The following is a 52,565-nucleotide window of genomic DNA, read 5'->3' on the forward strand; positions in this document are numbered from 1 at the left end:
TCGCGAGGAGGCCGGTTCCCTCCATCTGGGCGAGGGCGCGACGGACCGCCGTACGGGAGGCGCCGAAGCGCTCGCACAGCTTCGACTCCGACGGGTAGGCGTCGCCTACCGTCAGCGACTCTTCCGTGATCAGATCCGTCATGCGGTTGATGAGCGGCCTGATGGGCTTGCTGGACACCCGCCAGCCGGCGCCAGGAACGGAGGCGATGAGCTTCTCCGCCTCCAAGGTCTTGAGCGCGCGCCGGATGGTGTTGCGCGAGACATCATGCGTCCGCATGAGAGCGGCTTCGGACGGGAGCATGCCTCCGTCGAGCCCCTTCTCGATGTCCTTTCGCAGCGCATCGGCGATGAGCAGATAGGTTCCGCGCGGGCTGGCCTCCGGCACGGCACCTCCTTCCAAGAGCGACGACTGCTGCCAGGGTCGCACGTGGCGGCGGGCTCCGTGAGGGCCGCTTCCGGGCCCTCACGAGCCATGTGCGGGCCAGGGTTTCCGCGCGGCGCCTTGGGAGCGGGAAAGGGGCAGATGAGGGCGGTTCTGGCCGTTGCCTGCCGATCGGATCTGAAAACTGTCATTGGCCGGGCGCGGTAGAACCAATTACGGCGACTGATCTGCCTCACCGTGGGCAGCCCGGCCCCCAGCAGGGCCTGTGCTCCAGGCTGAGAGATGCACCCCGTAGCGATCGAGCGCCTCATCCATCGCAAAGGTCAGGGAATGATACTGGAAGCTGACCGAACCGTATAGATTGTCAGCTCTTTCGAGTTCGGCTACGAACGCGTCGACTTCGGGTCGGTCTCCGAACTTCTGCATAGCAGTGCGAACGATCGCTCCAAGGGTGTAGGCAGGATAAGTGTCGCCGTCGCTGTCAGTGGCTGCCCTCATATTGTCCTTGAAAAGGACGCGCCATATTACGGTGAAGGGTGAGATGCTTCGCGCGTCCTTGCGGGCCGTCCAGGCGGTATCGGTTACTTTCCACGCGAGCCGCTTCGGGGATTTCTGCAGGCGACTGCGTCCTGCTACTGAGATGCATCCCCGAAGGGTAACCCTCCCATTGTTAGCCTCCCTGAGGAGTCGAGGCACAATAGCCCAGTAGTCCAGCAGGAAGGTAACCCTGTCGTACGGTTCAAGCCGCAGTGAATTCTCGCTGCTGGCATTGTCTGCTCCGTATCCTTCAAGTGGGAAGAGGCGTGGCGAGATGGTGTAGTCGCGATTCTTTGTGCCGACTACCGCGATCCCTGGTGTGTATATTGTTATCGCCGTCCGGCCCGGATTTTCCACCACCAGCTGAGCTAGCTCAATATTTTCCAGCCCAATATGACCCAGGTTACCGTTCTTCAGTTCCCATTTTCCGGAGCGATTTACGATGAGTTTCTGTCCGGGCTCCCAAATGGCGCTATTCAAATAGACCTTCGGGCGCCCGCCATCGAGTCGATGCTTGGCCATCTGCCACCCGAGGGCGCCGAGGGCGACCGAGAAGCTGAGCAGCGAGACCGCGAGAGCGAGTACGGCGACGGACACTCCGAAAAGAGTGGGGGGTGCCGGGGCTGAGATCATCACCTAACCATCTTATCCGCAGCGATGACAGGGTGTCAGCAACCTGTACACGCTCGATGATGCTCGTGGCTTCGTGTATGCAGAGCCAAGTCGTACCCGTCACGCGAGGCATGGGGTGGACAGACTGCGCAGGCATTGATACCCCGTCGTCTGTAGGTGGCGGTCTGCGTCGTCTGCACCAAGCGGGCCCTCGCTTCATTGCGGAGAACGCGTTGCAAGCCAGTCCGGAAGTGAGATGATGTGCGCGTGACAGCCAGCCTAATTATCAGCATGATCGCTCTAACCGTCACTATGGCGAACCTGACCTGGCAGCTTGCGCTGTATCTGCTCAACGGGCCACGTCTGCAAGTCCGCATGACAGTGGGGGCCATTGGTGCTGGAGGAATGGTCACGATGCCGGTGGAGAACGTACGAAATCTCGATGAAACCTTCCGGTCGTTCGCGCAGCAAGGCTATAGCCAGCCAGTACTAGCCGTGGAAGTAGTGAACCTAGGCAGGCTAGGAGTTGAGCTACTGGATTTCGGTGTCGACGTGTCGAAGGGGGCCAGTCTAAAACCGCTGAAAGATGCGGTCACGGAGACTCCCATGCCGTATGTGCTCGAACCGCACCGGCAAGGCACTTGGGCCATTCCGTTCGAATACGTGGTCAGGCTGAACGAGGCGAGTAGAGCCGCATGGCCCAATGAGCCGCATCCCATCAGGGCATTCGTGCATCGCGCGGGAGGCAAGAAGGTTCATGCTAAGCAAACTTTGTCGCTGGATCTTAGGTGAAGGGAGCGACTGGGGTCGGGTGCACATAACCGGTCCCTTTGGTGCCGTGTTTGATCGGTGGTGAAATTTCACAGTGTGGCGCGGTCGATGTCGCCGTACATGGCTGTCCCTGCCAACCGCGGCATCGGTACTGGCGCACGCTCCAGCGAGGCCTGGCTGTAGATGAGTTCACGAAGCTCAATTGGCGTGGGCCATGGTGCGGTTCGGTGGATCACGCGGTGGCAGTTCGAGCAGATGAGCGCCAGGTCTGAGAGCTTCGTCGTACCCTCTCCCGCCTCGTGGAGCGGGACCACGTGATGGCACTCGATATAGCCCTCGCCGCGCTCCCCGTAGACGGCAGCGAAGTCGAAGCCGCACGCCTCGCAAGCCAGTGTGCCGCCAGCCTTCAGTACTGCGGCGATCTTCTTCTTGCGCAGTCCTTTGTTACGCTCCCGGGTGCGGTGGCGTCGGTAGAGCACGCGGCCCTCCGGCGCGCTGAACTCCTCCTCGTCTTCCTGGTTCTCCGGCACGGGCTGGAGAGTTCCGTGCTCCAGACCCTCGCGAAGGAGCTGAGCTGCCTGCGCCATCCGCGCCGGCCAGTCGATAAAGTCACGCAGGACCTCCCGGTCCAACCGGCCACCGTTGGTGGGCTTCCCTTGGTAGTCGGGGTGATGAGTGGCGATGTCGTACGTCTTGCGTGCGACGCCGTTGCAGTTGCGGTAGGTACTGGCCCGTTCCTCCTCGGGGTACGCGCCCAGCAACTGCAGGAGTTCTGACAGTTCTGCGACCCGTGGGTCTTCCGCAGGCAGGCCCTCCCACCCGTTCCGCACGACCAGATCGCAGGCCAAGATCAGCTCGTCGCGCGTCCACTTCGGGCTGCGTGACGCCACGACCGTGAAGCCTTCGCGCTTGAGCCAGTCAACGGCATGCCCCACCCCGCCGCTGAGCTGCTTACGCGTGAGGGCCGCCCCGTGCTGATGCTTGTGGGCCACACCCGCGATGGCCTTGGAGTCGTACTCCTTGCCGTCGTGGACGAGCATGTACGTGCTGGCTTCCCCGTAGCCGTACCGGTCGAGGAAGGCCTCGCGCCCGAGGTTGTCGTACTCGGCAAGCGTCTTGAGAATGTCGTCCCGCGAGATCGCACCCTTCACCATGCGGCGGAGTGTAAACCGATGCTTTGACAACGGCCCTTGGCTTTCGTGGATCGGCCCGGCCCGGGCCGTCTGTGGGCCGTCTGGGGAGGACCGGGGACGGCCGACAACGACCAATGACCACTGCTCGGGCGCAGGTCAGCATCGGGGCGGTCGGGCTGGCCGCAGGTCGCTTGAGCGGCTCGTAACTTCCTCCGCAACAAGAAGCAGGAGTGGGAGGAGTACCGCTCCGAGGTCACCGCCTTCGAGCTGCGCAAGAACCTGCCGGTGCTGTAGGCCGGGTTCAGCCCTGGGTCCACCGCTGCACGACAGCCATGACACGGCCGACGGTCACCGACCGTCGGCCGTGTCATGGCTATCCGGCTGCTGACCCGACCCCCGAAACCACCGGGCATTTCCCGGAGGCATTTCCCGGATCTCAGGCGGAGCATTTCATTCCGGCTCAAGTCTTGATCAACTTGCTTGCGTGTCTCGAACTCTCCCGCGTAGAGTTCAGGCGTCCCAGGGGGATCTGACCATATTCCACCCCCTGGCTTTAGCGCCTTCGGGTGCAGGGGGAAATATGAATAAGGCTTCGAAAATCCGCGCTGCCATGGTGCTGGCGGCGGTTCCGACGATCCTGGCGGCTGTCTCTACGCCTGCGTCGGCATCCGACAACATCCTGTGGCGCAACGCGCACACAGGCGGTTGCCTCCGAGTCTGGAACAGCAGCGGCGTCGACACCAGTGCCGCGGCCATGCTGAAGTGCGTGGACGTGCCCAAGGGGCTCAGCATCAGATGGGACGACTCGCAGAGTAATCTTCAGAACCCGGACGGCGCCTACAAGATCACCACCAGGAACACGTTCTTCTCCGGTCGCTGCCTGGCGAGCTGGTACGCCGACGGGAGTGGCGTCGGAAAGGTCTACATCGAGCCCTGCGACAAGCCGGCGAATTATTACCAGCAGTGGTACGAGAACTGGACGGGCGACGGCATGCAGCTCGTGAATCGGCAGACCGGCCTGTGTCTCGATGGCGATTGGCAGGGCAACGTCTATACCAATAAGTGCAACGGTAGCGACTGGCAGATCTGGAAGTAATCAAGAGCGGGGGCGGAGGGCCGGAAGCCCGGTTCTGCCCGCGGTCCGTGAGCTGCTCCTCCGGCATGGGAACGCCGGGGGAGCTGCTTGACGTTGAGCCGGCTCGGTTCGGCCGGCGGCCCGGCCGGGGGTCAGGCCGCCAGGGGGACCTGGTCGCCTTCCGGACGGTGGCCGTAGAGGGCCCAGATGCGGTTCATCTCCTGCTGGTAGTACAGCGGGTGCAGGCTGAAGATGAAGACCAGGACGAGGCCGATCCAGGGGTTGCAGGTCGGCTGCATCCCGGCCGCCCGCTGCATGCGGGCGATGCGTTCGCCCGTGTTGTACACCGAGATGAACGGCGGCACGATCAGGATCCAGCCGAGGGCGATGGCCACCACCGCCATGCCCGGCCGGACGTCGATGCGTTCGTCGAAGTCGCGCGCCTCGCGGTTCACCTTGTAGTACCAGACGAGGTGGTAGATCCCCAGGGTGATCAGTGGCCAGACGAGCCACACGAGGAAGATGTTCCGGGTCTTGCCGACGCGGCCGGTCATGGGCACCTCCGCAGTGGTCCTCCGTCCAGTGCAGCACGCCGGGTGGCGTGGCGCGCGTCGGCCGTCAGGCGTGCGGGCCGTGGCCTCCGCGGGCCGCCGGGCCGGGGGTGCGGACGACGGCCTGGTCGCCGTGGGGCCCGAACAGGTGGAGGATCTCGACCGGCTTGCCGTTCGCCGGGCCGAACCAGTGGGGCTGCCTGGTGTCGAACTCGGCCACCTCGCCCGGGCGCAGGACGCAGTCCTGGTCCCCGAGGACGAGGCGGAGCTCGCCCGCGAGGACGTACAGCCACTCGTAGCCGTTGTGGGTCACCAGCTTGGGTTCGCGGGGAGCCAGCACCTGCTTGAACACCTGCACCCGGCCCGGGTACTGGGTCAGGGGCACCAGGACGTTGCCGTGCCCCTTGTTGAGCGGCTTGAGGTGCACCCGGGGGTCGCCGCTGGCCGGCGCCGCCACGAGCTGGTCCAGGGCCACCCGGTGCGCACGCGCCAGCGGGATGAGCAGGTCCAGCGTCGGCCGGCGCTTGCCCGACTCCAGCCGGGACAGGGTGCTCACCGAGATCCCCGTCGTCGCGGCCAGCGCTTCCAGGGTGAGTCCGCGGTCCCGGCGCAGCGCGCGCAACCGGGGGCCGATGCCGTCGATCGTCTCTTGCACTTCCGCGTCCATGACAGCCATTTTGCGGTCTCCGCAAAGTCGCTGGGCCACGGTGGGCGGCCACCCCGAGCATGACCGGGCCGGACACTGCACGAACGTGAGAGGCAAGGCCGTGACCACGACGATCCATCCCCCGCAGCAGACCGAACCGCCCGTGCTGAGCCCGCGAAGGCGCTGGACGGTACTGGCCGTCTGCTGCCTGAGCATGTTCCTGGTGGGCCTGGACACCACCATCGTGAACGTGGGCCTGCCCGAGATCGGACGCGCCCTGCACATCGGCACCCGCAGCCTCGAATGGACCGTCGATTCCTACACCCTCGTCCTCGCCGGTCTGCTCATCACCTCCGGCGCGCTGGCGGACCGCTTCGGCCGCCGCAAGGTGTTCCGGACCGGGCTGGTGGTCTTCGGTCTGGCGTCCGTGGCCTGCGCCCTCGCGCCCTCGGTGGGCGTGCTCGTGGCGGCCCGCGCGCTCCAGGGCGTCGGCGCCTCGATGCTCAGCCCCGTGGCCCTCGCGATCGTGGTCGACGCGATGCCCGACCCGAGGGAACGCGCCCGGGCGATCGGCGTCTGGGCCGCGGTGTTCGGGCTCAGCATGGCCGCCGGCCCCGTCACGGGCGGTGCGCTCGTCGAAAGCCTCGGCTGGCGCTCGCTGTTCTGGGTCAACGCCCCCGTCGTCGTCGCCGCTCTCGTGCTCACCGCGCTGTTCGTCCCCGAGTCCCGGGCCCGGCGGGCCCAGCGGCTCGACCTGCCCGGCCAGGTGCTGCTGACCCTGGTCATCGCGGCCGCGGTCGGCGTCCTGATCGAAGGGCCGCGCATCGGCTGGACCTCGCCCGCCGCCCTCGGCGCCTACGCCTTCACCGGCCTGGCGGCGGCCGCGTTCGTACGGGTCGAGTGGAGCCGCCCCGAACCGCTGGTGGACCCGCGGCTCTTCCGCCGCCCCGCCTTCACCGGGGCCGTCCTCGGAGCGGTGGCCGTCTTCGTCGCCCTCAACGTGACGCTGCTGCTCAACACCCTCTACCTCCAGGACGGCCGGGGCTGGACACCGCTCGCGGCCGGGCTGGCGACCCTGCCCATGGCCGTCGGAGCGACCCTCTGCGCGCCCTGGTCCGGCCGGCTCGTCGGGCGTACCGGGCCGAGGCCGCCGCTGCTGGCGGCCGGGGCCTCCATGACGGCCGGCGGCCTCTGCCTCACCGGTCTCGACCAGGACACCGGCGTACTGCTGCTCCTGCCGGCCTACGCGCTCATCGGCATCGGGTTCGGCTTCGCCAACGCGCCGATCACCAACACCGCCGTGAGCGGCCTGCCGGCCGGCCGCGCCGGGGTGGCCGGGGCGATCACCTCGACCGCCCGGCAGTTGGGCGCCGCGCTCGGCATCGCCGTCGCCGGCGGCCTGGTCGCGGGCTCCGCCCCGGCCGGACTCGCCCACGCGTCCCGCCCGGGCTGGGCCCTCGTCGCCCTGTGCGGACTGTCCCTGTTCGCGGTCGCCTCCACGTCCCGGCCGAAGCGCACCTAGGCGGTGTCGTGCCGATCAGGCGGGCATCGGGAGCCCGATCGGCGGGACGCCCGCCTGATCGACACGACCTAGCGCTCGGACAGCTCGGACGGGGCCTCCTGGACCGTCCAGCCGTTGCCGTCCGGGTCCTTGAAGAACATGAACGAGTTCCACGTCCCGCCCTTGCCCTCCGTCCAGCCGTCCGGGCCCACGTGCTGCACGGGGGTCACGTCCACGCCCCGGGACAGCAGCTCCGCGCGGGCCGCCTCGATGTCGGTCACGCACACCTGGAGGCCCTGGAGCGAGCCCGGGGCCATGGGCTTCTCGCCCGGGCCCGGGGGCATGCCGCTCTGGAGGGCGATCGAGCAGCGCGAGCCGGGCGGGGTCACCTGGATGATGCGCACGCCCGGGGCCACCTCCGTGTCCAGGTCGACCGTGAACCCGCAGGCCGTGCCGTAGAAGTCCTTCGCCCGGTCCAGGTCGGTGACCGGGACGACGACGACCTCGAGTGTCCAGTTCATGGGCTTCCTCCCTCGATACGTACGCCCATCCAAGCCGGACGTACGCCCATCCAAGCCGGACTCCGCGCGCGGCGCAGGCTTATCGGCTCACCGTTCCCAGGGCGACCAGTTCAGCCGGCCGTCCAGGCCCAGCGTGGCGAAACCGCCCGGGGCGGCGGCGGGGGCGCCGGCGAACAGCGAACCGCCCGTCGTCCACCGCCCGCCGGGCGACAGCGCCGCCACCGCGCCGGTGCCCGCGCGCCCGGCCACCCGGCCGCCCGACACCGCCAGGGCGCCGTGTCCGGCCACGCCGCCCGGCGCCTCCCGTACCGGCGAGGCGTGGCCACCGCCCGCGAAGCGGGCCGAGCGGACGTCACCCGCATCCGGCTTCCGGAACCAGAGCCGCACCCCGTCCGCACCGTCCGGCGCGGCGCTCAGCGACACGGTGGTCGCCGGCAGCCCGGTCGGCACCGGCCCGCCCACCGGCCCGTCCGGGGCGGCCTGCGTCCACGCCAGCACCGTCCTCGGCGTGGCCGCGAACACGTACCCCCGCCCCGTCGCGTCCATGGCCGCCACCGGGTCGCCCCGCAGGTCCCGCCCCCCGGCCGGCCGCCACGGCCCCCAGCCGCCGTCCGCCCGCTGGGCACTGACCCGCATCGTGTGGCCGCCGTCGCGCACGTACACCGTCATCAGGCCGGCCCGGTCCACCAGGACCGCCGGCAGGCCGATGTCGGACGTGGCGGTGTCGTCGTCCCGCTCCGGCGTCCCCAGCGACCGCCACGGGCCGAACGCCCCGCCCGGCGTGGACTGCACCGACGCCACCACCTCGCGGCGGTACTTCCCGTCCAGCCGGGTGCGCGTCCCGAACACCGCGACCCGGCCGTCCGGCAGCCGCACCGAGGTCACCCCGCTGTCCAGGCCGGTCCCCTTCTGGAGGACCGGGCCCGTCCACCCCTGTGCCGCGTCCCGCCGGTGCCACACCGCCAGCCGGCCGTCCAGCACCGAGAACGCGTACGACTCGCCCGGCCCGGCGCCCCGCTGCGCCCAGGAGGCCGAACCGCCCCGGGCGTAGCGGACCGACTGGGCCCAGTCGTGCCCGGCGGGGCGGGCGGCCACCTTGCGGTCGCCGCAGCCGGCCGGGTCCTCGCAGTAGTCGGTGTGATCCCACCACGCGTAGGTCTTCAGCGTGCGCAGCTTCGCCTCGGTGGTCCGCGGGTCCAGCACGTGCGGCATCCCGCCGGTCGAGTACCCGAGGTAGTTCTGCACGGCGAAGGACGGGCGCCCGCTCTTCTCCGCGTACCGGGCGAGCGCCGCCTGCGCGAACCGGGCGCCGTACATGTGGTCCTGGTGGTCGGAGAGCTTGCCCGTCTTCTCGTTCCGGCCCGGCGTCGGGTCCATCATCCGCACGAAAGTGGGCCGGAACCGGTCGAGCACCCCGGTCAGGGTCGCGACCGTCTGGTCCCTGGTGTACGCGAAGCCGTCCCGGACCGGGGAGCCCGCCGCGAGCTGGGACTCCAGCCGCTCCACCCGGCCGTCCCACAGCCCGCGCAGGCTGTGCGGGCGGTCGTCGGAGATGCTGCCCGCCTCACGGAGCTGGAGCCAGACCAGGCTGATCTGCGGCTTCGCCCGCAGGGTGTCCAGTTCGGCCCGGCCGCCGCCGGCCGTGACGATCGAGGTGCGGTCCCACGGGCTGGTGCGGTTGCCGGTGGCCATCTCGGCGTACGCGGCCCGGATGCCGTTCTGCCGGGCCTCCGCGTACGCCGCCTTGTCGGCGCGCGGGCGCGGGTCCTGACGGCGGGCGTTGCGCCCGTCGGACTCCCCGGCGGTCAGGTACACGGACGTGAGGCTTCGGCCGGACGCGATGGACTGGCTGGCGTCCGGGTTCATGAAGAACAGGTCGTCGTCCGGGTGGGCCATGATCTGCACGACCGCCTCCCCGGCCGTGCGGACCGGCTTCATCGCGTCCGCCTCCGGTACGCCCCGGGTCGGCACGTCGGACGCGTCCGACGACCCGGTGGTGAGCGCCAGGGTCCCGCCCGTGATGCCGAGCAGCACGGCGATCGGCGCGGCCACGAGCAGGCCTCGGCGGAAGGAGGGGAGGGCGGGGCGAGACATGGGCGGCGGCTTCCGTCATACGGGTGGGAGTGGTCGAACCGGGAGGGAAGAGGGGCATTGCCGCCATCCGGTTCATAGGCCGCCGTGTGCGCTGCCTCACGCCGTCGCCCCCGTGGCCGCCGGTGCCCCGGGGCCTCACGGTGCGGCGGGGGCGCGGGCCGATAGGCTCGTGGGGACGTGCTGGCGAGTGGGCCGAAGGGGCGCGCGGGCGTCGAGCGGGAGAGCGCGCAGGGCCGCGGGGTACGAGCGGCCCGAGCACGGTCGACCGCCGGCGGACGCGACTGGTTCCCGGAGGCGGACCGAGCCTCCGGAAGAAGGGGAGCCATGACCGGACCGGGGCGCAGGAGCAGTACCTTCACCCGACTGTTGCGGCACGGCTTCACCGATCCGTCCGCCGCCGAGCGGCTGCTCGACCTGCCTGTGGTGTCGGCCGTGCGCGGTGACCCGGTCCTCCTGGACGCGCTGGGCGCCACCCCCGATCCCGATCTGGCGCTGCGCGGGCTGGTCCGGCTGGCCGAGGCGCAGGACGGGGACGGCCGGCAACTGCTCGGCACGGTCCTGAGCGCCAAGCCGCTGCGCGACCGGCTGCTCGGCGTGCTCGGCTCCTCCGAGGCGCTGGCCGACCACCTGGCCCGGCACCCGCGGGACTGGGAGGCGCTCGTCACGTACGAGTCGGCCGACCTGCACCCGGGCGTCGCGGAGTTCGAGCGCGGGCTGGCCGGGGCGACCGATCCCGTGTCGCTGCGCGTCGCCTACCGGCGCTGCCTGCTGGCCATAGCGGCCCGTGACGTGTGCGGCACCATCGATGTCGCCGAGACCGCCGCCGAGCTGGCCGACCTCGCCACGGCCACCCTCCGCAAGGCCCTCGCCCTGGCGAGCGCGGCCGCCCCGGAGGACGCGGCGCTGTGCCGGCTCGCGGTCGTCGCGATGGGCAAGTGCGGCGGCCGCGAGCTGAACTACGTCTCCGACGTGGACGTCATCTTCGTCGGCGAGCCCGTCGACGGCGCCGACGAGGGCGAGGCGCTGCGCGCCGCCACCCGGCTGGCCTCGCACCTGATGCGCATCTGCTCGGAGCAGACGGTGGAGGGCACCATCTGGCCGGTCGACGCCAATCTGCGGCCGGAGGGCAGGAACGGGCCCCTGGTGCGCACGCTGTCGAGCCACCTCGCCTACTACCAGCGCTGGGCCAAGACGTGGGAGTTCCAGGCCCTGCTGAAGGCCCGGCCGGTGGCCGGTGACCCGGAGCTGGGCGCCGCGTACATCGAGGCCGTCTCGCCCCTGGTGTGGCAGGCCGCCGAGCGGGAGAACTTCGTCACCGACGTGCAGAAGATGCGCCGCCGCGTGGTGGACAACATCCCGGTCGCGCACGTGGACCGCGAGCTGAAGCTCGGGCCCGGCGGGCTGCGGGACGTCGAGTTCGCGGTGCAGCTCCTCCAGCTCGTGCACGGGCGCAGCGACGCCACGCTGCACAGCGCGACCACGCTGGAGGCACTGAAGGCGCTGGCGGCCGGCGGCTACGTGGGGCGCGCCGACGCGGCGCAGCTCGACGAGGCGTACCGCTTCCTGCGGGCGATGGAGCACCGCATCCAGCTCTTCCGGCTGCGGCGTACGCACCTGGTGCCGGAGGGCGAGGAGGACCTGCGGCGGCTGGGCCGGTCGATGGGGCTGCGCACCGATCCCGTCGCCGAGCTGAACCGGGAGTGGCGGCGCCACGCCTCGGTGGTGCGGCGGCTGCACGAGAAGCTGTTCTACCGGCCCCTGCTGGACGCGGTCGCCCAGCTCGCTCCCGGGGAGACACGGCTCAGCGCCAAGGCCGCCGGGCAGCGCCTGGAGGCGCTCGGGTACGCCGATCCCGCCGCCGCGCTGCGGCACCTGGAGGCGCTGGCGTCCGGCGTCACCAGGAAGGCGGCGATCCAGCGGACGCTGCTGCCGGTGCTGCTGGGCTGGTTCGCCGACTCGGCGGACCCCGACGCCGGGCTGCTGGGCTTCCGCAAGGTGTCGGACGCGCTGGGCAAGACGCCCTGGTACCTCCGGCTGCTGCGGGACGAGGGCGCGGCGGCGGAGAACCTGGCCCGGGTGCTGTCGGCCGGGCGGCTGGCCCCCGACCTGCTGCTGCGCGCGCCCGAGGCGGTGGCCATCCTGGGGGCGCCCGAGGGGCTCCGGCCGCGCGGCCGTTCCCATCTGGAGCCGGAGATCCTGGCGGCCGTCGGCCGCGCGGAGGACGCCGAGCTGGCCGTGGCCGTGGCCCGTGGCGTACGGCGCCGGGAGCTGTTCCGTACCGCCGCCGCCGACATCATCGGCTCGTACGGCACCGAGGACAGCCCCGCCGAGGCCGACCCCGGCGCCCTGGTGGACCGGGTCGGGCAGGCGATCACCGATCTGAACGCGGCGACCGTCGCGGGGGCGCTGCGGGCCGCCGTGCGCGAGCAGTGGGGCGACACCCTGCCCACCCGGTTCGCCGTCATCGGCATGGGCCGCTTCGGCGGCCATGAGCTGGGGTACGGCTCCGACGCCGACGTCCTGTTCGTCCACGAGCCGCGCGAGGGCGTCGACGAGCAGGAGGCGGCGCGGGCGGCCAACGCCGTGGTCGCCGAGATGCGCCGGCTGCTCCAGCTCCCGACCGCCGACCCGCCGCTGCTCATCGACGCGGACCTGCGCCCCGAGGGCAAGAGCGGGCCGCTGGTGCGCACCCTCAAGTCGTACGCGGCCTACTACCGCCGCTGGTCACTGGGCTGGGAGAGCCAGGCGCTGCTGCGCGCCGAGCCGATGGCCGGCGACGAGGACCTCGGGCGCCGGTTCATCGAGCTGGCCGACCCGCTGCGCTACCCCGAGCAGGGCCTGGACGAGGCCGCGGTGCGGGAGATCAGGCGCCTGAAGGCCCGGATGGAGACCGAGCGGCTGCCGCGCGGGGCCGACCCCGCCCTGCACACCAAGCTGGGGCGCGGGGGGCTGTCCGACGTGGAGTGGACCGTCCAGCTCCTCCAGATGCGCCACGGGCACGCGGTGCCGGGGCTGCGTACCACCCGTACCCGGCCGGCGCTGGCCGCCGCCCGGGACGCGGGCCTGATCACGGAGCAGGACGCCCAGACCCTGGACGAGGCCTGGGTGCTGGCGACCCGGGTGCGCAACGGGGTGATGCTGGTGCGCGGCCGGGCCGGGGACACCTTCCCGTCCGACTCCCGGGAGCTGGCGGCGGTCGGCCGCTACCTGGGGTACGGGCCCGGGCACGTCGGCGAGATGGTGGAGGACTACCGCCGCACCACGCGCCGGGCGCGGGCGGTGGTGGAGGAGCTGTTCTACGGGGGCTGAGGCGGTCCGGGAGGCCTCGCGGCCGTCAGCGGCGCGTTCCCGCCGCGAGCGGGGCGCCGGTGGCCGCACCGGCACCGGCCGCACCGGCGTCGGCGGGATCCGCTTCCGGGCCGGCGGCAGCCGCTTCCGGGCCGGCCGGATCCGCTTCCGGGCCGGCGGGCGCGGCGTGGGCGCCGGCTCCGGCGCCGGGCGCCGCCGGGGTGTACGCCGCCACCAGGCGCGGCAGCCGGTGCGGCAGCCTGCCGTACCAGACGTACGCCAGGGTGTAGCCGAAGGCCAGGCAGATCATGCCGCCCACGGCGTCCAGCCAGAAGTGGTTGGCGGTGGCGACGATGACCACCAGGGTGGCGGTGGGGTAGAGCAGCCCGAGGATCCTGGCCCAGGGCGCCCGGGCCAGGGCGAAGATCGTCAGCCCGCACCACAGCGACCACCCGATGTGCATGGACGGCATCGCGGCGTACTGGTTGGACATCTGCTTCAGGTCGCCGGAGGCCATGGAGCCCCAGGTGTGGTGCACCAGCACCGTGTCGACGAACGTCTCCGACGTCATCAGGCGCGGCGGGGCCAGCGGGTACAGGTAGTAGCCGAGCAGGGCGACACCGGTGGTGGAGAACAGCACCAGGCGGGTCGCGGCGTACCGCCCCGGGTGCCACCGGTACAGCCACACCAGGACACCGATGGTGACGATGAAGTGCAGGGTGGCGTAGTAGTAGTTCATGCCCACGATCAGCCACGTCACCGAGTCGACGGCGTGGTTGACGGACTTCTCGACGGCGATGCCGAGGGACTGCTCCGCCCGCCAGATCCAGTCGGCGTTGCGCAGTGCCTCCGCCTTCTGCTCGGGCACCGCGTTGCGGATCAGTGAGTACGTCCAGTAGCTCACCGCGATCAGCAGGATCTCGAACCAGATGCGGGGGCGGCGCGGAGCGCGCGCACGCTGCCACACCGTACGGCCGTCCGCCTCCCGGGCCGGACCCTGCTCGATGGGTGAATCCACCGGTGGTGCCGGGGCCTCGCGGCCTTCCCGTGTCCTCACAGTCGTGTCACCCATGGGCCAAGAGTCTGCCAGATAGGTCTACTCGCTCGATCATCCGTCAGTCTGGTCGTCATCGCCATCGCTACGCCTTTCGGATGACCGCTGACCCTGAGGTCCCGAGGCGGTGGACCCGCGGACGACCAGCTCCGGCATGAAGACGAACTCGCTGTGCGGGGCGGGTGTGCCGCCGACCTCCTCCAGGAGGGCCCGCACCGCCGCCTGCCCCATGGCGAGGACGGGCTGGCGGATGGTGGTCAGCGGCGGGTCGGTGAAGGCTATGAGGGGGGAGTCGTCGAACCCGACGACGGAGACGTCCCGGGGGACGTGCAGCCCCTGCTGGCGGGCGGCCCGGATGGCACCCAGGGCCATCATGTCGCTGGCGCAGACGACGGCGGTGCAGCCCCGGTCGATCAGCGCGGTCGCGGCGGCCTGCCCGCCCTCCAGCGTGTACAGCGAGTGCTGGATCAGTTCCTCGCACCGCTCCGGGTCCAGGCCGAGCCGGGCCTGCATGCCGAGCCGGAAGCCCTCGATCTTGCGCTGGACGGGCACGAACCGCTTCGGTCCGACCGCGAGGCCGATCCGGGTGTGCCCGAGGGAGGCGAGGTGGGTGACGGCGAGCTGCATCGCGGCCCGGTCGTCGGGGGAGACGAACGGCGCCTGCACCTTGGGGGAGAAGCCGTTGATGAGGACGTACGGGACGCCCTTGCCGCGAAGCTGGTCGTAGCGCGTCATGTCGGCGGTGGTGTCGGCGTGCAGTCCGGAGACGAAGATGATGCCGGAGACGCCCCGCTCGACGAGCATTTCGGTCAGTTCGTCCTCGGTGGAGCCGCCGGGGGTCTGGGTGGCGAGGACGGGGGTGTAGCCCTGGCGGGTCAGGGCCTGGCCGATGACCTGGGCCAGGGCCGGGAAGATGGGGTTGTCCAGCTCGGGGGTTATCAGCCCGACCAGTCCCGCGCTGCGCTGCCGCAGCCGTACGGGACGCTCGTAGCCGAGCACGTCGAGGGCGGCCAGCACGGACTGGCGGGTGGCCGCCGCCACACCGGGCTTGCCGTTGAGCACGCGGCTGACTGTGGCTTCGCTGACCCCCGCCTGGGCTGCGATGTCGGCTAGCCGCGCGGTCATGGGATGCGACTGTACCGGCCGCACGTCAGCTTGCCCACCAGACGCAGGACTCGGGGGCCAGCAGGACGGTCCGGCCGGCGTCCCCGGTGCCCGCCCCCACCGCCGACTCCCGTGCGGGGGGCGGGACTTTGGCGCAGGGAGCGGTGGCCGCCGCCGGGTTCCCGGGGGCCTCGCCGGCCGACTCCCCGGGCGGAGCGGCGGGGGCCGGGGGAGCGGCGGGGACGGGGGTGCTCGACAGCAGGACCCGGCCGCCGGGGACGGGCAGGGGGACCGGGCGGTCGGTGAGGTTGACCGTGCAGACCAGGTCGCCCTGCCAGGGGCCGGTGCCCGCGCCCTTCGCACGGCGGCGGAACGCCAGGACCCCGTCCGGCGCGGGCAGCCACTCCACCGCGTCGCCCGCGCCGAGCGCCGGGTGCTCGCGGCGCACGGCCAGCGCGCTGCGGTACAGCTCCAGCGTCGAGTCCGGGTCGCCGGTCTGGGCCGCCACGGACAGCTCGCGCCACGACGACGGCTGGGGCAGCCAGCTACCGCCGGGGCCGAAGCCGTACGAGGGGCCCTCCGGCGTCCACGGGATCGGCACCCGGCACCCGTCGCGCAGCCCGTCCTGGCCCTCGCCGCGCAGGAAGGCGGGGTCCTGGCGGACCTCGTCGGGCAGCTCCGTGACCTCGGGCAGTCCCAGCTCCTCGCCCTGGTAGACGTACGCCGAGCCGGGCAGGGCCAGCATCAGCAGCGCGGCCGCCCGCGCCCGGCGCAGCCCGGTGACACCGTCCCCGTACCGGGTGGTGTGGCGGACCACGTCGTGGTTGGACAGCACCCAGGTGGTCGGCGCGCCCACCGAGGCGGTGGCCCGCAGCGAGTCGTCGATGACCCGCCGCAGGCAGTCCGCGTCCCAGGGGCAGTTGAGGAACTGGAAGTTGAACGCCTGGTGCAGCTCGTCGGGGCGTACGTACAGCGCCAGCCGCTCCGCCGACGGCGCCCACGCCTCGGCGACGGCGATGCGCTCGCCCTCGTAGCCGTCCAGCAGCCGCCGCCAGGCGCGGTGGATCTCGTGGACCCCGTCCTGGTCGAAGAACGGAAGCTGCTGGGTGCCGATGAGCCGGGCCTGCTCCCCGTGCCCGATGTCGGGCATCCCGGCGGCTTTGACCATGCCGTGCGCGACGTCGACCCGGAAGCCGTCGACCCCGAGGTCCAGCCAGAACCGGAGCACGGACTCGAACTCGGCTCGGACCTCCTCGTCGTCCCAGTTGAGGTCCGGCTGCTCGGGGGCGAACAGGTGCAGGTACCAGTCGCCGTCGGGCACGCGGGTCCAGGCCGGGCCGCCGAAGACGGACTCCCAGTCGTTGGGCGGCAGGGAACCGTCCGGCCCCTTGCCGGGGCGGAAGTGGTAGCGCTCGCGCCCGGTGCCGGCGAGGGCCTCGCGGAACCAGGGGTGCCGGTCGGAGGTGTGGTTGGGGACGATGTCGACGATCACCCGCAGCCCGAGCTCGTGGGCCGTGCGGACCAGGTCGTCGGCGTCCGCCAGGTCGCCGAAGACGGGGTCGACGGCCCGGTAGTCGGCCACGTCGTACCCGCCGTCGGCCTGGGGGGAGGCGTAGAAGGGGGTGAGCCACACCGCGTCCGCGCCCAGCCGGGCCAGGTGGGGCAGGCGCTCGCGGGCCCCGCGCAGGTCGCCGATGCCGTCGCCGTCGCTGTCCGCGAAGGACCTGACGTACACCTGGTAGATGACGGCCTCCCGCCACCACCCCGGGCGGTCGCTGGAAGAGCTTGCACGGCGCAGATCCTCCGGCGCCGGGACGGGCGAGGTCAGCTCGTGTGCCATGTGCGGTGTCCCTCTCGGTGGGCCGGGATGGGGGCTACGTACATCTAACGAGGTGGCAGTGGTAATGCAACGGTCCTGCAAGGTCTTACGAAAAGGCTTGCAGACCGTTCCCGTGCCGCGCAAGGCCGCCTCGCGGCCGCTGTCAAGCGATGCGTCGGCAACTGTAGGGACACGCGGATGTAACGATCAGCGTGCCTTGCAGAAATTTACCGCAAGGTCTTTCGGCGCGTTTTCATCCCTGTTACGTTCCTGGCAACCCGGCGCACCGCGAGGGAGCGGTCTGCAGGAGGCACGAGATCCAGACATGTGATCCGCCTTCGTCTTCCCGGGATCAGTTGAAGGAGTTCACATGCGGCGTGGCATAGCGGCCACCGCGCTGGTCGCGGCCCTCGGTCTGACGACGGCGGCGTGCGGAGGCGACGGCGGCGACCAGGGCGGGTCCAGCGGATCCGGCGAGCTGTCCGGCACGGTCACCTTCTGGGACACCTCGAACGAGGCCGAGAAGGCGACGTACCAGTCTCTCGCCGAGGGCTTCACCAAGCTGCACCCCAAGGTGAAGGTCAAGTACGTCAACGTGCCGTTCGGCGAGGCCAACGCCAAGTTCAAGAACGCCGCGGGCGGCAACTCCGGCGCCCCCGACGTGATGCGCACCGAGGTCGCCTGGGTCGCCGACTTCGCCAGCCTCGGCTACCTCGCCCCGCTCGACGGCACCCGCGCCATCGAGAACCAGGGCGACTGGCTGCCCCAGGCCGCCGCGAGCACCAAGTTCAACGACAAGACCTACGCGGTCCCGCAGGTCATCGACACCATGGCGCTCTTCTACAACAAGAAGATGCTCAAGGACGCCGGCGCCGAGGTCCCCACCACCCTGGAGGCGCTGAAGGACGCGTCGGCCAAGGTCAGCAAGAAGTGGCCCGGCAAGACCGGCCTGTACCTGCGCGGTGACGACCCGTACTGGTTCCTGTCCTTCCTCTACGGCGAGGGCGGCGACCTGGTCGACGCCAAGGGCAAGAAGATCACCATCGACGACCCGTCCGGCGTCAGCGCGTACAAGACCATCAAGGACCTGGTCGACTCGAAGGCGGCGATCACCGACGCCTCCGACGGCTGGAACAACATGCAGAACGCGTTCAAGTCCGGCAAGGTCGCGATGATGCTGAACGGCCCGTGGGCCATCGCCGACTCGCGCGCCGGCGCCGAGTTCAAGGACCCGAAGAACCTGGGCATCGCCCCCGTCCCGGCCGGCAGCGCCGGCCAGGGCTCCCCGCAGGGCGGCTGGAACCTCTCCGTCTACGCCGGCTCCAAGAACCTCGACGCGTCCTACGAGTTCGCCAAGTACATGGGCTCCGCCAAGGTGCAGCAGCAGACCACCGAGAAGCTCAGCCTCCTGCCCACCCGCCTGTCGGTCTACACCCAGCCGTCGGTGTCGGGCAACGAGATGGTCCAGTTCTTCAAGCCGGCCGTCGACAAGGCCGTCGAGCGCCCGTGGATCCCGCAGGGCAACGCCCTCTTCGAGCCGATCCGCCTCCAGATGGCCAACGTCCTGGGCGGCAAGACCACCCCGGAGAAGGCCGCCCAGGAGACGGGCGACGCCTACCGCAAGATGCTCAAGGACTACAAGTAAGCAGTGGGAAGGGCTGACCGACCAATGGCTGTCGAGACCAGCCAGTCGGTGGCGAAGGCCGCGGGCGCCGAGCGCGCCCGCGGCCGCGGCCACCGCACTGAGAACACCCCCGGGTCCCCGGGCCCGGGCCGGCTGCGCCGGGCGCTGAGCACCCACTGGTACGCCTGGAGCATGGTCGCCCCGGTGGTGATCGTGATCGGCGTGATCATCGGTTACCCGCTGGTGCGCGGCGTCTACCTGTCGCTGACCGACGCCAACGAGGCCAACGTCGAGCGCACGATCGGCATCAACCACATCCCCGCGACGTACCGGTCCGTCGGCCTCGACAACTACCAGGCCGTCCTCACCGACAACGTCTTCTGGGACCGGCTCGGCTGGACCGTGGTGTGGACCGTCAGCTGTGTCGCCCTCTCCTTCACGCTCGGCCTCGTGCTGGCCACGATGCTCAACCGCAAGATCAAGGGCCGCACCTTCTACCGGATGGCCCTGGTCCTGCCCTGGGCCGTCCCGGCCTTCGTCTCCGTCTTCACCTGGCGGCTGCTGTTCAACGAGCGCAGCGGCCTGTTCAACCAGCTCCTCGCGGGCGGCGGCATCGACGCGATCTCCTGGCTGAACGACCCCACCTGGGCCAAGATCTCCGTCATCGCCGTCAACGTCTGGCTCGGCGTGCCGTTCATGCTGGTCGCCATGCTGGGCGGCCTCCAGTCCATCCCCGGTGAGCTCTACGAGGCCGCCGAGATGGACGGCGCGACCGCCTGGCAGCGGTTCCGCCACATCACGCTGCCCGGACTGCGCCCGGTGTCCGGCACGGTGGTCCTGCTCAGCTCCATCTGGACCTTCAACATGTTCCCGGTGATCTTCCTGCTCACCCGGGGCGGTCCCGGCGACGCCACCGAGATCCTCGTGACGTACGCCTACAAGCTCTCGTTCGTCGTCAGCCCCCGCGACTTCGCGGGATCGGCGGCCTGGGGCGTGCTGATCCTGGCGCTCCTGTCGCTGTTCGCGGTGGCCTACCGCCGCGCGCTCCGCAAGCAGGGAGACATGTGGTGAGCACCCACGCCCAGACCCCGAAGGTACGGCCCCGGGGCGAGCGTTCCCCGCTCGCGTCCGCGGGACTGCACCTGACGCTGCTCTTCGCCACCCTCATCGCGGTCTTCCCGCCGCTGTGGCTGGTGATCACGTCGTTCAAGCCGAAGACCGACGCCTTCGACACCTCGATCGTCAAGAACTTCACCTTCGGCAACTACAGCCACGTCATCTCCGACACCCAGTTCCTGGCCTGGCTCGGCAACTCGCTGGTCGTCGTCGGCATCACCACCGTCGTCGGTGTCTTCATCTCCGCCACCACCGGCTACGCCGTCAGCCGCTTCCGCTTCCCGGGCCTCCGGCCCCTGATGTGGCTGCTGCTGATCACCCAGATGTTCCCGGTCGCGGTCCTGATCGTGCCGCTGTACAACCTGCTGGCCTCGCTGGGCATGCTGAACCAGCCGGTCGGGCTGGTCATCACGTACCTCACCGTCGCCGTGCCGTTCTGCGCCTGGATGATGAAGGGGTACTTCGACGGCATCCCCGCCGAGATCGACGAGGCGGGCAGGGTCGACGGCCTGACGCCCTTCGGCACCTTCTGGCGGCTGATCATGCCGTTGGCCAAGCCCGGTCTGGCCGTCACCGCGTTCTACACCTTCATCACCGGCTGGGGCGAGGTCGCCTACGCCTCGGCGTTCATGACCGGTGAGGAGAACCTCACCCTGGCCGGCGGCCTCCAGACCTTCGTCAACCAGTACACGGCCGACTGGGGCTCGCTGACCGCGGCGGCCGTGCTGATCGCGGCGCCCGCCGCGGTCGTCTTCGGCCTCGTCCAGCGCCACCTGGTCTCCGGCCTGACGGCCGGCGCGACCAAGTCGTAGGGGGACGGCGTCATGGACCTCGGGCACCGTGGGCGCCGGGCGCCGGACGGGCACGACGTCCCGGCGCCGCCCCCGCCACCGGCCGCCGACCCGGCCGTCCGGGCGACGCGCTCCCCGGCGGCGGACCGGCCCGGCGGCCGGTCCGCCGGCCGGGGCCCCGTGCCCGCCCGGCGGTCCGTGCCCGCCCGGGGGTCCGCCGTCGCTCCGGCCGACCGCCGGCCGGGGGCCGACGTCCCGGTCGGCGTTCCGGCCGGGGCTCCGGCTCCGGCCGCTGTCCCGGTCGCGGCTCCGGTCGCGGCCCGGTCCTTAACGGGCCGCCACCGGACCGGCTGACGCGCCGGTCCCCACTTCCGTATCCCGGTCCGCGCGCCGGCCGTCCCGACAGTCCCGTCGGGGCCGGGCGGCCGCTCCACTCCTCCACTCAGGGAAGACATGACCCAGCACCTCGTTGCCCCCGACGCCCCCGCCACCGGCACGCACACGGGCTGGTGGAGAGACGCGGTGATCTACCAGGTCTATCCGCGCAGCTTCGCCGACGGCAACGGCGACGGCATGGGCGACCTGGAAGGAATCCGCAGCCGGCTGCCGTACCTGAGGGACCTCGGCGTCGACGCCGTCTGGCTCAGCCCCTTCTACGCCTCCCCGCAGGCCGACGCCGGGTACGACGTCGCCGACTACCGCGCCATCGACCCCATGTTCGGCACCCTGCTGGACGCCGACGCGCTGATACGCGAGGCCCACGGGCTGGGGCTGCGCGTCATCGTCGACCTGGTGCCCAACCACTCGTCCGACCAGCACGAGTGGTTCCAGCGCGCGCTGCGCGAGGGCCCCGGGTCGCCGCTGCGCGAGCGCTACCACTTCCGTCCGGGCAAGGGCGAGAACGGCGAACTGCCCCCCAACGACTGGGAGTCCATCTTCGGCGGCCCGGCGTGGACGCGCGTCGAGGACGGCGAGTGGTACCTGCACCTCTTCGCCCCCGAGCAGCCCGACTTCAACTGGGAGCACCCCGCCGTCCGCGACGAGTTCCGCTCCATCCTCCGCTTCTGGCTGGACATGGGCGTCGACGGCTTCCGCGTGGACGTCGCCCACGGCCTGGTCAAGGCGGCCGGACTGCCCGACATCGGCGCCCACGACCAGCTCAAGCTGCTCGGCAACGACGTGATGCCGTTCTTCGACCAGGACGGCGTCCACGAGATCTACCGAAGCTGGCGCGAGGTCCTGGAGGAGTACGACGCCGACCGCGTCCTGGTCGCCGAGGCCTGGACCCCGACCGTCGAGCGCACCGCCAACTACGTGCGCCCCGACGAGATGCACCAGGCGTTCAACTTCCAGTACCTGGGCACCTACTGGGACGCCGCCGAACTGCGCCGGGTCATCGACGCCTCGCTCGCCGCGATGCGCCCCGTCGGCGCCCCCACCACCTGGGTGCTGTCCAACCACGACGTGACCCGGCACGCCACCCGGTTCGCCAACCCGCCCGGCCTCGGCACCCAGCTCCGTACGGCCGGCGACCGCGAGCTGGGGCTGCGCCGGGCGCGGGCGGCCACGCTGCTGATGCTGGCGCTGCCCGGCTCCGCGTACGTCTACCAGGGCGAGGAGCTCGGCCTGCCGGACGTCACGGACCTGCCCGACGAGGTGCGCCAGGACCCGTCGTTCTTCCGGGCGACCGGGCAGGACGGCTTCCGCGACGGCTGCCGCGTGCCGATCCCGTGGACGGTCGGGGGGCCGTCGTACGGGTTCGGCGGCGGCGGTAGCTGGCTGCCCCAGCCGGCCGGCTGGGCGGACCTGAGCGTGGAGGCCCAGACCGGGGACCCGGGCTCCACGCTGGAGCTGTACCGCGCCGCGCTCGCCGTGCGCCGCGAGCAGCCGGACCTGGGCGCGGGCGACGCGGTGGAATGGCTGGAGGCGCCCGAGGGCGTGCTGGCCTTCCGGCGCGGCGCCTTCGTGTGCCACGCCAACACCACCGGGCGGGCGGTGCGGATCACCGTGCCGGGCCGGATGCTGCTCGCCAGCGAGCGGGTGCGCACCAGCGTGGACGGCACCGCCGAACTGCCCGCCGACACCACCGTCTGGTGGTCGGTGTGACGATCCTGTCGCCGCGCGGCGACGCACGGACCGAGCCGCGGGGCGACGGAGGAGGGGGCGCCCCGCGGCTCGCGGACATCGCCGCGCAGGCCGGGGTCAGCGAGGCCACGGTCAGCCGGGTCCTCAACGGCAAGGCGGGGGTCGCCGGGCCCACCAGGACCCGGGTGCTGGCCGCCCTGGACGTGCTGGGCTACGAGCGGCCCGTCCGGCTCAAGCGGCGCAGCGCCGGGCTGGTGGGCCTGGTCATCCCCGAGCTCACCAACCCGATCTTCCCCGCGTTCGCCCAGGTCATCGAGCAGGTGCTGGCCGGACACGGCTACACCCCGGTGCTGTGCACCCAGATGCCGGGCGGCGCCACCGAGGACGAGCTGGTCGAGCAACTGGAGGAGCGCGGTGTCACCGGCATCGTGTTCCTGTCCGGGCTGCACGCCGACATGAGCGCCGACCCGTCCCGGTACGTCAGGCTCGCGGCCCGGGGCGTGCCCTTCGTGCTCATCAACGGGTTCAACGAGCACATCGACGCCCACTTCGTCTCGCCCGACGACCGCTCGGCCGCCCGGATGGCCGTGCGGCACCTGGTCGAGCTGGGCCACGAGCGGATCGGGCTGGCCATCGGCCCCACCCGGTACGTCCCCTCGCGGCGCAAGGCCGAGGGCTTCACGGCCGCGCTGCGCGCCCTGCTGGGCGTGGGCCCCCAGGAGGCGGAAACGCGCGTCCAGCAGACCCTGTTCGGGGTCGAGGGCGGGCACGCGGCGGCGGGGGCGCTGCTGGACCAGGGCTGCACGGGGATCGTGTGCGCCAGCGACCTGATGGCGCTCGGCGCGATACGCGCGGTGCGGGCGCGGGGGCTGGACGTGCCCTCGGACGTGTCGGTGGTCGGCTTCGACGACTCGCCGCTGATCGCGTTCACCGACCCGCCGCTGACGACGGTGCGCCAGCCGGTGCAGGCGATGGCGACGGCGGCGGTGGACGCGCTGCTGGAGGAGATCGACGGCAACCCGGTGCAGCGCACGGAGTTCGTGTTCCAGCCGGAGCTGGTGGTACGGGGGTCCACCGCCCAGCGCAGATGAGGCGTGGGTGTCGAGGAGGCCCGGGGCCTGCCCGTGATCGGGCGCGGCGGGGTCTTCATCGGCCCCGGGCCTCCCGGCTCATGACGTACCCGGCGGATGGCCGGGCCCGGTCGGCGACCGGCCCGGCCGGCCGGGCGCGTGGGGCCCCGGGGTACGGGGACCCCCGGCCGGCCGGACCGGAGTCGCGGTTGAACGTAACACCACTGCAAGTGCTTGCGAAAGACTTTGCAGCGGTGGATCCGGCGGATTTCCCCGATGTGAACCGCGTGTGTCCCAGGGGTTGACCGCGTCCCTGGGGGCTCGTACGGTCACGACCGAAAACTGTTGCTGCTGTCTTGCAGCAAGAAGATTCACCAGGGCCTTGCGGGCATGGCGCGTTGCCGTACGAGGCTGCACCGCAATCCGCACCTCCCATTCCCCAGGAGGAAACATGGTCCGAAAGACCGTGGCCGCCGCGCTCGCCCTCGTGGCGGGAGCCGCTGTGGCCGTCACGGCACCCCCCACCCCCGCCGCGGCCGTCCCGCCCGGCGACAAGGACGTCACCGCCGTCATGTTCGAGTGGTCCTTCGCCTCGGTCGCCAAGGCCTGCACCGACACCCTCGGCCCGTCCGGCTACGGCTACGTCCAGGTCTCCCCGCCGCAGGAGCACATCCAGGGCGGCCAGTGGTGGACCTCGTACCAGCCCGTCAGCTACCGGATCGCCGGCCGCCTGGGCGACCGCGCGGCCTTCCAGTCCATGGTGAACACCTGCCACGGCGCGGGCGTCAAGGTCGTCGTCGACACCGTCATCAACCACATGGCGGCGGGCAGCGGCACGGGCACCGGCGGCTCGTCGTACACCAAGTACGGCTACCCGGGCCTGTACTCCGCGCCCGACATGAACGACTGCACCGCGCAGATCACCAGCTACCAGGACCGCGCCAACGTCCAGAACTGCGAACTCGTCGGCCTCGCCGACCTGGACACCGGCGAGGAGTACGTCCGCACCAAGATCGCCGGCTATATGAACGACCTGCTGACGCTGGGCGTCGACGGCTTCCGCATCGACGCCGCCAAGCACATGCCGGCGAACGACCTGGCCGCCATCAAGGCCAAGCTCACCAACCCGGGCGTGTACTGGAAGCAGGAGGCGATATACGGCGCCGGAGAGGCCGTCTCGCCCGGCGAGTACCTCGGCAACGGCGACGTCCAGGAGTTCCGCTACGCCCGCGACCTCAAGCGCGTCTTCCTGGGGGAGAACCTCGCCCACCTCAAGAACTACGGCGAGGCCTGGGGCTACATGGAGTCCGGGAAGTCTGCCGTCTTCGTCGACAACCACGACACCGAGCGCGGCGGCGACACGCTGAACTACAAGAACGGCTCGGCCTACACGCTCGCCAACGTCTTCATGCTGGCCTGGCCCTACGGCTCCCCGGACGTCCACTCCGGCTACGAGTGGACCGACAAGGACGCCGGCCCGCCCAGCAACGGCAGCGTGGGCGCCTGCTACAGCGACGGCTGGAAGTGCCAGCACGCCTGGCGCGAGATCGCCTCCATGGTCGCCTTCCGGAACGTGGCCCGCGGTCAGGGTGTCACGAACTGGTGGGACAACGGCGGCGACCAGATCGCCTTCGGGCGCGGCAGCAAGGCGTACGTCGCCATCAACCACGAGACGTCCGCCCTCACCCGCACCTTCCAGACGTCACTGCCCGGCGGCGACTACTGCGACGTGCAGAACAACCGGACGGTGACCGTCAACGGCTCCGGCCAGTTCACGGCCACGCTCGGCGCCGGCACCGCCGTCGCGCTGCACGCCGGGGCACGCACCTGCGGCGCGGGATCCACCACCCCGCCGCCCGCCACCTCCGGCGCGTCCTTCGCCGTCGACGCCACCACCGTCCCCGGCGAGAACATCTACGTCACCGGCGACCACTCCGCCCTCGGCAACTGGAACCCGGCCGCCGCGCCCAAGCTCGACCCGGCCGCGTACCCCGTCTGGAAGCTCGACGTGTCCCTCCCCGCCGGAACGGCCTTCGCGTACAAGTACGTCCGCAAGGACGCCGCCGGGAACGTCACCTGGGAGTCCGGCGCCAACCGCACGGCCACCGTCCCGGCCTCCGGGAAGGTCACCCTGAACGACACCTGGCGCGCCTGACCCGCGCGTCCCTCCGCCGCCCCGCGCCCCTCCTGGGCGCGGGGCGGCCCGCACCTGACGTCTCCGTACCCTCTTCGAGGAGATCCGGCCTTGATACGCCCCCGATCCCTGCCGCGCGTCCCGCGCAGAACCGCGGCCGCCCTCGCGGCGGCTACGGTCGCGGCACTCGTCCCGGCCCTGCCGGCGACCGCCGCGCCCCAGCCCCCCGCCCCGCCGTCCGACAAGGCGCTCGCGGCCGAGCCCGCCCGCCACGACCTGACGCGCGAACAGTTCTACTTCGTCCTGCCCGACCGGTTCGCCAACGGCGACCCGGGGAACGACCGCGGCGGACTGACCGGCACCCGCCTGGACACCGGCTACGACCCCACCGACAAGGGCTTCTACCAGGGCGGGGACCTCAAGGGGCTCACCGAGCGGCTCGACTACATCAAGGGCCTGGGCACCACCGCCATCTGGATGGCGCCCCTCTTCAAGAACCAGCCCGTCCAGGGCCAGGGCAAGGACGCCTCGGCCGGCTACCACGGCTACTGGATCACCGACTTCACCCAGGTCGATCCCCACTTCGGCACCAACGCCGACCTGGAGAGGCTCATCGACAAGGCCCACGCCAAGGGCATGAAGGTCTTCTTCGACGTCATCACCAACCACACCGCCGACGTCGTCGACTACCAGGAGAAGTCCTACGGCTACCTCTCCAAGGGCGCCTTCCCCTACCTCACCAAGGACGGCGTCCCCTTCGACGACGCCGACCACGCCGACGGCACCAAGCCGTTCCCGAAGACCGACCGCGACTCCTTCCCGCGTACGCCGGTCGTCCCCGACGCCAAGAAGAACCTCAAGGTCCCCTCCTGGCTCAACGACCCCACGATGTACCACAACCGGGGCGACTCGACCTTCGCCGGCGAATCCTCCACCCAGGGTGACTTCGCGGGCCTGGACGACCTGTGGACCGAGCGCCCCGAGGTCGTCGAGGGCATGGAGAAGATCTACCAGCGCTGGGTGCGCGACTTCGACATCGACGGCTTCCGCATCGACACCGTCAAGCACGTCAACACCGAGTTCTGGACCCAGTGGGCCACCGCGCTCGACGCCTACGCCGCCAAGCGCGGCCGGGACGACTTCTTCATGTTCGGCGAGGTCTACTCCGCCGACCCGGCCGTCACCGCCCCCTACGTCACCCGGGGCCGGCTCGACGCCACCCTCGACTTCCCCTTCCAGGACGCCGCCCGCCGGTACGCCTCGCAGGGCGGCCCCGCGACCAAGCTGTCCGAGCTGTTCGCCCAGGACCACCGCTACACCACCGACAAGGCCAACGCCTACGAGTCGGTGTCCTTCCTCGGCAACCACGACATGGGCCGCTTCGGCACCTTCCTGAAGCAGGACAACGCCGGGGCGGACGACGGGGAACTCCTCAAGCGCTACCGGCTCGCCAACGAGCTGATGTTCCTCAGCCGCGGCAACCCCGTCGTCTACTACGGCGACGAACAGGGCTTCACCGGCGCCGGCGGCGACAAGGACGCCCGCCAGACCCTGTTCGCGTCGAAGACCGCCGACTACCTCGACGACGACCAGCTCGGCACCGACCGCACGCACGCCGCCGCCGCGTACGACACCCGCCACCCGCTCTACCGCTCCATCGCCGCCCTCTCCCGGCTCACCAAGGCCCACCCGGCCCTCCGCGACGGCGTCCAGACCGAGCGGCACGCCGACACCGGCCAGGGCGTGTACGCCTTCTCCCGCTTCTCCGGTACGGGCACGAAGACGCGCACCGAGTACGTCGTCGCCGTCAACAACGCCCCCGCCCCCAAGACCGTGGAGCTCACCACCGACTCCCCGGACACGGCCTTCCGCCACCTGTACGGCGGCACGGGCGCCGTCACCAGCAGCGGCGGCGGCAAGCTGAAGGTGACCGTCCCCGCCCTCTCCTCCGTCGTCCTCCGGGCCGGCAAGCCCGTGCCGGCCCCGGCCACCGCGCCCACCATCGGCCTCAAGGCCCCGGCCGCCGGCGCCACCGGCACCGTCGAGATCACCGCGGACGTCGACGGCGGCGGGCTGAACCGGGTCGTCTTCGCCGCCCAGACCGGCAACGGCAGGTGGCGGACGCTCGGTTCCGCCGACCACGCCCCCTACAAGGTCACCCACACCGTCACCGCCCCCGAGGGAACGGCCCTGCGCTACAAGGCCGTCGTCGTCGACAGCACCGGCCGCACCGCGAGCGCCCTCGCCTCCACCACCGCCGGGCAGACGCCCGAGCCCGGCAAGCCCAGCGCCGTCGACCGCGACCACGCCGTCGTCCACTACCGGCGCACCGACGGCGACTACGACGGCTGGCAGCTCAGGACGGGTGCCACCACCGCCGCCTTCACCGGCCGTGACGCGTACGGCGCCTTCGCCTGGGTCAAGGTCGAGGACGGCGCCACGTCCGTCCCGTACACCGTCGAGAAGAACGGCACCGCCGACGGCCCGCAGCGCACCCTGGACCTCGCCGCCACCGGCGAGGTGTGGATCGCGCAGGGCGCGGACGGTCAGCAGAACAAGGCGCCCGACGGCGCCTACCCGCCGCAGGACCCGGGCAAGGCCGTCATCCACTACCACCGCCCCGACGGGAACTACGACGGCTGGGGCCTGCACACCTGGACCGGCGCCGCCACCCCCACCGACTGGTCCACGCCGCTCCAGCCGGTGCGGAAGGACGCCTTCGGCCTCACCTTCGAGGTCCCGCTCGCCGCCGGCGCCACCTCGCTGTCCTACATCGTCCACAAGGGCGACGAGAAGGACATCCCCGCCGACCGGTCCCTCGACTTCGGCACCCACGGCAAGGAGGTCTTCCTCCTCACCGGCGACACCGGCTACCTGCTGCCCACCACGGGCGCCGCGCCCGTGCTCGACCTCACCCGGGCCGAGGCCCAGTGGATCGACGCCGACACCGTCGTCTGGAAGGTCAAGGCCGCGCCCGGCACCAGCCGGCAGTTGGTGTACGACCGGGACGGCGGCATCACCGCACCCGACGGCGCCCTGTCCGACGAGGGCCGCTGGCTGCGCCTGAACGCCTCCTCGCTCACCGACGCCCAGAAGGCGGCCCACCCGCACCTCAAGGACTACCCCGCCTTCCGCATCGACCCGCGCGACCGCGACCGCGTGCGGGACGCCCTGCGCGGGCAGCTCATCGCCACCCACCGCGCCCCCAACGGCGCCCTGCTCGCCGCCACCGGCGTCCAGATCCCGGGCGTGCTCGACGACCTGTACGGCACGAAGGCACGGGCCACGGCGCTCGGCCCGGTCTTCCGCAAGGGCACGCCCACGCTCTCCGTCTGGGCGCCCACCGCCCAGCACGTCGCCCTCGAACTCGACGGCAGGCGCGTGGCGATGAAGCGCCACGCGGCCACCGGCGTCTGGTCCGTCACGGGCTCCAAGAGCTGGCGGAACAAGCCGTACCGCTACGAGGTGAAGGTCTGGGCGCCCAGCGTCGGCAAGGTCGTCACCAACAAGGTCACCGACCCCTACTCCACCGCCCTGACCGCCGACTCGGCCCGCAGCCTGGTCACCGACCTCACCGACCCGAAGCTCGCCCCGGCCGGCTGGACGACGCTGAGGAAGCCCGCGGCCACCCCGCTGCGCGACGCGCGGATCCAGGAGCTGCACGTCCGTGACTTCTCGATCGCGGACCGCACGTCGAAGCACCCCGGCGGCTACCTCGCCTTCACCGACACCACGTCGGACGGCATGAAGCACCTGAAGGAGCTGGCCGGCAGCGGCACCTCCTACGTCCACCTGCTGCCCGTCTTCGACATCGGCACCATCCCCGAGAAGACGTCCGACCAGGCCGTCCCCGCCTGCGACCCGGCGGCGTACGCCCCCGACTCCGACGAACAGCAGGCGTGCGTGTCCAGGGCCGCCGCCAAGGACGCCTTCAACTGGGGCTACGACCCGCTGCACTACACCGTTCCCGAGGGCTCCTACGCCTCCGACCCGGACGGCACCCGCCGCACGGTCGAGTTCCGGCAGATGGTGCAGGGCCTGAACAAGGCCGGACTGCGTACGGTCATGGACGTGGTCTACAACCACACCGTGGCGAGCGGCCAGGCCGACAAGTCCGTCCTCGACAAGATCGTGCCCGGCTACTACCAGCGGCTCCTCGCCGACGGCACCGTCGCCACCTCCACCTGCTGCGCCAACACCGCGCCCGAGAACACGATGATGGGCAAGCTCGTCGTCGACTCGGTCGTCACCTGGGCCAAGGAGTACAAGGTCGACGGCTTCCGCTTCGACCTCATGGGGCACCACCCGAAGGCCAACATCCTGGCCGTCCGCGAGGCCCTCGACGCGCTCACGCCCGCGAAGGACGGCGTCGACGGCAAGAAGATCATCCTGTACGGGGAGGGCTGGAACTTCGGCGAGATCGCCGACGACGCCCGCTTCGTCCAGGCCACCCAGAAGAACATGGCCGGCACGGGCATCGCGACCTTCTCCGACCGGGCCCGCGACGCCGTCCGCGGCGGCGGTCCCTTCGACGCCGACCCCGGCGTCCAGGGCTTCGCCTCCGGCCTGTTCACCGACCCCAACACCTCCAAGGCGAACGGCACCCCCGCCGAGCAGAAGGCCCGCCTGCTGCACTACCAGGACCTGATCAAGGTCGGCCTGTCCGGCAACCTCGCCTCCTACACCTTCACGGACACCTCGGGGAAGGAGGTCAAGGGCTCCGAGGTCGACTACAACGGCGCCCCCGCCGGCTACGCCGCCGCCCCCGGCGACGCCCTCGCCTACGCGGACGCCCACGACAACGAGACCCTCTACGACGCGCTCGCCTTCAAGCTCCCGGCGGCGACGTCCCCCGACGACCGCGCCAGGATGCAGGTGCTCGCCATGGCGACCGCCGCGCTCTCCCAGGGCCCGGCGCTCTCCCAGGCCGGCAGCGACCTGCTCCGCTCCAAGTCGCTGGACCGCAACTCCTACGACAGCGGCGACTGGTTCAACGTCCTCCACTGGGACTGCCGGGCCGGCAACGGCTTCGGCCGCGGCCTGCCCCCGGCGGCCGACAACAAGGACAAGTGGGCCTTCGGGAAACCGCTGCTGACCTCCCCGTCCCTGACGGTCGGCTGCCCGCAGATCACCGGCGCCTCCGCCGCCTACCGGGACCTGCTGAAGATCCGTACCACGGAGAAGGCCTTCAGCCTCTCCACCGCCGGCCAGGTCCAGGAGGCGCTGTCCTTCCCGCTCTCCGGCGCGCAGGAGACCCCCGGCGTGATCACCATGCGCCTGGGCGACCTGGTGGTGGTCTTCAACGCCACGCCCGGGAAGCAGGCGCAGTCCGTCCCCGCCCTGACCGGCAAGGGCTACGCCCTGCACCCGGTCCAGGCCGCCGGCTCCGACGCCACCGCCAGGACGTCCTCGTACGACCCGGCCACCGGCACCTTCACGGTTCCGGCCCGCACGGTGGCGGTGTTCACCCAGCGGTAGCGCGAGCCCGGGGCGCCACGGTCCGGACGGTTGTCCCGGACCGTGGCGCCCCGGCCTATCGTGACCCGGACGCCACCACGACCGGGAGCCACACCCATGCCGCAGATCACCGTCGACTACTCCGCCTCCCTCGAGGAGGACTTCGACCGCCGGGGCCTCGCGCTCGCCCTGCACCCCCTCGTCGTCGAGACGGTCGACGCCCGGCTCGCCGCGTGCAAGACCCGCACGCGCCGGGTCGAGGACACCGTGACCGGCGACGGCACGGCCGACGACGCCCTCGTCCACATCGCCGTCGACCTGCTGGCCGGGCGCGCCGAGGAGTCCAAGGCGCGCCTGACGGAGGCCGCCGTCGCGCTCGTACCGCAGTTCGTCCGGCCGGCCGAGGGCCGGGTGCTGCACGTCTCCGCCGAGGTCCGCGACCTCGACCCCTCGTACCGCGCGCTCTGACGGCCGCGTACGCCGCTACGGAACCGGCTGGCCGGCCGCCGCCGCGGGCACCGGGGGCAGCAGCGCCGCCAGCCGGTCGACCAGGCCACCGAACGGCCCGTCCACCGGCTCGTCGGCCAGCGTGCGCGCGAGCAGCGAGGCCATCGCGCCGTCGTACGCCGCGCTGACCGCGGCCAGCGCCACGAAGTCGTGCACGAGCTGCAACTCCAGCTCCCCGCGCGGTATCCGGCGGCCGTCCAGCCACAGCAGCGCCGTCGACTCGGCGAGCGACACCCACGAGCGCACGACCAGCTCCAGCCGGGCCGGCGGGTCCACCACCCCGAGGTGGGCCATGATCTGCTCGTACGCGGCCTGCCGCACCTCGTCGATCATCGCGTTCGTCGTCGTCGAGCCGACCGCCGGGCCGCCGCGCATCAGCGCCGAGAACCCCGGCCCGTGCTCCTCCACGAAGTCGAAGAACCGCCCCATGACCCGCAGCAGCCGGGCGCCCAACGGCCCCTGGCGCGGCTCCACGAACCGGCGGGCCAGCTCGTCCGCGGCCCGCCGCAGCGCCGCCTCGTACAGGCTCTGCTTGCCCGGGAAGTAGTGGTAGACCAGCGGCCGGGAGATGCCCGCGGCGGCGGCGATCTCGTCGATCGACACCTCGTCGGGGGACCGGCGGCTGAACAGCTCCAGCGCCACCCCGATCAACTGCTGCCTGCGCTCCTCGACGCCCATCCTGCGCCGCGCCCCGGTCGTCATACGATCAGCCTAGCGTTCACCGCCCGGCGGCCTTCGAACAGTGGCCCCTACACAGTTCGCTACGCTGCCGGTCATGAGCAGCCCCGACCACGAGACCCCGGCCCCCCGCGCCGGCCTCACACCCCGCCAGGCCCGCCGCTTACGCATCGCCGCCGCCTCCGTCCTGCTGGCGGCGACCGCCGTCGTCCTGGTCCTCCGCCTGGCCAGTCGCACCTCCGTGCTCGTGGTCGGCGTCTACGGACTCGCCATGATCCTCTGCGGAGTCGCCATCGAACTCAGCCGCAACGGCCGCACCCGCCTGGCCACCTGGCTCCTCGCCACCGGCCTCCTCGCCGCCCTCGCCGCCGACTGGCTGCTGCTGCCCTGAGGCGTGTCGCGGAAGGCCGCGAGGAGGGGGCGTCAGTGCCCATCGCGGCCGGCCCGTGCCCCGTCGCCTCGATCCCGCTCCGGTCCGACCCTCGATGACCGTGCGGCCGGAGCGGCGCGGTTCCCCCTCGAAGACGCCGCCGGGGCAGGGGCCGGTCAGCGCAGCGAGGTGATCCTGCCGCCGTCCTCCAGCCGGCCCGTCAGCTCCACCTGCCGGGACGGCTTGGCCGGGAGCTCCACCGCGAGCAGCCGGTCCTCGTCCGCGCCGCCCGACGCCCCGCCCGACACCGCGACCGAGGCCACTCCCGGGCTGCCGGCCGCCAGCATGTACCACCGCCCGCCCGGGGACTGCCACAGCGCACCGGCCAGCACGTCCGGCTCACGCGTCCCGCACGCCGGCGACTCCTCGGCCTTCGCGACGACCGCGCCCGCCTTCGTGGACGGCGCCTGGAACTGGGCCAGCACCGTGCCCCCCGTCCCCCGCCAGGTCTCCGCACGCGTGCACAGCCAGGCGGCGGTCCCCGCCGTGCCGGCCGAGCCGGGCAGTTCCTGTTCCGCGAACCGCCAGGAGTTCACCGCCCGCACGCCCTTGGCGCGCAGCAGGGGCAGCAGACAGGCCGTCCGCGCCCACTCCGCCCGCGCCTGTGCGTCCCCCGCCACCAGATCGGCCCGCTCCGACGGCGACCCCGACGTCAGCCGCGCCGGGGCCAGCTCCCCGAGGTCGGTCAGCGTCCGGGTCCCCGTGCCGTCCCGCACCTCCAGCACGTCCCACGCCCGGCACCGGCTCGGCGCCACGGGGCTGAGCTGCGCATTCGTGACCCCGTACGCGTCCCGTCGCACCGGGCGCGCCGCCGCCGACGGGTCCAGCAGGTCGCGCGCCGACACCTCCCGTACCCATGGAGCCGTCAGGTACCGCACATTGGCGTGCGTCCGCCCCACCACCAGGGCGGCGGCCGACGCCGCGTCGGCACCGTCCGTGCGCGCGAAGTCCAGCGCCGCACCGGCCGTACCGTCCTTCGGCTCCGCGTACCGCACCACCCGCAGACCGTCGTGGAACAGCACCACCCGCGCCTCGTCCACCTCCCCGGCGAACAGGAGCTGCGGCGGCCCCATCGGCGGCCCCGGCGGGGTGCCCGGCGTAGCCGACGCCCGCACCGTGGCGCCCGGCCGCGCCCACACCGCCAGCGCCCGCCGCAGCAGCGCCTCGTCACCGACCAGGCCGCCCCGCGCGGGCCACACCGAGAAGTCCGTTCGCTCCGAGTCCTGCCACGCGGCCGGGGCGACCCGCCGCAGGTTGACCGGGTCCAGCGCCGCCTCCGACACCGGATTGCGCGCGTACGGCGGGGCGGCCGCCCCGTCCGGGGCCCAGCCCTCGCCCGGCAGCCCGAGCAGCGCCCCGCACACCACGGCGGCCGCGAGCGCCGCGAGCGCCGCCTTGCCGTGCTGGCGCCGGCGCATCAGGTCCGTGGGGCGGGCCTGCAACGAGCACGGGTCGAACTCGGGCGACTCCAGCAGCGTGTGCGCCGCCTTCACGGAGTCCGCCTCGGCCAGCGCCGCCCCCGGGTCGGCCACCCCGGCCGCCGCCAGCACCCGGCGCACCTCGGCATCGCCCTGCCGCTCCAGCCCGCGCAGCACCCAGGCCGCCCGGCCCGGCCCGGACAGTGCCGAGAGCCGCTGGTCCAGCGCCAGCTCGTCGGCGCCCCCGGCGCGCGGGAACAGCCTCAGGCCCCATACCTGGGGCAGCAGCGGCGGCAACTGCGCCCGCTTGGGCCACGCCTTGCGCCGCAGCGGGAGCCCCGCCTCCAGGGCCTGGCGCAGCACCCGGGCGCGCACGTACGCGTACCCGGGGTCGACGGCGTCGTCGGGCTGCCGCTGCGCGGGCATCCCGCCGTCGTCACCGGCACCGCGCCGGCGCGGCAGCGCCCGCTGCACCACGGAGTGCGCGGTCAGCACGCGCCGGTTGCGCCCGAGGCCGGACGGCAGCACGAGATAGGCGATCCGGACGAGCCTCGGGTAGTGCTCGACGAGGGCCGCCTCGGCCTGGTCGACGCCGACGGGGGAGGAGGTGGCCAGTTCCTTGGTGCTCACCTTCAGCAGAACGAGCGAATCGGGGGATGGTCACCTCCCGGGCGTGTCCCCCCAGCCGCTCACCGAGCCGAACACGGCCGTACCGCGCGTCCCGCCGCCCCCGTGCATGGCCGTCATGAACAGTCCCGCGTCCTGCGCCTCGGCCGCGCCCGGCACCCGGACCGTGGCGACCGTACGCCAGGTGGCCCCGTCGTCCGTCGAGCAGGACCCGGTGACCGCGCCCCCCGCGCGGGACAGGCGCAGCAGCACGGGCGCCGCGAAGGGCGTGCCGGTGAGCCGCCGGTAGGTGTCCAGGGTGCCGTCACCGGTCGTGCCGTACGACAGCACCACGCCGTTGAGCGGGGTCACCGCCAGGTTGAGGAACCCCGCCGAGCCGGGCGTGGCCAGGGAGTTCCGTACGGCGATCCCGGCCCGCGCCCAGGGGCCGGTCGCGTCCTGGGACTCCACCCGGACGGTGAGGACCCGGCCGTCCGCGAAGACACCCTCCCGGTAGAGGGCGCCGAACTCGGCGGTGCCCTTCCACAGGTCCTGGCCGCCACCGTTGATGGCGAACCGGTCCCCGGCCCGGCCGAAGACCGCCCCGCTGTTGGTGTACGTCCGCCACGTCCGGTCCAGGGGCCCGGCCCGGTACAGGTCGCCCTGGTGGACGGTGGTGACCGGCTCCTCGCCCTCGGGGCCGTAGGTGACGCGCAGCTCGTACGGGAGGGGCTCGACGGGGACGGTCAGGGGCCCGGCCGGCGCCACGACGCCCCACGACACGGTGCCGGAGCCGGCCGCCGGGACGGGCGGAAGCCGCAGCGGCGGCTGGTCGCCGAAGCCGGTGAGCGTGACGGTGACCGGGCCGGTGGCGCGGAGGCCGTTGACGTTCCGGAAGGTGGCCGAGACCTCGGCCTCCGCGCCCGGGGAGAACGCCCTGGGGGAGCCGGTGACGGTGACCGCGCCCTGGAACGGCGCCCGGGCGAGGGCCTCGTGCACGCGCGTGGCGGTCCGGTACGGGTCGTGCGGCGGGCGGAGGGGGTAGATGTCCTTCCCGTACGTCCACGCCTCCTCCCTCGCGTACCAGTCGAACGCCTTCGGCGCGCGCCCGTGCGCCAGGGCGTCCTCCAGCTCCTCCAGGTAGGCCCGCCACTGGGGGAGGTGGACGTCGGCGATCAGGCCCGACCAGTCGCGGTTGGCGTAGTTGGCGAGGTGCCCCGCGTCGGCGGCGGGGCGGTCGGCCCAGGTGGTGACCAGCACGCGGGCGGTGCGCTCCATGCCCTCGCGGCGGGCGTCCGCCAGCCAGGGACCGAGGAGGAAGGAGCGGTGCGAGCCCGCCATGTCGTCGCTCAGCCGCATCAGCCGCAGCCACAGCCGGGACAGCGCCCGGAAGGTGTCCCGGTCCCCCTGCGCGTACGCGTCCCGCAGCCGGCCGATGAGCTGCCAGGAGCGGTTGGCCAGCACCTGGCGGCCCAGGTCGGTGAGGTCGTGCCGGTACGCGTCCGAGCGGCGCAGCGGCTCCCGCACGCGCAGCAGCGCCGCGAACGCCCGGTCGAAGGCGGCGGGGTCGAAGGCGGGGGAGCGGGTCGCGTAGTAGGCGCCGGAGCTCGCGGTGAGGGCCGGGCGGGCGGCGAAGAGCGAGTCGTGGGGACGCCCGTCCCGGCTGGTGATCCGGTACGCGGTGTCCCGCAGCACCGACAAGGCCTCCCGCGCGGCGGCGTCCCGGCCGCCGTACCGGAGGTCCGCGTACCGTTCGAACCAGCGTGTCCGGTCGACGGGCTCGCGGCGCCAGGCCAGCTCCGTGAACAACTCCAGGGCGGCCGGGTCCCGTTCGGCCGCCTCCGGCATGTAGGCCGTCCCGGCGAGCGCGGAGCCGGGCTTGTCGCGCCAGGCGGTGAAGCGTTCGGTCCACAGGTGGGTCTCGGCGCCGATGGTGGTGCGGCCGCCGAAGTTGGGGATGGTGCCGAAGGCGTAGGGGACGCCGCCCCAGTCCTTCTCGCGGTCGGTGACACCCTCCAGGTCGGACCGCCCGTCGACGACGAGGAGGCGGGAGGGGTCCAGGGCGTCCAGCAGCTCGCGGCGCGGGTTCGCCTGCCAGCCGAGGAGCACCCAGGTGGCGCCGGGGCGGGCCTTCTGGAGGGCGGCCTCGACGGCCCGGGCGGCCTCGGGGACGGGCACGTCCCCGGGCGAGCCGCCCTCGTGCAGCAGGTCCATCTTGAAGTGGTCGGCCTCGCCGAACAGGTCCGTCTGGTGCCGGTGGAACGCGGCGGCGACGGCCCGGAACACCTCCGTGCGCGGGTCGAGCCAGTCGGGGCGCCGCAGGCCCGACCAGACGCCCTGCGGGATGGTGCGCCCGCCCGGGTTCCGCGCGGCGAACCCGTCGGGCACGGTGCCGAAGTACCCGGGCAGGACCGGGTGCATGCCCAGCTCGCGGAGCCGGTCGGCGACGCGCCGGCCGAGGGCGGCGCGGCGGGCGATCAGGCCGGGGTCGAGGGGGCCGCCGTACCCGCTCATGTTCTGGAGCAGCCACCAGGGCTGGTGGGAGGGCGCCGGCAGCCAGGCGCGGGCCTCGGCGTCGGTGTACCCGAAGTCCTGGAGCAGCCGGTGGTACACGGCCTCCTGGCCGGTGGTGACGAGGACCTCGTTGCAGCCGTGCAGGGCCAGCACGTCGATCAGCCGCTCCCAGCGCGCCCAGTCGGCGTACGGGGCGGTGTAGCCGTCGTGCGTGTCGTTGAACACGAACCGGTGCGGGACGGTGGCCTCCCGCTCCAGCGGCTCGCCGGGCGCGGGGAGGCGGGTGGGCAGGCCGAGCTGGCTGCCGGCCCAGGAGACATGGGCCCCGCACCGGTACTTCAGGTACCAGTGGACGCCCGTGAGGGCCGTGGCGGGGTCGGTGGCGGCGACCTCGACGCGGCCGGTGGAGCCCGTGACGCGGAAGCGGTCGGGCCCGCCCCGGAGGCGGGCCAGCCGGAACTGGTCGGCGTGCCGGGGCAGGAGCCTTTCGAGGGCGGCGCGGGCCGGGCCCATGGGGTTCTCCTCCGCCGCGGCGGGCGGCCGGGCCGCCCCCACGAGGCCGGCGCCCACGCCGATCGCTCCGGCGGTTCCCAGGAGCCTTCGTCTCGACAGGTCGGCCACGGCGCTCCTCCACGATGCTGACACAACATCAGATACGGACGTGTCGCACGTTACTCGGGGTTCGTCCCCGGAACAGGGGTGCGAACCGGCACGATGGCCAGATGCGTACGGAACGAACTCGTGTGGCGTCGGTGGCGGCGGCCGCCTTGGTGGTCCTGGCCCTGCCCGCCGTGACGGCCTGCGGCGGGGGCGGGGACGAGCCCGACGCCACGCCGAAGACGGCGACGGGCACCCTGGAGGAGCTCGCGGCGAAGGTCGCGTGCGAGCCGAACATACAGACGGACGCGGAGGAGATCCGCCAGGCCAACTGTGAGACGAAGGACGGCAAGTACGTCCTGGCCACCTTCGCCACCGATCGCGGCCAGCGCGAGTGGATCAACGAGGCGAACGATTACGGCGGCGCCTACCTGGTCGGCCGCAAGTGGGTGGCCGTCGGCGAGGAGAAGGTCGTCGGCGCGCTGCGCGACCGGCTCGGCGGCGATGTGGAGACCGGCGCGTCGCACCACTCGGGGAGCGGCGGGAGCGGCGGTCAGGGTGAGCACGGCGGTCAGGGCGGGCACGGCGCGAAGGGCGCGGGCGGCGCGGCCGGCGCGGGCCACGCGGGGCACGACGGCGGCTGACCGCACGCGGTGAGGGGCCGGACCACCAGGGAGGTGGTCCGGCCCCTCGTCTCTCGCCGATCGCCGGTCGCCGGGCGGTCAGGTCCCTGTCAGGCCCTGAACGGCCGTTCGCCGGTCAGGCGCACCGCCGCCCGCCGTTGATGCAGCTCACCATCTGCTGCATCAGCCGGTTGTTGAAGACGTTGATGAAGTCTCCGTGGTCGGTGATCGGCTTGTGGAGCTGCTCGGGGAACGAGTCCACGGCGAACACCGTCCCCTGCGGAACGTCGTACACGATCCGCTGGACGAGCTGGGGAATGGCCCGGAACCCGTTGGGGCACTGGCCGTTGCCGTCGGCGAAGGCCACGTGTGTCCGGTGGTTGGCGCTGTCGGTGTTCTGGCCGTCCCAGCAGCTCTGGAACTTGAACGACCGTACGACCTGGCTGCCCTGCGGGCAGATCGGGTACTTGTCCTTGAGCTGCCGGTCCTCGAAGCCGGTGCAGCTCCAGGAGGCGTTGGCGTTCTTGTCGCCGTTGGTGAACGCCTTGGCGTCACCGGTGATGATGCGCAGGAACTTCGGCATGGCCGACACCTTGGACACCGGGCTGCCGACGAAGTTCATCGTGACCTGGCTGGGGGTGAGGATCTCACCGACGTTCTTGTCGTTCCCGCCGCCGTCCGCCTGGGCGTCGTTCTCGTTCTGGCCGTTCTGGAGACGCAGGACCGGCCAGAAGTAGGTGGACTTGTCCCCCTGGTTCCGGCAGGTCGTCTGTCCCCTGGCGAGGTCGTCGTCACTGGCGAAGGCGTCATTGGCCTGGTTGCCCACGTAGTCGTGCATGTGGTGGGCGCCATTGCTCACGCCGGGCGCGACGATCACGTTGTCCGGGTTGAACTTGCCGTTCTCGTTCCGCCCGCAGTTCGTGGTGAAGGTGCCCCGCGAGGCGCCGTTCAGCTTGCGGGGGTTGCGGACGTTGGGCTGGACGTTCTGGATGTCGACGAAGTCACCCGCGACGGGCCCGTTGCCCGCCTGCCCCTGCCCCTGGCCCTGACCTTGGCCCTGGTCCTGTCCCTGGCCCTGTCCCTGGTCCTGTCCCTGGTCCTGTCCCTGGTCCTGACCGTCCCCGTTCTGACCGTCTCCGTTCTGGCCGTCTCCGTTCTGGTCACCGCCGTTCTGGCCGTCTCCGTTCTGGTCACCGCCGTTCTGGTTGTCGCCGTTCTGGCCGACGTCGCCGTTCTGGTCCTTCACCTGGTTGGTGTCGTCCGCGCGCAGGGTGCACGGCGCCAGGCCGCTCAGGCCGCCGGGGCGCTGGGCGATCCGGTCGATGGCGATGACGATCCGCTCGATCGCGGCCGTCCGCTTGTCCTTCAAAGGATTCAGAATGGCATTCTGAGCAAAAGCCGGATCCTGCTGGATCTGTTGCTTCTGATCCGCGAAGCGTTGGTACGCCTCGGTGATCTGGGTATCCATGTTCGCCAGTTCCCGGTCCACTTCCGCCCGCACCTGGTAGGGCACGTCGGGAAGACCGTTGGCGACCTCCGGACAGTCGATGGTCGACATCTGCTGGCCGGCGTTCAAAGGCTTCTGCTGCTGCGGGCGGGAGCTGGACCATCCGGACCAGCCCTCACCGGCGGACGCGTAGACATTGGCCGCGACCAACCCGCCGCCGCCCAGTATCAGGGCAGCCGAGGCGGCGATCGCCCGGTTGGCCAGTGTCGAGCGTTTTCGTGTGCGTCGCATGGAACTCCAATCCTGGGCGGGGTGAACCGCTCCGTTCCATACGGCCGCTCCTCGGGGCTCGTTCAGCGCGCCGGGAGATTCGTAGAAACCTACGTCCCCAAAGCGGGCGAACCGCTATTCCTTGCCCCGCCGTTGCCTCCTGTTCCGGCGTCAGCCGCCCAGCGCCTTCGCCTCCTGTTCCGGCGTCACCCCCACCGCCGGCCGGTCCGGCCGGCGCGGTGCCGTCCCGCCCAGCCCGCGCAGCCACGCCCAGGTGTCCTCGACCGTCGCGGCCGCCGGCCGGCACCGCAGGCCCGCCGCCAGGGCCTTGGACACGTCGGCGGCGTGCATCGCGGCGTGCAGTTCGCCGGGCGGGGTCCAGACCGGCAGCCCCGACCAGGGCTCGATGCCCGCGCCGAGGACCACCTCCGGCTCGGTCCACCGCAGTTCGGCGTCCGCACCGGTGGCACGCACACAGGCGTCGAGCAGCCCGCCCATGGTCGTGTGCCCGGGCGGGGACACCAGGTTGTACGGACCCGACAGCCCGGCCTCCGCCGCGTCCAGCAGCCACCCGGCCATGTCCCGGACGTCGATGAACTGGAGGGGCAGGTCGCGCGGGCCCGGGGCGAGCACCGGTCCGCCGCGGGCGATCCGGTCCAGCCACCACGGCAGCCGCCCGATGTTCTCCCACGGGCCGAGGATCAGGCCCGCCCGCCCCATCAGCACCCGCTCCTCGCCGAACGCGGCGACCGCCGCCAGCTCCCCGCCCCGCTTGGCCTCCGCGTACGGCACGCCGGTGGCGTCCGGCGAGCCCGCCACCAGCGGACCGTCCTCGGTCAGCCCCGCCGCCGGCGGCCACGTGTGCACGCTGCGGCTGGAGACGTACACGTAACGCCCCACCCGGCCGGCGAGCAGCCGTGCCGCGTCCCGCACCGCCACCGGGTCCGACGACCACGTGTCGACGACCACGTCCCACCGCCCCTCGGCGAGCGCCGCGAGCCCGCCCGGAACGGTGCGGTCGCCCCGCAGCGACACCACACCGGCCGGCGGCTCGTGGCGCCCCCGGTGAAAGACCGTCACGTCCCAGCCGCGGGCCGACGCCGCCTCGACGACGGCCCTGCCCGCGAACTCCGTACCACCCAGCACCAATAGCCTCATGATCCGACCCTGCCGCGTTCACCACGGCTCCGACCAGCGGTTCTGCTGCCAGAAGAACGGCCGGTCTCCCGCCGCCGCCGACGGGATGGCAGCATGTGGCGACGATGACGAATGCCCGGTCGCCCCTGCGCGCCCTGCGTGCCGCACTTTTCGCGGCGGTGTGCGTGACCTTGGCCGCCATGGGGCATTCGTCCATGTCTGCGCACAGTCTTCCGCCCGGGTCGCTGCTCGGCGCCCTCTGCGTCACCGGCGGCCTCGCCTGGCTCGCGGCGGGCCGCCGCCGGGGCGCCGCCACCATCGGTACGGGCCTCCTCGCGGTCCAGGGCGTGCTCCACCTGACGTTCACCGGCGACGGCGGGCACCACGCCCATGGCCCCGCCCCCGGCCCGGCCGGGCACCTGGTGCCCGGCATGTCCCACGCCGCCGCCCCGGCCCCACCCGCCGGGCACGCCACCGCCACCACGACCGGCGGCACCGCCGACCTCCTCACCACGATCACCGGCGGCGCCTCCGCCGGCATGATCGCCGTCCACCTGCTGGCCGCGGCCGTCTGCGCCCTGTGGCTGGCCCGCGGCGAGGCCGCCTTCTTCCGGCTCGCCCGGGCCGTCGCGGCCCTCGCCTTCACCCCGCTGCGGCTGTTGCTCGCCGTCGTCCGCCCGCCCGCCGCCCCGCGCGCGCCGCGTCCCCGGACCCGGCACCTCCGCCGCCACCACGGCGTCGTCCTCGCCCACACCCTGTCCCGGCGCGGCCCGCCCACGTCCCTCCCACCCCGCGCCACGGTCCCCGGAGCGACACACGTCTGACCAGGGGCCGCTTCCCCCTTTCCAGACACGCCATCGCGCCGACTCCTAGGACAGTCATGGCCATTGACGACCGTACGACGGCCGTACCGGCGGAATCCGCCGCCGAAACCGCCTCCGTCCCCACCCCGAACACGACCGGATCGACGTGGAGCGCGCTCCGCCCGCTCCTCCTCCGCATCCACTTCTACGCGGGCCTCCTGATAGCCCCGCTCCTCCTCGTCGCCGCGGTCAGCGGCCTGCTGTACGCCTTGTCCTTCCAGGCGGAGAAGGTCCTCTACCGGCACGAGCTCCAGGTCCCGGTGGGCGACCGGGTCCTCCCGCTGTCCGCACAGGTCGAGGCGGCCCGCCGGGCCCACCCGGACGGCACCGTCACCGCCGTCTGGCCCTCCCCGGAGGACGGCGCCACCACCCGCGTCCTGATGACCGGACCCGACGTCGAGGAGGGCAGGTCGCTCGCCGTCTTCGTCGACCCGTACACCGCCGAGGTACGCGGTGACCTGCCCAGTTACGGCAGTTCCGGGGCGCTCCCGCTGCGGGCCTGGCTCTCCGAGTTCCACGCGAACCTCCGGCTCGGCGAGACGGGCCGCCACTACAGCGAGATGGCCGCGAGCTGGATGTGGGTCGTCGCCCTCGGCGGCCTGGCCCTGTGGGCCGGCCGCCGACGTACCGCCAAGCGGGCCCTGTTCCTCCCCGAACGCGGCCCCAAGTCCCGCCGCCGCACCCTGTCCTGGCACGGGTCGGTGGGCCTGTGGGCGGTGACCGGCCTGGTCCTGCTCTCCGCCACCGGCCTGACCTGGTCCCGGTTCGCGGGCGAGCACATCGACGCCGTCCAGTCGCAGCTCGGCGGCGCCACCCCCACCGTCTCCGCCACCCTCGACGGCGCCGCCGCCCCGGGCGGCACCGGCCATGAGGGCCACGGCGCCGGCCACCACCCCGCCCCCGCCCCCGCCGGCGCGGACATCGGCGTCGACCGGGCGGTCGAGGCCGCCCGCGGCGCCGGCGTCGACGGACGGATCGCCGTGACCCTCCCGGCCGAGGGCCAGGGGTACGTCGTCAAGGAGACGGACACGCGGTTCCCCGTCCACCTGGACTCGGTGGCCGTCGACCCGGCCGACGGCACGGTCATCGACGAACTGCGCTTCGCCGACTACCCCGTGCTCGCCAAGCTGACCCGCTTCGGCATCGACGCCCACATGGGCGTCCTCTTCGGGCTCCCCAACCAGCTCGCGCTCGCCGCCCTGATGGTGGCGCTCGTCCTCCTCGTCCTCTGGGGCTACCGCATGTGGTGGCTGCGCCGACCGACCAAGGACCGCAAACTGGGCGCCGGCCGGCCCGTACCGCGTGGCGCCTGGCGCAAGGTGCCCGTCACCCTGCTCCTCCCGCTGGCCGCCACGACGGCCCTGGTGGGCTGGTTCGTGCCCATGCTCGGCATCAGCCTGCTGGCGTTCCTCGCCGTGGACGCGGTCCTGGGCCTGACGGCCCGCGCCCGCGCCCGCCGCGCCGCCCGGACCGCGCCCTAGCGGCCACCCCCCGGGGAACCGGAACGGCCCGCCGGAGGGACCGGCGGGCCGTTGCGCCGCGTCAGCCGGCGACGGCCGGGTGGTGGGCCGGGCGGCTCAGGGGGCGTACTTGTAGCCGACCCGCCGCACGGTCTGGATCGCATGGCGGTGGTCGGCGCCCAGCTTGCGCCGCAGCCGGGCCACATGGACGTCGACGGTCCGCCCGTCGCCCACGTGCCCGTACCCCCACACCGTCGTCACCAACTGGTCGCGCGTGTGCACCCGGTGGGGATGGGCGACCAGGTGCGCCAGCAGCTCGAACTCCAGGTACGTCAGATCCAGCGGCTGCCCGTCCACCTGGGCGGTGCGCCGGGTGGTGTCGATGGTGACCGGCCCCTCGCCCGGGTCGGCCGCGGTCCCCGCCGGAGGCTGCTCGGCCGGGACCAGGACCAGGTAGCCGACCATCGGCGGCTGCCCCGGCAGCACGGGGATGGTGTGCGGGGGCGCGGGCACCCACGTGGCGCCCGGCGGAAGGAAGTCGGCGACGTCGACACCGCCGGGGAGGCGTACGAGGGCCTCGTCGCGCTCGTCGACGGCACGGAGGTGGTGCCGGCCGGGCGCGGGGGGCGGAGTGGCGGTCGCGGCGGAGGGAAGGGCGGTGAGGGCACGGGTGTTGGCCATGAGAGGTCAGCTCTTTCGCGCGAAGGGACGAGGAGTACGTCGTGCGCGGCGGCCGAAGGCCTGCATCGGGGTCCGACGGGATCGGAGCGGAGCAGCCGAAGGGCTTTAGAGGGCCGGCGCGTTCGTCGCGCGGCAACACACCCGGTCGAAGTCGTGGTGCTGACGGGTCGGCCAGAACGGCTGGAGGTCGCTGCGACCCGTCGCGGTGTCCTGAAGGCTGGCCATGCCCCCATTCAACCAGATGCCGGCGCGCGGCACCCCCCCTTCTCACCACCCGGAACGCCACGGGGCGCCCACCGTGAACGATGGGCGCCCCGAGGCGTGCGTACGTGCGGTCGCGCGGGGATCAGACCTGGCCGGCCTTCTCCAGCGCGGAGCAGCAGGTGTCCACCAGCAGACGGGTCACCGTGTACGGGTCGACGTTCGCGTTGGGGCGGCGGTCCTCGATGTAGCCCTTGCCGTCCTTCTCCACCTGCCACGGGATGCGGACCGAGGCACCGCGGTCCGAGACGCCGTAGCTGTACTCGTTCCACGGGGCGGTCTCGTGCAGACCGGTCAGGCGGTCGTCGATGCCGGCGCCGTAGTTCTTGACGTGGTCCATCGGCTTGGAGCCCTCGCCCAGCGACTCGCACGCGGTGATGATCGCGTCGTAGCCCTCGCGCATCGCCCTGGTGGAGAAGTTGGTGTGCGCGCCGGCGCCGTTCCAGTCGCCCTTGACCGGCTTGGGGTCGAGGGTGGCGGAGATGTCGAAGTCCTCGGCCGTGCGGTACAGCAGCCAGCGGGCGACCCAGAGCTGGTCGGAGACCTCCAGCGGCGCCAGCGGGCCGACCTGGAACTCCCACTGGCCCGGCATGACCTCGGCGTTGATGCCGGAGATGCCAAGGCCCGCCTTCAGGCAGTTCTCCAGGTGCGCCTCGACGACGTCACGGCCGAAGATCTCGTCCGAGCCGACACCGCAGTAGTAGCCGCCCTGCGCCGCCGGGAAGCCGCCCTCGGGGAAGCCCAGCGGGCGGGCGCCCTTGAAGAAGGTGTACTCCTGCTCGATGCCGAAGATCGGCTCCTGCGACGCGAACCGCTCCGCCACCTCGGCCAGCGCGGCACGCGTGTTGGACGCGTGCGGCGTCATGTCCGTGTTGAGCACCTCGCAGAGCACCAGGATGTCGTCGCCGCCGCGGATCGGGTCGGGGCAGGAGAACACCGGCTTCAGCACGCGGTCGGACGCGTGGCCCTCGGCCTGGTTGGTGCTGGACCCGTCGAAGCCCCAGATGGGCAGATCGGCGACGCCGGTGGCGGCGGAGCCGGCCAGTATCTTCGTCTTCGAGCGAAGCTTGGCGGTCGGCTCGGTGCCGTCGATCCAGATGTACTCAGCCTTGATGGTGGTCACGGGGGCCTCATCCTTTGCGGGTGCAGCGGTATGTCGCGCAGCTTCGCAATACGGGATTTCCCGACCGTTGCCCGTTTGTGAACCCCGTGTTACTCAGGTTCCCTGTGTTTCGCGCCTCCCGGGCCGTCGCCGGGCCGTCGCCGGGCCGTCGCGGCCGGCCGCCCGCCCCGCCGCTCCGCCGCGGGAGGCCCGTCCGGTGCCCCGTCCGCGTACGGGGCAGACTGGCGGGCATGGACAGCAAGCCGCGCATCGGACTCCTCGGCACCGGCCCCTGGGCCGGCCGTACCCACGCCCCCGCGCTCGCCGCGCACCCCGGCATCACCTTCAGCGGGGTGTGGGGCAGGCGCCCGGAGGCGGCGGCCGCGCTCGCCGCCGCCCACGGCACACGGGCCTACGAGGACGTGGACGCGCTGCTGGCGGCGAGCGACGCGGTGGCGTTCGCCCTGCCGCCGGACGTGCAGGCCCCGCTCGCCGTGCGCGCCGCGAAGGCCGGGTGCCACCTGCTCCTGGACAAACCCGTCGCCACCGGCGTGGCGGCCGCCCGGGAGATCGCCGAGGCCGCCGACGGGGCGGGGGTCGCGTCCGTCGTCTTCTGCACGCTCCGTTTCGCCGCCGGCACGGCCCCCTGGATCGAGGAGCAGGCGGCGCTGGGCGGCTGGTACCTGGCGCGGGCGCACTGGCTGGGCGCGCTGTTCTCGCCCGGGTCGACCAGTGCCTACGCCGCGTCGCCCTGGCGCCGCGAGAAGGGCGGGCTGTGGGACGTGGGCCCGCACGTGCTGTCGGTGCTCCTGCCGGTCCTGGGGGACGTCACGGAGATCACGTCGGCCGTCGCGGGGCCGGGGGACGCCCGGCACCTGGTGCTGCGGCACGCCTCGGGCGCGGGCAGCACGACGACGGTGAGCCTGAGCGCCCCGGTACGGGCCTCGGACGCGGGCGTCACCCTGTACGGCGACCACGGGCGGGCGGAGATGCCCTCCTGGGCGGACGCGGTCGGGGCGTTCGGGACGGCGGTGGACGCGCTGCTGGCAGCGGTACGGAGCGGCAGGGCGCACGCCTGTGACGCCCGTTTCGGGCTGCGCGTGACGGAGATCCTGGCGGCGGCGGAGCGGTTCGCCGGGGCGGAGGCGCGGCCCGCCGACTGAGCCGCGCCTCCTGTCCGGGGTCCGGCCCGCGGGGCGTCAGCCGACGCGCTCGATGCGGGCCTTGCGGATGAGGAACTTGCCGGGCTCGCGGACCTGCTCGAACGCCGCGTTGTTGAGCAGGGCGCAGCTACCGGAGACCGAGGTGACGTTCACGGTGGTCGACTTGTTGTTGTCGAGGTTGGTCACCTTGAGCTTGGTGCCGATCGGGAACTGGTTGCTGGACGCGGCCGGGGCGCCGCCCTCGCCGGACAGGGTGACGGTCGACCCCGCGCAGACCACCTCGCCGGCGTTGCCGCCGTCCTGCTGTCCCGCGCCCTGACCGGCGCCCTGGTCCTGCCCGTTGCCCTGGCCGGCACCTTGCCCGTTGCCCTGCCCGTTGCCCTGGCCGGCGCCCTGGCCCTGCCCATTGCCCTGGTTCTGGCCGTTACCCTTCCCGGCGCCCTGGCCATTGCCCTGGCCCTGCCCATTGCCCTGCCCATTCCCCTGGCCCTTGCCGGCGCCCTGGTCCGCGCCCGCGCCCGGGGCCTGCCCGCCCGCCTGGGCGCCGCCTTCCGCACCGCCCTGGGCGCTGCCCTGGCCGACTTCGCACCCGGCGGCCTGCTGCTGGCGCTTGATCTGCTCGATGACCGCCTGGCGGTTGGCGATCCGCGCCTCCGACTGGGCGTCCGGGTTGGCCCGCTGGCCGGCGATGAACTGCTCGTTGTTGCCCAGCGCCGTCGCCAGACCGTCGCAGGCCACCGACGCCTGGCTGGTCCCGGTCATGACGACCGCCGTGCCGCCGGCCATCGCGGCCGCGCCGACGAGCAGGGCGAGCTTCTTCTTTCCGCTGAGCGTCCTCTTGCGTGACACGTGGGGGCTCCTGTCCCCGGCCGTTCGGGGGAGTGACGGCCGGATGGCTTCCGTGTGTGCCCCTACGTACGAGTAGCACCGAGGTTCCGCTCAACTGCCGCTCGGGAAAAGTGAATTACCCCCTCCGGTGCGGCCCGTCAGGAGCGGCCGAGCGCGTCCCGTACCGCCTCGTCCGTCCTGGCCACCACCGCCGAGCCGTCGTCCGCCGTGATGATCGGGCGCTGGATGAGCTTCGGGTGCTCCGCCAGCGCCGTGATCCAGCGCTCGCGCGAACCGGCCTCGCGCGGCCAGTCCTTCAGCCCCAGTTCCTTGGCGGCCGGCTCCTGGGTACGGGTGATGTCCCAGGGTTCGAGGCCGAGCCGGGTCAGCACGTCCCGGATCTCGGCCGGGGACGGCACGTCCTCCAGGTAACGGCGGACGGTGTAGTCCGCCCCCTCCTCGTCGAGCAGCGTCAGTGCGCCACGGCACTTGGAACACGCGGGATTGATCCAGATCTCCATGCCCGCCACCGTACCGCCGGTGACCGCGCAAAGCCGTGCTGGCCAGGGCCGATTGTCAGTGGGCGGCAGTAAAATCGGAGGAGTTCGTGAGGGCCCGGGGGAGGGTCCACACACCGCGTACCAGGAGGTCGCCGATGGCCGTAGCCGCACTCACGACACTACCCCTCGAACCCTTCAAGCCCCTCCGGAAGAAGCCGCTCCCGGCGGGCCGGCCCCGCGAGTGGTACGTGTCCCACAACCGCCGCCTGAAGGCCATGCGACTGGCGATCGCCCTGCTCGACTCGGGCGTCTACCAGCCGTCCCAGGCCGACGACGAGACGATACGGAGCACGGCGGAGCGCATCGGCATCCACCCGCCGTCCGACACCACGTGCCGGATGGTCCGGGCGCTGATCCACACCAGCCGCTGAGCACCACCCCGTGCCCGCCGCGCCGTGACGGGGCCGGCGGGCACGGGGCCCACCGCACGCGGTTCCTCCGGCGGCGTGTCCGGAAGCGCCGCACGACACCGTTTCCCTGGATACGTTCTGCACCATGCCGAGCCACCGTCCCCGCATCACCGACGAAGAGCGCCGCGACCGCCTCGCCGTGCGCCACCACCTCACCCCGGCGGCCCGCGCGGCGACCGTCGAGCGGATCGCGCAGTCCCTCACCGCCCTGCACGGCACCGACCCCGCCACCGTCCACCTCGCCGCCGGAGCCCGGCTGGCCGACCCGGCGGGACCGGTCGCCGCCATGGAACGCGCCCTGTACGAGGACCGCACCCTCGTCCGCATGCACGGCATGCGCCACACGGTCTTCGTCGTCCCCACCTCCCTCGCGCCCGTCGTCCAGTCCTCCACCACCCACGCGGTAGCCGCCCGCGAGCGCGCCACGCTGCTCAAGCACCTGGCGGCGGGCAGTTCCCTCGACGCGGAGTGGCTCGCCGACGTCGAGCGGTCGGTGCTCGACGCCCTGACCAGGCGCGGCGAGGCCACCGCCGCCGAACTCGCCCAGCACGAGCCGCGGCTGCGCGAGCAGTTCGTGTACGCCCCCGGCACCACCTACGAGCAGCGCCAGACCGTCTCCTCCCGCCTGCTGCGCCTGCTGGGCACCGAGGCCCGCGTCGTGCGCGGCCGCCCGCTCGGCTCCTGGACGTCCAGCCAGTTCCGCTGGGCCATCGCCCCGGCGCTCCCCGACGTCCCGCCCGACGAGGCCCGGGCCACGCTCACCCGCGCGTGGCTCGCCTCCCACGGCCCGGCGACCGAGGAGGACCTGAAGTGGTGGACCGGCTGGAAGGTCACCGACGTACGCCGGGCCCTGGCGGCCGTCGGGGCCGTCCCGGTCGACCTCGACCACGGCGCCACCGGCCACGTCCTCCCCGACGACACCGCCCCGACCGCACCCCCGGCCCCCTGGGCGGCCTTCCTCCCGGCCCTCGACCCCACCCCCATGGGCTGGCAGCACCGCGACTGGTACCTCCCGCCCGCCCACCGCGCCGCCCTCTTCGACCGCAGCGGCAACATCGGCCCCACCGTCTGGTGGAACGGCCGCGTCGTCGGCGGCTGGTCCCAGCGCCCCGACGGCGAACCGGTCTGGCGCCTCCTGGACCCGGACCCGGGCCGTGACGCCCTCACCGCCATCGCCGCGGAAGCCGCCCGCCTCCACGCCTGGCTGGGCACCACCCGCGTCACCCCCCGCTTCCGCACCCCGCTGGAACGGGAACTCTCCGCCTGACCCCCCGCGCCCCGGCTCCGTGACCGAACGGCGAAGGCCGCCACCCGGGTGTCGGATGGCGGCCTTCGGTGCTCGGTGCTCGGTGCTCGGTGCGAGGCGCCGGGAGGCGGCGCTGCTCCTTAGATGTCGAAGTAGAGCTCGAACTCGTGGGGGTGCGGGCGGAGCTGGATCGGGGCGATCTCGTTGGTGCGCTTGTAGTCGATCCACGTCTCGATGAGGTCGGACGTGAAGACGCCACCCGCCTGGAGGTACTCGTTGTCCTCCTCCAGGGCCTCCAGGACGGCCGGGAGCGAGGTCGGGACCTGCGGGACGCCCGCGTGCTCCTCGGGGGCCAGCTCGTAGAGGTCCTTGTCGATCGGCTCGGCCGGCTCGATCTTGTTCTTGACGCCGTCGAGGCCGGCCAGCAGCAAGGCCGAGAAGGCGAGGTACGGGTTCGAGGACGGGTCCGGGGCGCGGAACTCGACGCGCTTGGCCTTCGGGTTCGAGCCCGTGATCGGGATGCGCATCGCGGCGGACCGGTTGCGCTGCGAGTAGACCAGGTTGACCGGGGCCTCGAAGCCGGGCACCAGGCGGTGGTAGGAGTTCACCGTCGGGTTGGTGAACGCCAGCAGCGACGGGGCGTGCTTGAGGATGCCGCCGATGTAGTAGCGGGCGGTGTCCGACAGGCCGGCGTAGCCCTGCTCGTCGTAGAAGAGCGGGGAGCCGCCCTGCCACAGCGACTGGTGGACGTGCATGCCGGAGCCGTTGTCGCCGAAGATCGGCTTGGGCATGAAGGTCGCGGTCTTGCCGTTGCGCCAGGCGACGTTCTTCACGATGTACTTGAAGAGCATCAGGTCGTCGGCGGCGGCGAGCAGGGTGTTGAACTTGTAGTTGATTTCCGCCTGGCCGGCGGTGCCGACCTCGTGGTGCTGGCGCTCGACCTGGAGGCCGGCGGCCTCCAGCTCCAGGGAGATCTCGGCGCGCAGGTCGGCGAAGTGGTCGACCGGCGGGGCCGGGAAGTAACCGCCCTTGTAGCGGACCTTGTAGCCGCGGTTGTCCTCGACCGCACCGGTGTTCCAGGCGCCGGCCTCGGAGTCGATGTGGTAGAAGCCCTCGTTCGCCGAGGTGGCGAAACGGACGCTGTCGAAGACGTAGAACTCGGCCTCGGGGCCGAAGTAGGCGGTGTCCGCGATGCCGGTGGAGGCGAGGTAGGCCTCGGCCTTCTTGGCGATGTTGCGCGGGTCGCGGCTGTACTGCTCGCCCGTGATCGGGTCGTGGATGAAGAAGTTGATGTTCAGCGTCTTGTCACGGCGGAACGGGTCCAGGCGCGCCGTCGACAGGTCGGCGCGCAGCGCCATGTCGGACTCGTGGATGGCCTGGAAGCCGCGGATCGACGAGCCGTCGAAGGCGAGCTCCTCGGACGGGTCGAACGCCGTGGCCGGAATCGTGAAGTGCTGCATCACGCCGGGAAGGTCGCAGAAGCGGACGTCGATCATCTTGACGTCGTTGTCCGCGATGTACTTCTTGACGTCGTCGGCGTTCTGGAACATCCAACTCCTCCTACTCCCACCCGGGGGAGGGCGGGGTTGTAGCTCGGTCGTGCGGCCAGTGCGGTGGCACACGCTGTTCCCGACCATAGGGAGGCGGGATTTCTCAAGCGTGACCCATTTGTTTCGACCAAGTTAACCGGAGCGCGCCCCTCTGTGTCCCGACGGACCCGGGTCGAAGTGATCGAAAGCGGGCACAGTACGGTGGTCGGGTGGACAACAGGCAAGCAATCGGATCGTGGCTGTCCGGGCCCCGCGCGGCGGCCGAGGACATGGGCGCCGACTTCGGCTACCGGGGTGAGCGGCTCGGCCTGCCGCAGGAGGGGCCGGGTTCCATGGCCCCCCTGGGACGCCGGTTCGGCGCCCTGTTCCTGGACTGGACGCTGTGCATGGTGATCGCATACGGCCTGATCGCGCCGGGTGACCAGGCGGCGGCGGGCAACTGGGCCGTGGTCGTCCTCTTCGTGCTCGGAGTGCTCACGGTGGGCACCGTCGGCAGCACGCCCGGCAAGCGGCTGCTCGGGCTGCGCGTCATCTCGGTCGACGGCGAGCGGCTCGGCCCGGTCCGGGTCGTCGTCCGCAGCGCCCTGCTGTGCCTCGCCGTCCCGGCGCTCATCTGGGACCGCGACGGCCGCGGGCTGCACGACCGGCTCTCCCGCGCGGTGCAGGTCAGGATCTGAGCCCGTCGTACGACACCGGCCCCGCACGACCGCGGACGTAACGGAGAAGGGGGGGCCCCCCCCCCCCGGGGGGGGGCCCCCCCCCCGTATTAGGGGGGCGGGGGGAGGGCCACATTGGGCCGCCCGGCCTACCCCCGCACGTGGGGAGAGGGCCCATAGGCCGCGGGCTGTT

General features: G+C 72.3%; 40 protein-coding genes and 1 pseudogene (1 of these 41 running past the window's edge). 21 read left to right on the forward strand and 20 right to left on the reverse strand.

All coding sequences use genetic code 11. The features are described 5' to 3' along the window. Positions 1-385 carry the 5' portion of a GntR family transcriptional regulator gene (locus ACF068_RS25615; RefSeq protein ID WP_392276638.1) on the reverse strand. 59 nt of this gene lie to the left of the window's left edge, so 385 of the gene's 444 nt are visible here — the first part of the coding sequence; it begins with the start codon at positions 383-385; its stop codon lies beyond the left edge, outside the window. Positions 386-595: 210 nt separating this feature from the next. Next, positions 596-1,555 carry a hypothetical protein gene (locus tag ACF068_RS25620; RefSeq protein WP_392276639.1) on the reverse strand — a complete coding sequence of 320 codons (960 nt, stop codon included), beginning with the start codon at positions 1,553-1,555 and terminating at the stop codon, positions 596-598. 243 nt (positions 1,556-1,798) lie between these two features. Here ACF068_RS25620 and ACF068_RS25625 point away from each other — a divergent pair, with 243 nt between their 5' ends. After that, positions 1,799-2,323 (forward strand): hypothetical protein, encoded by a 525-nt coding sequence (locus ACF068_RS25625; RefSeq protein ID WP_392276640.1) that lies wholly within the window; start codon positions 1,799-1,801, stop codon positions 2,321-2,323. 68 nt (positions 2,324-2,391) lie between these two features. On the opposite strand, the gene ACF068_RS25630 is transcribed toward ACF068_RS25625, so the two are convergent. Continuing rightward, positions 2,392-3,456, reverse strand: coding sequence for an HNH endonuclease (locus ACF068_RS25630; protein WP_392276641.1), 1,065 nt, complete (start codon positions 3,454-3,456; stop codon positions 2,392-2,394). 186 nt (positions 3,457-3,642) lie between these two features. Between ACF068_RS25630 and ACF068_RS25635 the strand changes: the two are divergent. Both ACF068_RS25635 and ACF068_RS25640 read left to right on the forward strand, forming a co-directional pair. Further along, positions 3,643-3,729, forward strand: a pseudogene (locus ACF068_RS25635) (glutamine synthetase); the annotation flags it as partial. Between the two features lie 286 nt (positions 3,730-4,015). Beyond that, a complete protein-coding gene (locus ACF068_RS25640) occupies positions 4,016-4,531 on the forward strand; it encodes a ricin-type beta-trefoil lectin domain protein (RefSeq protein WP_392276642.1) in 516 nt (171 codons plus the stop codon). A 131-nt stretch (positions 4,532-4,662) separates the two neighbouring features. Here ACF068_RS25640 and ACF068_RS25645 read toward each other — a convergent pair whose 3' ends face one another. Then, a complete protein-coding gene (locus tag ACF068_RS25645) occupies positions 4,663-5,064 on the reverse strand; it encodes a DUF4234 domain-containing protein (protein ID WP_392276643.1) in 402 nt (133 codons plus the stop codon). Positions 5,065-5,128: 64 nt separating this feature from the next. After that, positions 5,129-5,728, reverse strand: a complete 600-nt coding sequence (locus tag ACF068_RS25650; RefSeq protein WP_392276644.1) for a helix-turn-helix domain-containing protein — start codon at positions 5,726-5,728, stop codon at positions 5,129-5,131. A gap of 100 nt (positions 5,729-5,828) precedes the next feature. Between ACF068_RS25650 and ACF068_RS25655 the strand changes: the two genes are divergently transcribed. Continuing rightward, positions 5,829-7,229 carry an MFS transporter gene (locus ACF068_RS25655; protein WP_392276645.1) on the forward strand — a complete coding sequence of 467 codons (1,401 nt, stop codon included), beginning with the start codon at positions 5,829-5,831 and terminating at the stop codon, positions 7,227-7,229. Between the two features lie 68 nt (positions 7,230-7,297). Here the strand turns inward: ACF068_RS25655 and ACF068_RS25660 are convergent, their stop codons facing one another. After that, positions 7,298-7,729 (reverse strand): VOC family protein, encoded by a 432-nt coding sequence (locus ACF068_RS25660; RefSeq protein ID WP_392276646.1) that lies wholly within the window; start codon positions 7,727-7,729, stop codon positions 7,298-7,300. Between the two features lie 87 nt (positions 7,730-7,816). After that, a complete protein-coding gene (locus ACF068_RS25665) occupies positions 7,817-9,823 on the reverse strand; it encodes a PIG-L family deacetylase (protein WP_392276647.1) in 2,007 nt (668 codons plus the stop codon). A gap of 324 nt (positions 9,824-10,147) precedes the next feature. On the opposite strand from ACF068_RS25665, the gene ACF068_RS25670 reads away from it, so the two are divergent. Beyond that, positions 10,148-13,132 carry a bifunctional [glutamine synthetase] adenylyltransferase/[glutamine synthetase]-adenylyl-L-tyrosine phosphorylase gene (locus tag ACF068_RS25670; protein WP_392276648.1) on the forward strand — a complete coding sequence of 995 codons (2,985 nt, stop codon included), beginning with the start codon at positions 10,148-10,150 and terminating at the stop codon, positions 13,130-13,132. Positions 13,133-13,157: 25 nt separating this feature from the next. On the opposite strand, the gene ACF068_RS25675 is transcribed toward ACF068_RS25670, so the two are convergent. Genes ACF068_RS25675 through ACF068_RS25685 form a run of 3 tightly spaced genes read right to left on the reverse strand, consistent with a single transcriptional unit; the run spans position 13,158 to position 17,109 of the window. After that, entirely contained in the window at positions 13,158-14,183 is a 1,026-nt protein-coding gene (locus ACF068_RS25675) for a phosphatase PAP2 family protein (RefSeq protein WP_392276649.1), read from the reverse strand. 36 nt (positions 14,184-14,219) lie between these two features. Beyond that, a complete protein-coding gene (locus ACF068_RS25680) occupies positions 14,220-15,290 on the reverse strand; it encodes a LacI family DNA-binding transcriptional regulator (protein WP_392276650.1) in 1,071 nt (356 codons plus the stop codon). Between the two features lie 25 nt (positions 15,291-15,315). Then, positions 15,316-17,109 carry a glycoside hydrolase family 13 protein gene (locus ACF068_RS25685; protein WP_392276651.1) on the reverse strand — a complete coding sequence of 598 codons (1,794 nt, stop codon included), beginning with the start codon at positions 17,107-17,109 and terminating at the stop codon, positions 15,316-15,318. 349 nt (positions 17,110-17,458) lie between these two features. On the opposite strand from ACF068_RS25685, the gene ACF068_RS25690 reads away from it, so the two are divergent. From ACF068_RS25690 to ACF068_RS25725, 8 genes are all read left to right on the forward strand, one after another. Further along, the gene (locus tag ACF068_RS25690; protein WP_392276652.1) at positions 17,459-18,733 is read left to right on the forward strand and encodes an extracellular solute-binding protein; all 1,275 of its coding nucleotides are present in this window, start codon (positions 17,459-17,461) and stop codon (positions 18,731-18,733) included. 24 nt (positions 18,734-18,757) lie between these two features. Next, on the forward strand, positions 18,758-19,783 hold the full coding sequence (locus tag ACF068_RS25695; RefSeq protein WP_392276653.1) for a carbohydrate ABC transporter permease: 1,026 nt from the start codon (positions 18,758-18,760) through the stop codon (positions 19,781-19,783). Next, entirely contained in the window at positions 19,780-20,640 is an 861-nt protein-coding gene (locus ACF068_RS25700) for a sugar ABC transporter permease (protein ID WP_392276654.1), read from the forward strand. The genes ACF068_RS25695 and ACF068_RS25700 overlap by 4 nt, the downstream gene beginning before the upstream one ends. Before the next feature lie 432 nt (positions 20,641-21,072). Continuing rightward, the gene (locus tag ACF068_RS25705) at positions 21,073-22,725 is read left to right on the forward strand and encodes an alpha-amylase family glycosyl hydrolase (RefSeq protein WP_392276655.1); all 1,653 of its coding nucleotides are present in this window, start codon (positions 21,073-21,075) and stop codon (positions 22,723-22,725) included. Beyond that, the gene (locus tag ACF068_RS25710; RefSeq protein WP_392276656.1) at positions 22,713-23,795 is read left to right on the forward strand and encodes a LacI family DNA-binding transcriptional regulator; all 1,083 of its coding nucleotides are present in this window, start codon (positions 22,713-22,715) and stop codon (positions 23,793-23,795) included. Before ACF068_RS25705 ends, ACF068_RS25710 begins: the two co-directional genes overlap by 13 nt. A 430-nt stretch (positions 23,796-24,225) precedes the next feature. Beyond that, on the forward strand, positions 24,226-25,929 hold the full coding sequence (locus tag ACF068_RS25715) for a carbohydrate-binding module family 20 domain-containing protein (RefSeq protein WP_392276657.1): 1,704 nt from the start codon (positions 24,226-24,228) through the stop codon (positions 25,927-25,929). A gap of 108 nt (positions 25,930-26,037) precedes the next feature. After that, positions 26,038-31,386 carry a pullulanase-type alpha-1,6-glucosidase gene (gene pulA, locus ACF068_RS25720; RefSeq protein WP_392276689.1) on the forward strand — a complete coding sequence of 1,783 codons (5,349 nt, stop codon included), beginning with the start codon at positions 26,038-26,040 and terminating at the stop codon, positions 31,384-31,386. Positions 31,387-31,482: 96 nt separating this feature from the next. Continuing rightward, on the forward strand, positions 31,483-31,833 hold the full coding sequence (locus ACF068_RS25725; protein ID WP_392276658.1) for a 5-carboxymethyl-2-hydroxymuconate Delta-isomerase: 351 nt from the start codon (positions 31,483-31,485) through the stop codon (positions 31,831-31,833). A 15-nt stretch (positions 31,834-31,848) separates the two neighbouring features. Here the strand turns inward: ACF068_RS25725 and ACF068_RS25730 are convergent, their stop codons facing one another. Then, a complete protein-coding gene (locus ACF068_RS25730) occupies positions 31,849-32,574 on the reverse strand; it encodes a TetR/AcrR family transcriptional regulator (protein WP_392276659.1) in 726 nt (241 codons plus the stop codon). A gap of 73 nt (positions 32,575-32,647) precedes the next feature. Here ACF068_RS25730 and ACF068_RS25735 point away from each other — a divergent pair, with 73 nt between their 5' ends. Next, a complete protein-coding gene (locus tag ACF068_RS25735) occupies positions 32,648-32,941 on the forward strand; it encodes a hypothetical protein (RefSeq protein ID WP_392276660.1) in 294 nt (97 codons plus the stop codon). A gap of 155 nt (positions 32,942-33,096) precedes the next feature. Here ACF068_RS25735 and ACF068_RS25740 read toward each other — a convergent pair whose 3' ends face one another. After that, positions 33,097-35,028 carry a hypothetical protein gene (locus tag ACF068_RS25740; RefSeq protein WP_392276661.1) on the reverse strand — a complete coding sequence of 644 codons (1,932 nt, stop codon included), beginning with the start codon at positions 35,026-35,028 and terminating at the stop codon, positions 33,097-33,099. A gap of 30 nt (positions 35,029-35,058) precedes the next feature. Further along, complete coding sequence (locus ACF068_RS25745) at positions 35,059-38,139, reverse strand: alpha-N-acetylglucosaminidase (protein WP_392276662.1); 3,081 nt, start codon at positions 38,137-38,139, stop codon at positions 35,059-35,061. Between the two features lie 101 nt (positions 38,140-38,240). Here ACF068_RS25745 and ACF068_RS25750 point away from each other — a divergent pair, with 101 nt between their 5' ends. After that, positions 38,241-38,759 (forward strand): hypothetical protein, encoded by a 519-nt coding sequence (locus tag ACF068_RS25750; RefSeq protein ID WP_392276663.1) that lies wholly within the window; start codon positions 38,241-38,243, stop codon positions 38,757-38,759. A gap of 115 nt (positions 38,760-38,874) precedes the next feature. On the opposite strand, the gene ACF068_RS25755 is transcribed toward ACF068_RS25750, so the two are convergent. Together ACF068_RS25755 and ACF068_RS25760 are read right to left on the reverse strand one after the other, a co-directional pair. Next, complete coding sequence (locus ACF068_RS25755; RefSeq protein ID WP_392276664.1) at positions 38,875-40,476, reverse strand: DUF1996 domain-containing protein; 1,602 nt, start codon at positions 40,474-40,476, stop codon at positions 38,875-38,877. A 150-nt stretch (positions 40,477-40,626) separates the two neighbouring features. Further along, on the reverse strand, positions 40,627-41,613 hold the full coding sequence (locus tag ACF068_RS25760; protein WP_392276665.1) for an NAD-dependent epimerase/dehydratase family protein: 987 nt from the start codon (positions 41,611-41,613) through the stop codon (positions 40,627-40,629). A gap of 194 nt (positions 41,614-41,807) precedes the next feature. On the opposite strand from ACF068_RS25760, the gene ACF068_RS25765 reads away from it, so the two are divergent. Together ACF068_RS25765 and ACF068_RS25770 are read left to right on the forward strand one after the other, a co-directional pair. Continuing rightward, positions 41,808-42,416 (forward strand): hypothetical protein, encoded by a 609-nt coding sequence (locus tag ACF068_RS25765; RefSeq protein ID WP_392276666.1) that lies wholly within the window; start codon positions 41,808-41,810, stop codon positions 42,414-42,416. Positions 42,417-42,472: 56 nt separating this feature from the next. Beyond that, complete coding sequence (locus ACF068_RS25770; protein ID WP_392276667.1) at positions 42,473-43,936, forward strand: PepSY-associated TM helix domain-containing protein; 1,464 nt, start codon at positions 42,473-42,475, stop codon at positions 43,934-43,936. 96 nt (positions 43,937-44,032) lie between these two features. On the opposite strand, the gene ACF068_RS25775 is transcribed toward ACF068_RS25770, so the two are convergent. Beyond that, positions 44,033-44,596: a winged helix-turn-helix domain-containing protein gene (locus ACF068_RS25775; protein WP_392276668.1), complete on the reverse strand. Its 564-nt coding sequence runs from the start codon at positions 44,594-44,596 to the stop codon at positions 44,033-44,035. A 346-nt stretch (positions 44,597-44,942) separates the two neighbouring features. Beyond that, the gene (gene glnII / locus ACF068_RS25780) at positions 44,943-45,980 is read right to left on the reverse strand and encodes a glutamine synthetase (RefSeq protein WP_392276669.1); all 1,038 of its coding nucleotides are present in this window, start codon (positions 45,978-45,980) and stop codon (positions 44,943-44,945) included. Between the two features lie 230 nt (positions 45,981-46,210). Here glnII and ACF068_RS25785 point away from each other — a divergent pair, with 230 nt between their 5' ends. After that, positions 46,211-47,122: a Gfo/Idh/MocA family protein gene (locus tag ACF068_RS25785; protein ID WP_392276670.1), complete on the forward strand. Its 912-nt coding sequence runs from the start codon at positions 46,211-46,213 to the stop codon at positions 47,120-47,122. 36 nt (positions 47,123-47,158) lie between these two features. Here the strand turns inward: ACF068_RS25785 and ACF068_RS25790 are convergent, their stop codons facing one another. Further along, complete coding sequence (locus ACF068_RS25790; RefSeq protein ID WP_392276671.1) at positions 47,159-47,971, reverse strand: hypothetical protein; 813 nt, start codon at positions 47,969-47,971, stop codon at positions 47,159-47,161. A gap of 137 nt (positions 47,972-48,108) precedes the next feature. Then, complete coding sequence (locus ACF068_RS25795; RefSeq protein ID WP_392276672.1) at positions 48,109-48,471, reverse strand: arsenate reductase family protein; 363 nt, start codon at positions 48,469-48,471, stop codon at positions 48,109-48,111. A gap of 134 nt (positions 48,472-48,605) precedes the next feature. Here ACF068_RS25795 and ACF068_RS25800 point away from each other — a divergent pair, with 134 nt between their 5' ends. Next, entirely contained in the window at positions 48,606-48,881 is a 276-nt protein-coding gene (locus ACF068_RS25800; RefSeq protein WP_392276673.1) for a hypothetical protein, read from the forward strand. A gap of 124 nt (positions 48,882-49,005) precedes the next feature. Further along, positions 49,006-50,187, forward strand: a complete 1,182-nt coding sequence (locus ACF068_RS25805; protein WP_392276674.1) for a winged helix DNA-binding domain-containing protein — start codon at positions 49,006-49,008, stop codon at positions 50,185-50,187. A gap of 119 nt (positions 50,188-50,306) precedes the next feature. On the opposite strand, the gene glnA is transcribed toward ACF068_RS25805, so the two are convergent. Then, positions 50,307-51,716, reverse strand: a complete 1,410-nt coding sequence (gene glnA, locus ACF068_RS25810) for a type I glutamate--ammonia ligase (RefSeq protein ID WP_392276675.1) — start codon at positions 51,714-51,716, stop codon at positions 50,307-50,309. Between the two features lie 209 nt (positions 51,717-51,925). Here glnA and ACF068_RS25815 point away from each other — a divergent pair, with 209 nt between their 5' ends. Then, positions 51,926-52,393 (forward strand): RDD family protein, encoded by a 468-nt coding sequence (locus tag ACF068_RS25815; RefSeq protein WP_392276676.1) that lies wholly within the window; start codon positions 51,926-51,928, stop codon positions 52,391-52,393. The last annotated feature ends 172 nt before the right edge of the window (positions 52,394-52,565 follow it).

Origin of the sequence: Streptomyces sp. NPDC016309, from assembly GCF_043077235.1 — a bacterium.
GTDB lineage: Bacteria > Actinomycetota > Actinomycetes > Streptomycetales > Streptomycetaceae > Streptomyces.

Coding starts and splice junctions, on each gene's coding strand:
- ACF068_RS25715 (WP_392276657.1), top strand. CDS start 24,226: ATGGTCCGAAAGACCGTGGCCGCCGCGCTCGCCCTCGTGGCGGGAGCC.
- ACF068_RS25775 (WP_392276668.1), bottom strand. CDS start 44,596: ATGGCCAACACCCGTGCCCTCACCGCCCTTCCCTCCGCCGCGACCGCC.
- ACF068_RS25660 (WP_392276646.1), bottom strand. CDS start 7,729: ATGAACTGGACACTCGAGGTCGTCGTCGTCCCGGTCACCGACCTGGAC.
- ACF068_RS25675 (WP_392276649.1), bottom strand. CDS start 14,183: ATGGGTGACACGACTGTGAGGACACGGGAAGGCCGCGAGGCCCCGGCA.
- ACF068_RS25690 (WP_392276652.1), top strand. CDS start 17,459: ATGCGGCGTGGCATAGCGGCCACCGCGCTGGTCGCGGCCCTCGGTCTG.
- ACF068_RS25755 (WP_392276664.1), bottom strand. CDS start 40,476: ATGCGACGCACACGAAAACGCTCGACACTGGCCAACCGGGCGATCGCC.
- ACF068_RS25765 (WP_392276666.1), top strand. CDS start 41,808: ATGTCTGCGCACAGTCTTCCGCCCGGGTCGCTGCTCGGCGCCCTCTGC.
- ACF068_RS25785 (WP_392276670.1), top strand. CDS start 46,211: ATGGACAGCAAGCCGCGCATCGGACTCCTCGGCACCGGCCCCTGGGCC.
- ACF068_RS25670 (WP_392276648.1), top strand. CDS start 10,148: ATGACCGGACCGGGGCGCAGGAGCAGTACCTTCACCCGACTGTTGCGG.
- ACF068_RS25645 (WP_392276643.1), bottom strand. CDS start 5,064: ATGACCGGCCGCGTCGGCAAGACCCGGAACATCTTCCTCGTGTGGCTC.
- ACF068_RS25665 (WP_392276647.1), bottom strand. CDS start 9,823: ATGTCTCGCCCCGCCCTCCCCTCCTTCCGCCGAGGCCTGCTCGTGGCC.
- glnA (WP_392276675.1), bottom strand. CDS start 51,716: ATGTTCCAGAACGCCGACGACGTCAAGAAGTACATCGCGGACAACGAC.
- ACF068_RS25760 (WP_392276665.1), bottom strand. CDS start 41,613: ATGAGGCTATTGGTGCTGGGTGGTACGGAGTTCGCGGGCAGGGCCGTC.
- ACF068_RS25650 (WP_392276644.1), bottom strand. CDS start 5,728: ATGGACGCGGAAGTGCAAGAGACGATCGACGGCATCGGCCCCCGGTTG.
- ACF068_RS25725 (WP_392276658.1), top strand. CDS start 31,483: ATGCCGCAGATCACCGTCGACTACTCCGCCTCCCTCGAGGAGGACTTC.
- ACF068_RS25770 (WP_392276667.1), top strand. CDS start 42,473: ATGGCCATTGACGACCGTACGACGGCCGTACCGGCGGAATCCGCCGCC.
- ACF068_RS25695 (WP_392276653.1), top strand. CDS start 18,758: ATGGCTGTCGAGACCAGCCAGTCGGTGGCGAAGGCCGCGGGCGCCGAG.
- ACF068_RS25795 (WP_392276672.1), bottom strand. CDS start 48,471: ATGGAGATCTGGATCAATCCCGCGTGTTCCAAGTGCCGTGGCGCACTG.
- ACF068_RS25630 (WP_392276641.1), bottom strand. CDS start 3,456: ATGGTGAAGGGTGCGATCTCGCGGGACGACATTCTCAAGACGCTTGCC.
- ACF068_RS25640 (WP_392276642.1), top strand. CDS start 4,016: ATGAATAAGGCTTCGAAAATCCGCGCTGCCATGGTGCTGGCGGCGGTT.
- ACF068_RS25685 (WP_392276651.1), bottom strand. CDS start 17,109: ATGGCACACGAGCTGACCTCGCCCGTCCCGGCGCCGGAGGATCTGCGC.
- ACF068_RS25750 (WP_392276663.1), top strand. CDS start 38,241: ATGCGTACGGAACGAACTCGTGTGGCGTCGGTGGCGGCGGCCGCCTTG.
- ACF068_RS25680 (WP_392276650.1), bottom strand. CDS start 15,290: ATGACCGCGCGGCTAGCCGACATCGCAGCCCAGGCGGGGGTCAGCGAA.
- ACF068_RS25800 (WP_392276673.1), top strand. CDS start 48,606: ATGGCCGTAGCCGCACTCACGACACTACCCCTCGAACCCTTCAAGCCC.
- ACF068_RS25730 (WP_392276659.1), bottom strand. CDS start 32,574: ATGACGACCGGGGCGCGGCGCAGGATGGGCGTCGAGGAGCGCAGGCAG.
- ACF068_RS25705 (WP_392276655.1), top strand. CDS start 21,073: ATGACCCAGCACCTCGTTGCCCCCGACGCCCCCGCCACCGGCACGCAC.
- ACF068_RS25735 (WP_392276660.1), top strand. CDS start 32,648: ATGAGCAGCCCCGACCACGAGACCCCGGCCCCCCGCGCCGGCCTCACA.
- ACF068_RS25805 (WP_392276674.1), top strand. CDS start 49,006: ATGCCGAGCCACCGTCCCCGCATCACCGACGAAGAGCGCCGCGACCGC.